This is a genomic window from Billgrantia zhangzhouensis (assembly GCF_021404465.1).
Classification (GTDB): Bacteria; Pseudomonadota; Gammaproteobacteria; order Pseudomonadales; family Halomonadaceae; genus Halomonas; species Halomonas zhangzhouensis.
In genome coordinates, this window is the sequence record NZ_JABFTT010000002.1 from 1 (window position 1) to 57282 (window position 57282).

The 57282-nt window shown below is 61.0% G+C and carries 53 protein-coding genes (1 of these 53 only partly in view); 31 read left to right on the forward strand and 22 right to left on the reverse strand.

Annotation, left to right across the window (positions count from 1 at the left end; translation table 11 throughout):
- Positions 1 to 19 precede the first annotated feature (19 nt).
- From HOP51_RS01900 to HOP51_RS01910, 3 genes are all read left to right on the forward strand, one after another.
- Complete coding sequence (locus HOP51_RS01900) at positions 20 to 4660, forward strand: BapA/Bap/LapF family large adhesin (protein ID WP_234272257.1); 4641 nt, start codon at positions 20 to 22, stop codon at positions 4658 to 4660.
- Positions 4661 to 4770: 110 nt separating this feature from the next.
- On the forward strand, positions 4771 to 5094 hold the full coding sequence (locus HOP51_RS01905; protein ID WP_234272258.1) for a tryptophan synthase subunit beta like protein: 324 nt from the start codon (positions 4771 to 4773) through the stop codon (positions 5092 to 5094).
- 113 nt (positions 5095 to 5207) lie between these two features.
- The gene (locus HOP51_RS01910) at positions 5208 to 5540 is read left to right on the forward strand and encodes a tryptophan synthase subunit beta like protein (RefSeq protein WP_234272259.1); all 333 of its coding nucleotides are present in this window, start codon (positions 5208 to 5210) and stop codon (positions 5538 to 5540) included.
- A gap of 48 nt (positions 5541 to 5588) precedes the next feature.
- Here HOP51_RS01910 and HOP51_RS01915 read toward each other — a convergent pair whose 3' ends face one another.
- The 8 genes from HOP51_RS01915 to HOP51_RS01950 all read right to left on the reverse strand — a co-directional run bounded on the left by HOP51_RS01915 (position 5589) and on the right by HOP51_RS01950 (position 13664).
- On the reverse strand, positions 5589 to 7514 hold the full coding sequence (locus tag HOP51_RS01915; RefSeq protein WP_234272260.1) for an EAL domain-containing protein: 1926 nt from the start codon (positions 7512 to 7514) through the stop codon (positions 5589 to 5591).
- Between the two features lie 91 nt (positions 7515 to 7605).
- Positions 7606 to 8319, reverse strand: coding sequence for a transglutaminase-like cysteine peptidase (locus HOP51_RS01920; protein ID WP_234272261.1), 714 nt, complete (start codon positions 8317 to 8319; stop codon positions 7606 to 7608).
- Between the two features lie 288 nt (positions 8320 to 8607).
- Positions 8608 to 9795 (reverse strand): cation diffusion facilitator family transporter, encoded by a 1188-nt coding sequence (locus HOP51_RS01925; protein WP_234272262.1) that lies wholly within the window; start codon positions 9793 to 9795, stop codon positions 8608 to 8610.
- A complete protein-coding gene (locus HOP51_RS01930) occupies positions 9792 to 10985 on the reverse strand; it encodes a 1-acyl-sn-glycerol-3-phosphate acyltransferase (protein ID WP_234272263.1) in 1194 nt (397 codons plus the stop codon). The genes HOP51_RS01925 and HOP51_RS01930 overlap by 4 nt, the downstream gene beginning before the upstream one ends.
- Positions 10986 to 11010: 25 nt before the next feature.
- Complete coding sequence (locus HOP51_RS01935) at positions 11011 to 11940, reverse strand: recombination-associated protein RdgC (RefSeq protein WP_234272264.1); 930 nt, start codon at positions 11938 to 11940, stop codon at positions 11011 to 11013.
- 156 nt (positions 11941 to 12096) lie between these two features.
- Positions 12097 to 12516, reverse strand: a complete 420-nt coding sequence (locus HOP51_RS01940) for an acyl-CoA thioesterase (RefSeq protein ID WP_234272265.1) — start codon at positions 12514 to 12516, stop codon at positions 12097 to 12099.
- A 207-nt stretch (positions 12517 to 12723) separates the two neighbouring features.
- The gene (locus HOP51_RS01945) at positions 12724 to 13275 is read right to left on the reverse strand and encodes a CBS domain-containing protein (RefSeq protein ID WP_234272266.1); all 552 of its coding nucleotides are present in this window, start codon (positions 13273 to 13275) and stop codon (positions 12724 to 12726) included.
- Between the two features lie 89 nt (positions 13276 to 13364).
- Entirely contained in the window at positions 13365 to 13664 is a 300-nt protein-coding gene (locus HOP51_RS01950; RefSeq protein ID WP_234272267.1) for a hypothetical protein, read from the reverse strand.
- Positions 13665 to 13932: 268 nt separating this feature from the next.
- Between HOP51_RS01950 and gyrA the strand changes: the two genes are divergently transcribed.
- From gyrA to HOP51_RS01990, 8 genes are all read left to right on the forward strand, one after another.
- Positions 13933 to 16689, forward strand: a complete 2757-nt coding sequence (gene gyrA / locus HOP51_RS01955) for a DNA gyrase subunit A (protein ID WP_234272268.1) — start codon at positions 13933 to 13935, stop codon at positions 16687 to 16689.
- Between the two features lie 182 nt (positions 16690 to 16871).
- Positions 16872 to 17957 carry a 3-phosphoserine/phosphohydroxythreonine transaminase gene (gene serC, locus HOP51_RS01960; RefSeq protein WP_234272269.1) on the forward strand — a complete coding sequence of 362 codons (1086 nt, stop codon included), beginning with the start codon at positions 16872 to 16874 and terminating at the stop codon, positions 17955 to 17957.
- Between the two features lie 3 nt (positions 17958 to 17960).
- Positions 17961 to 19052, forward strand: coding sequence for a prephenate dehydratase (gene pheA / locus HOP51_RS01965; protein WP_234272270.1), 1092 nt, complete (start codon positions 17961 to 17963; stop codon positions 19050 to 19052).
- A 26-nt stretch (positions 19053 to 19078) separates the two neighbouring features.
- Positions 19079 to 21376, forward strand: coding sequence for a bifunctional prephenate dehydrogenase/3-phosphoshikimate 1-carboxyvinyltransferase (locus tag HOP51_RS01970; RefSeq protein ID WP_234272271.1), 2298 nt, complete (start codon positions 19079 to 19081; stop codon positions 21374 to 21376).
- On the forward strand, positions 21373 to 22062 hold the full coding sequence (cmk, locus tag HOP51_RS01975; protein WP_234272272.1) for a (d)CMP kinase: 690 nt from the start codon (positions 21373 to 21375) through the stop codon (positions 22060 to 22062). The genes HOP51_RS01970 and cmk overlap by 4 nt, the downstream gene beginning before the upstream one ends.
- A 179-nt stretch (positions 22063 to 22241) precedes the next feature.
- Positions 22242 to 23918, forward strand: coding sequence for a 30S ribosomal protein S1 (gene rpsA, locus HOP51_RS01980; protein WP_234272273.1), 1677 nt, complete (start codon positions 22242 to 22244; stop codon positions 23916 to 23918).
- Between the two features lie 169 nt (positions 23919 to 24087).
- Positions 24088 to 24369 carry a type II toxin-antitoxin system RelE/ParE family toxin gene (locus HOP51_RS01985; RefSeq protein WP_234272274.1) on the forward strand — a complete coding sequence of 94 codons (282 nt, stop codon included), beginning with the start codon at positions 24088 to 24090 and terminating at the stop codon, positions 24367 to 24369.
- A gap of 11 nt (positions 24370 to 24380) precedes the next feature.
- Positions 24381 to 24668, forward strand: coding sequence for a HigA family addiction module antitoxin (locus tag HOP51_RS01990; RefSeq protein ID WP_234272275.1), 288 nt, complete (start codon positions 24381 to 24383; stop codon positions 24666 to 24668).
- A 373-nt stretch (positions 24669 to 25041) separates the two neighbouring features.
- On the opposite strand, the gene rimO is transcribed toward HOP51_RS01990, so the two are convergent.
- The gene (rimO, locus tag HOP51_RS01995; RefSeq protein ID WP_234272276.1) at positions 25042 to 26403 is read right to left on the reverse strand and encodes a 30S ribosomal protein S12 methylthiotransferase RimO; all 1362 of its coding nucleotides are present in this window, start codon (positions 26401 to 26403) and stop codon (positions 25042 to 25044) included.
- A 265-nt stretch (positions 26404 to 26668) separates the two neighbouring features.
- On the opposite strand from rimO, the gene HOP51_RS02000 reads away from it, so the two are divergent.
- From HOP51_RS02000 to HOP51_RS02020, 5 genes are all read left to right on the forward strand, one after another.
- Positions 26669 to 27079 carry an SRPBCC family protein gene (locus HOP51_RS02000; RefSeq protein WP_234272277.1) on the forward strand — a complete coding sequence of 137 codons (411 nt, stop codon included), beginning with the start codon at positions 26669 to 26671 and terminating at the stop codon, positions 27077 to 27079.
- A gap of 158 nt (positions 27080 to 27237) precedes the next feature.
- Complete coding sequence (locus tag HOP51_RS02005) at positions 27238 to 27417, forward strand: hypothetical protein (RefSeq protein WP_234272278.1); 180 nt, start codon at positions 27238 to 27240, stop codon at positions 27415 to 27417.
- Positions 27418 to 27484: 67 nt separating this feature from the next.
- On the forward strand, positions 27485 to 28159 hold the full coding sequence (locus HOP51_RS02010) for a TVP38/TMEM64 family protein (protein ID WP_234272279.1): 675 nt from the start codon (positions 27485 to 27487) through the stop codon (positions 28157 to 28159).
- A 186-nt stretch (positions 28160 to 28345) separates the two neighbouring features.
- Positions 28346 to 28951 (forward strand): 2-hydroxychromene-2-carboxylate isomerase, encoded by a 606-nt coding sequence (locus HOP51_RS02015; protein WP_234272280.1) that lies wholly within the window; start codon positions 28346 to 28348, stop codon positions 28949 to 28951.
- Positions 28952 to 28958: 7 nt separating this feature from the next.
- Positions 28959 to 29687: a tellurite resistance TerB family protein gene (locus HOP51_RS02020; protein WP_234272281.1), complete on the forward strand. Its 729-nt coding sequence runs from the start codon at positions 28959 to 28961 to the stop codon at positions 29685 to 29687.
- Positions 29688 to 29704: 17 nt separating this feature from the next.
- Here the strand turns inward: HOP51_RS02020 and HOP51_RS02025 are convergent, their stop codons facing one another.
- From HOP51_RS02025 to pilB, 10 genes are all read right to left on the reverse strand, one after another.
- Positions 29705 to 30568: a DNA replication terminus site-binding protein gene (locus tag HOP51_RS02025; RefSeq protein ID WP_234272605.1), complete on the reverse strand. Its 864-nt coding sequence runs from the start codon at positions 30566 to 30568 to the stop codon at positions 29705 to 29707.
- 2 nt (positions 30569 to 30570) lie between these two features.
- Positions 30571 to 30798 carry a DNA gyrase inhibitor YacG gene (gene yacG, locus HOP51_RS02030; protein WP_159552415.1) on the reverse strand — a complete coding sequence of 76 codons (228 nt, stop codon included), beginning with the start codon at positions 30796 to 30798 and terminating at the stop codon, positions 30571 to 30573.
- A gap of 75 nt (positions 30799 to 30873) precedes the next feature.
- On the reverse strand, positions 30874 to 31158 hold the full coding sequence (locus tag HOP51_RS02035; protein ID WP_234272282.1) for a type II toxin-antitoxin system RelE family toxin: 285 nt from the start codon (positions 31156 to 31158) through the stop codon (positions 30874 to 30876).
- Positions 31148 to 31396, reverse strand: coding sequence for a type II toxin-antitoxin system Phd/YefM family antitoxin (locus HOP51_RS02040; RefSeq protein WP_234272283.1), 249 nt, complete (start codon positions 31394 to 31396; stop codon positions 31148 to 31150). Before HOP51_RS02040 ends, HOP51_RS02035 begins: the two co-directional genes overlap by 11 nt.
- Before the next feature lie 56 nt (positions 31397 to 31452).
- Entirely contained in the window at positions 31453 to 32055 is a 603-nt protein-coding gene (coaE, locus tag HOP51_RS02045) for a dephospho-CoA kinase (protein ID WP_234272284.1), read from the reverse strand.
- Between the two features lie 27 nt (positions 32056 to 32082).
- Positions 32083 to 32931 carry a prepilin peptidase gene (locus HOP51_RS02050; RefSeq protein ID WP_234272285.1) on the reverse strand — a complete coding sequence of 283 codons (849 nt, stop codon included), beginning with the start codon at positions 32929 to 32931 and terminating at the stop codon, positions 32083 to 32085.
- 18 nt (positions 32932 to 32949) lie between these two features.
- Positions 32950 to 33375 (reverse strand): type VII toxin-antitoxin system HepT family RNase toxin, encoded by a 426-nt coding sequence (gene hepT, locus HOP51_RS02055; protein WP_234272286.1) that lies wholly within the window; start codon positions 33373 to 33375, stop codon positions 32950 to 32952.
- Positions 33368 to 33766: a type VII toxin-antitoxin system MntA family adenylyltransferase antitoxin gene (gene mntA, locus HOP51_RS02060; protein WP_234272287.1), complete on the reverse strand. Its 399-nt coding sequence runs from the start codon at positions 33764 to 33766 to the stop codon at positions 33368 to 33370. The genes hepT and mntA overlap by 8 nt, the downstream gene beginning before the upstream one ends.
- 68 nt (positions 33767 to 33834) lie before the next feature.
- Positions 33835 to 35067: a type II secretion system F family protein gene (locus HOP51_RS02065; protein ID WP_234272288.1), complete on the reverse strand. Its 1233-nt coding sequence runs from the start codon at positions 35065 to 35067 to the stop codon at positions 33835 to 33837.
- Between the two features lie 71 nt (positions 35068 to 35138).
- Complete coding sequence (pilB, locus tag HOP51_RS02070) at positions 35139 to 36929, reverse strand: type IV-A pilus assembly ATPase PilB (protein ID WP_234272289.1); 1791 nt, start codon at positions 36927 to 36929, stop codon at positions 35139 to 35141.
- Positions 36930 to 37170: 241 nt separating this feature from the next.
- On the opposite strand from pilB, the gene HOP51_RS20955 reads away from it, so the two are divergent.
- Complete coding sequence (locus tag HOP51_RS20955; RefSeq protein ID WP_276574341.1) at positions 37171 to 37566, forward strand: pilin; 396 nt, start codon at positions 37171 to 37173, stop codon at positions 37564 to 37566.
- Positions 37567 to 37700: 134 nt separating this feature from the next.
- Here the strand turns inward: HOP51_RS20955 and HOP51_RS02080 are convergent, their stop codons facing one another.
- Entirely contained in the window at positions 37701 to 38072 is a 372-nt protein-coding gene (locus HOP51_RS02080) for a hypothetical protein (protein ID WP_234272290.1), read from the reverse strand.
- Positions 38073 to 38244: 172 nt separating this feature from the next.
- Between HOP51_RS02080 and HOP51_RS02085 the strand changes: the two genes are divergently transcribed.
- The gene (locus HOP51_RS02085) at positions 38245 to 38799 is read left to right on the forward strand and encodes an anti-virulence regulator CigR family protein (protein WP_234272291.1); all 555 of its coding nucleotides are present in this window, start codon (positions 38245 to 38247) and stop codon (positions 38797 to 38799) included.
- Positions 38800 to 38979: 180 nt separating this feature from the next.
- Positions 38980 to 39507, forward strand: a complete 528-nt coding sequence (locus HOP51_RS02090; RefSeq protein ID WP_234272292.1) for an HPP family protein — start codon at positions 38980 to 38982, stop codon at positions 39505 to 39507.
- Positions 39508 to 39585: 78 nt separating this feature from the next.
- Here HOP51_RS02090 and HOP51_RS02095 read toward each other — a convergent pair whose 3' ends face one another.
- Positions 39586 to 40401, reverse strand: a complete 816-nt coding sequence (locus HOP51_RS02095) for a Crp/Fnr family transcriptional regulator (RefSeq protein ID WP_234272293.1) — start codon at positions 40399 to 40401, stop codon at positions 39586 to 39588.
- Between the two features lie 304 nt (positions 40402 to 40705).
- On the opposite strand from HOP51_RS02095, the gene HOP51_RS02100 reads away from it, so the two are divergent.
- Positions 40706 to 41086, forward strand: coding sequence for a histone-like nucleoid-structuring protein, MvaT/MvaU family (locus HOP51_RS02100; protein ID WP_234272294.1), 381 nt, complete (start codon positions 40706 to 40708; stop codon positions 41084 to 41086).
- Between the two features lie 88 nt (positions 41087 to 41174).
- Here HOP51_RS02100 and HOP51_RS02105 read toward each other — a convergent pair whose 3' ends face one another.
- Complete coding sequence (locus HOP51_RS02105) at positions 41175 to 41996, reverse strand: helix-turn-helix transcriptional regulator (RefSeq protein WP_234272295.1); 822 nt, start codon at positions 41994 to 41996, stop codon at positions 41175 to 41177.
- Positions 41997 to 42373: 377 nt separating this feature from the next.
- Here HOP51_RS02105 and HOP51_RS02110 point away from each other — a divergent pair, with 377 nt between their 5' ends.
- From HOP51_RS02110 to HOP51_RS02160, 11 genes are all read left to right on the forward strand, one after another.
- Positions 42374 to 42670, forward strand: coding sequence for a hypothetical protein (locus HOP51_RS02110; RefSeq protein ID WP_234272296.1), 297 nt, complete (start codon positions 42374 to 42376; stop codon positions 42668 to 42670).
- 24 nt (positions 42671 to 42694) lie between these two features.
- Positions 42695 to 43165, forward strand: a complete 471-nt coding sequence (locus tag HOP51_RS02115) for a hypothetical protein (protein WP_234272297.1) — start codon at positions 42695 to 42697, stop codon at positions 43163 to 43165.
- Positions 43166 to 43758: 593 nt separating this feature from the next.
- Positions 43759 to 45189: an MBL fold metallo-hydrolase RNA specificity domain-containing protein gene (locus HOP51_RS02120; RefSeq protein ID WP_234272298.1), complete on the forward strand. Its 1431-nt coding sequence runs from the start codon at positions 43759 to 43761 to the stop codon at positions 45187 to 45189.
- A 187-nt stretch (positions 45190 to 45376) separates the two neighbouring features.
- On the forward strand, positions 45377 to 46711 hold the full coding sequence (locus HOP51_RS02125) for a UDP-glucose dehydrogenase family protein (RefSeq protein ID WP_234272299.1): 1335 nt from the start codon (positions 45377 to 45379) through the stop codon (positions 46709 to 46711).
- Between the two features lie 58 nt (positions 46712 to 46769).
- Positions 46770 to 48536 carry an SLC13 family permease gene (locus tag HOP51_RS02130; RefSeq protein WP_234272300.1) on the forward strand — a complete coding sequence of 589 codons (1767 nt, stop codon included), beginning with the start codon at positions 46770 to 46772 and terminating at the stop codon, positions 48534 to 48536.
- A gap of 107 nt (positions 48537 to 48643) precedes the next feature.
- Positions 48644 to 49444, forward strand: a complete 801-nt coding sequence (gene cysQ / locus HOP51_RS02135; protein ID WP_234272607.1) for a 3'(2'),5'-bisphosphate nucleotidase CysQ — start codon at positions 48644 to 48646, stop codon at positions 49442 to 49444.
- 27 nt (positions 49445 to 49471) lie between these two features.
- Complete coding sequence (cysD, locus tag HOP51_RS02140) at positions 49472 to 50389, forward strand: sulfate adenylyltransferase subunit CysD (RefSeq protein ID WP_234272301.1); 918 nt, start codon at positions 49472 to 49474, stop codon at positions 50387 to 50389.
- A complete protein-coding gene (gene cysN / locus HOP51_RS02145; protein WP_234272302.1) occupies positions 50389 to 52302 on the forward strand; it encodes a sulfate adenylyltransferase subunit CysN in 1914 nt (637 codons plus the stop codon). Before cysD ends, cysN begins: the two co-directional genes overlap by 1 nt.
- Before the next feature lie 64 nt (positions 52303 to 52366).
- Complete coding sequence (wecB, locus tag HOP51_RS02150; RefSeq protein ID WP_407061774.1) at positions 52367 to 53488, forward strand: non-hydrolyzing UDP-N-acetylglucosamine 2-epimerase; 1122 nt, start codon at positions 52367 to 52369, stop codon at positions 53486 to 53488.
- Between the two features lie 51 nt (positions 53489 to 53539).
- Entirely contained in the window at positions 53540 to 54823 is a 1284-nt protein-coding gene (gene wecC, locus HOP51_RS02155; RefSeq protein WP_234272304.1) for a UDP-N-acetyl-D-mannosamine dehydrogenase, read from the forward strand.
- A 53-nt stretch (positions 54824 to 54876) separates the two neighbouring features.
- On the forward strand, positions 54877 to 57282 hold the 5' portion of the coding sequence (locus HOP51_RS02160) for a glycosyltransferase (protein WP_234272305.1). The gene runs 1680 nt beyond the window's last position; the window shows 2406 of its 4086 coding nt (coding positions 1–2406); it begins with the start codon at positions 54877 to 54879; the stop codon falls past the right edge of the window.

Below are 57282 nucleotides of genomic sequence, written 5' to 3' on the forward strand. Positions count from 1 at the left end.
CTCCCTGCCGGTTGGTCTGGTGAGCGTGGACGCCACGGTCACCGTGACCGACGGTGACGGCGATACGGTCAGCGACAGCCTGAGTGCCGATCTGGGTGACAGCATCACCATCGTTGACGACGTCCCGACGCTGGAACTGGACGCGGTCGACCTGGACGACGTGACCTTCAAGCTCTACGACAAGCAGACCGATGGTGGCACCTCGAAGGCCACCGGCAACGTAGCGGCGGCCTTCGAGGATGCCGTAACGTCGAGCTACGGCGCCGACGGTGCGGGCAGCATCGACATCGCCTACGCCCTGAGCGTGGATACCGCTCTCGAGCACGGCCTGACCAGTGGCGGCGAAGCCATCGCCTTCACTGAGGTGGACGGCGTCATCATCGGCAGCACCGAGGCGGGCGAAGTACTGCGTATCGAGATCGATGCCATCACCGGCGAGGTCACCGTGACCCAGTCCGCCCCGCTGGATCATGCCGCGCAGGGCAAGGACAGCCTCTCCCTGCCGGTTGGTCTGGTGAGCGTGGACGCCACGGTCACCGTGACCGACGGTGACGGCGATACGGTCAGCGACAGCCTGAGTGCCGATCTGGGTGACAGCATCACCATCGTTGACGACATGCCGACAGCAGAAGTCGCTGTGGTCGACTTGAGTGAACTCGATCTGACCACCTTTGACCGCAAGGCCGTCAAAGAAGGTGGTGACGTTGACAGTGCCAATGTCAAAGCGGCCTTCCTCGCTGCCGTGACGCCTAGCTATGGCGCCGACGGCGAGGGTGGCATCGAGATTGGTCACTACGCCCTGAAGATCGAGAACGAGGAGACGGGGCTGCAGAGCCAAGGCGTCGATATCAAGCTGACGATGGATGGCGGTGACGTCGTGGGTATGGCCGATGGCACCGAGGTGTTCCGTCTCAGCGTTGACGAGAACGGCGAGGTCACCCTGACCCAAAGCGCCGTGATCGATCATCCGGAGCAGGGCAAGGACTTGGTGGGTCTGCCGGAGGACAGCGTGACTCTGAATGCGGTGGCGACGGTCACCGATGGTGATGGCGACGCTGTGACGGTTGATGTCTCGGCCGACCTGGGTGGCTCGGATGGTGTCGTGAACTTCACAGATGCGGTACCGATGGTGGAAGACTCCACCGTCGAGCTGGAGGCTCTGGAAGTCCCGCCGTTCTATGCCAACGTCTCGTTGGCTCTGGATATCTCCAGCAGCATGTATGGTGTGACTGGTGGTGGTAACGTCATGCCCCAACAGAAAGCTGCGGCAATTGCATTGCTACAACGCTATGCCGACGCCCTTGAGACAGCCGGTGATGGTGAGGTCAAGGTTCAGATTATCCAGTTTGGTACCAATGCTTCTAACGGTGGCTGGATGAGCATTGAGGATGCCATGGACATGATCAATGGTATTCCGGACACTAACCCAGGAGGTACCCAGTACACGAACTACACCGATGCCTTGAATAGTATCATGGATCATTACGATGGCCGGGTCGACGAAGATGATGTGCTTAACCACTCCTACTTCCTGACCGATGGTGAACCCCTAAAAGCAGCGGGATGGTGGGGAACTGAGCCAGATCCCGTGCCCGAGTCCGTGCTGGATGCCTGGGCGGCATTCCTTGATGAGAATGACATACTCTCCTACGCCATTGGCATGGGCGACAACCCGACGGCAGAGCATCTGCTGGAGATTGCCTACAACGGTCTGACCGGAGAGGATCATGACGATCTGCTGCATCTCGATATCGACTTCGATGCCTTGGAGGACCTGCTGACCTCCCTCGCCCCTGAGCCGGTGAGCCATCACCTGGATATCGACTTCGGCGCGGACGGTGGCTATATCCTCAGCATCACTGTGGATGGTAAGACTTACACCTACGACCCTGGGGAAGGTGAGGTAACGGGTGGCGGCGAGTTCGATCCGGCGACCAATGAACTGACTGTCGTGACCGAGCAGGGCGGCACCTTTACGCTCAATATGCAGACCGGGGCTTACACCTATGAGCCGCCGGAGCAGATCGGCCCCCACGTCGGAGATGAGAAGATCGACTTCACCATCATCGACAACGATGGTGACAAGGCTGATGCGACGCTTACCATCAAGATGGAGCCCGGCGAAGCTCAGCCGCCGTCTCTGGATCTCGATGATACTCCGCTCGTGGTGAACGAGAAGTTCCTAGAGAACGGCTCGGCCGAAGGCGAGGGTGAGCTAACCCAGAATGGTGTCATTCATCTTAGCGCCGAAGGTGGCATCAAGATGCTCACCATCGAAGGGGAGGAGTTCTCCCTCGATGACCTGCAGGCGCTGGAAGGTGAGCCTGTCGTTATCGAGCTGGAGAGCGGCAATACGCTGACGCTGACCGGCTTCGATGGTTCTCTTACCGGTGGCACATTGCACTATGAGTTCACGCTCAATAGTGCCATTGACCACGAGCTGGGTGGAGGAACAAATTCCGAGATCAAGGCATTCGATATCACGTTGGAAGACCTCTTTGGTGAGAAGGCCGAGTCCAGCTTGGACATTAAAGTGATCGATGACACTCCAGTGGAGCAGGATGTCACCGATGGCGAGAATGAGATCGTCATTGACGATTTCCAAGTCACTGACATTTCAGGAACCTGGAAAAACGCCCAAGGTGGAAGTTCAAGCGTTGTCAACCACCTGATACCCAATGGAACAGGCATCGTTTGGGGCGGCACCAACTTCAATAACGGCTCGGGATACAAATTCGAGTATGCCTCTACGGTGGATATCGAGGCCAGTGCCGTCTCAGGCGAGCCGGTCAGTTTGGGTACCTTCACCCATGTAAACCAACCGATTTCGTCTGGTACTGCGATTAATGGTGTTACCCTTGAGCTGACCGTTGAGGTGATGCTGAACGGCGTGGTCTACAACATTCCGGTCGAGGTGGTGCTGGATCACGAGGAAACGCCCAACAATGCATATCCAGATGACCATCCCGATAACGACGATATCGTGACGATCGAGAGTGTGAAGATCACCGATCAGGGCGTGCTTGAGCAGCTAGAGGCCGCCGGTTACAAGTTCGATATACCAGGTTTCAAGGATAAGGACGGAAATCTGGTTACCCAGGTGCGTACGGTGGAAACCGAGTCGACTGACTATGACCTGTTCGCCTCGGTGAGCTATGTGGGTGATGACCTGGTTGATTCGGAGGGTGAATTCGACGTTAGCTGGGGGGCGGATGGCCCCGCCGATGAAGATGATGAACACGCGCCGATTACCTTCACCGGGGCCGACGGCCAGGAAGTCGAGCCGGATGCCAGCGGAAAAGCGGAGATCGTGGGCGAGTACGGAACGCTTAGCGTGACGGTCATCGACGGCAAGGTGTCCTACGAATACACCCTGTCGACAGCAGGGCGTGAAAAGCTCAAGACAGATGGCTCTCTATCGGAGGGGGGCCTCAGCTACACCCTGACCGATGCAGACGGCGACCGGATCACCAGCCAGATCGACTTGGAGTTCACGGCAGTCAGCGCCCCCATCGAGTTGGTGGATAGCAGCAATGACGCCTTTATCGACCTGGTCGATCAAGAAAGCGATCCAGAGCCCGTCATGGGCAATGTCTCCAGTACAGCTGGTGTGTTTGGAGGATCTCGCTCTACCACTAGCAGCGAGGAGTTCACCATAGGCAGTGGTGAAACCGGGCAGGTCAGTTTCACGGTCAGTGTGACTGGAAGTAGCTCGGTTTCCTGGACGCTTATCGATGAGAATGGTCAGGAAATCGGTAGCGGCAGCAGGAGCTCCGATGGTTCGGTAGACATACAGGTAGAGGAAGGCACTTATCGACTGGAAATCACTACTTCAGGCTCTGGGTTCGGACCTTGGCTTGCAAGAGGCGAAGCTTCAGCCAGCAATATCAACTTAGTGACCTACTCTCAAGTGCCCGAGTCCTGGCCTGTGGAGGGTAACCTGTTCGCCGAGGAGGGCGTTTCACTCGGTAGCAACGATACCTGGCTCGAGATTGACAAGGATGGGGCCTTCGAGGAGGTTGCGGAGGGGACGACGATCGCCGGCCAGTACGGCACTCTGACCTTGAACCCGGATGGATCATACTCCTACACGGCGAATCCATCCCTCGAGAGCCTGGGCAGTGTCGAGCAGTTCACTTACCAAGTGGTGAATGCCAACGGCGACTCCGAGACGGCAACGCTCAAGATTCGCCTGGACAGCAATACCGAGAGCGTAATTTGGGGCACTGATGCCGGTGAGACGCTCGATGGAACCATGGGCAATGACATCATCGTCGGCGGCGCGGGAAGTGACGTTCTCACCGGCGGTGAGGGTGACGATGTCTTCAAGTGGAACTTCGGTGACCAGGGAACCACGGAGGCGCCAGCCAATGACGTGGTGGCCGACTTTGCCAATGGCAACAACACGCTGGATCTGGCCGACCTGCTGCAAGGGGAGGATGAAGGCAGCATTGGCAAGTATGTCTTCGCCGAAGAAGACGGTGACGATACCGTGCTGTATATCAGTTCGGACGGTAGTCTGGCTGGCAACAAGGACAATGCTGATCAGATCATTCGTCTGGAAGGCAAGTCGTTCGGTGATTTCGGTGCTGAAGCGGGTAACAGTGGCGACTTGATTAGCAAGATGATCGACAGTGGGCAGCTGCAGATCGATCAATAACCACGTTTCGCAACACATCACGAGCCCCGCCTGTCTTCTTTGAGCGGGGCTTTTTTAACAATAAGTATGGGAAGCGCCCCCGGGCCTGGTGCGCGGAGAAGGAGGGTGGTATGTACGTCAAACGAAACGAAAGCGGTGAAATCGAGCAGCTAAGCCGTGAGACGACAGCCGACTGCAAGGAGTTCATCGAGCCGAACTCGCCCGAATTGCTGGCGTTCATCGGCAGCGACGAGGCGGCCCAGCAAGCAGCGCTGCGCCGCTCGGACCTTGAGTTCGTGCGTGTGCTGGAAGACGTGATCGAGTTGCTGATGGACAGAGGGGCGATCAGCTTCACTGATCTACCGTCAGCTGCTCAGGAAAAGCTGATGGCTCGCCAGTCGTTGCGGCAGCGGGCCAATTGCGTCGAGTTGCTCGACGACGATAGCGTGATCTGATCGCCGCCGGGATGTTCTGGCCGAGCGTGGCACGCATCGAGACACGCCTTCGCTGGCTGCGGTAACATCAGGCAGAGAGATGTCCGGTGTGATTGCACTCGAGGAGGCTGAATGTGTTGTACATCAAGCGAGACGTCAGCGGCGAGATCGAGCGGGTCAGCCGGGAAGCGCTGACGGACTGCGACGAGCCGATTGCGAGCGACTCTCCCGAACTGCTGGCGTTCCTTGGGCGTGATCCCGCGCACCTCACCGATGAGTTTCACCAGTCGGATCTGGCGTTCGTACGGGTGCTCGATGACCTGATCTATCTCTTGATGGACAAGGGCGTATTCAGCTTCACCGATCTGCCCGAGCCAGCTCAGCAGAAGCTGCTTTCCCGCCAGTCGCTGCGTAAGCGCAGGAACAGCATTGGCCTGATGTCCGACGGTGACAACGAGATAATCTGAGTCCAGTCTACGAAATCACGAGGCCGGCAGACCGCCGGCCTCGTGCTTTCAGGCGTCTCCTGCGTCGTTGCCTTCGCGATGCCGAATGCCCGGGCCCGTCACCCCGTCCAGCCCCAGCTCGAACAGCACTTGCGCCGCATCCCGGCTCTCCACGCCTTCGGCAAGGGTGAGAATTCCGAGTGAGTGCGCCAGCGTTGCCATGCCTCGCAGCAGGCTCTGCTGATCGCTGCGGCTTTCCACCTCCTGGCTCAGCGCCCCATCGATCTTCATGAAGCTCAGGCCCAGGTCCTGCAGCCCCTCGATCTTGCCGAACTGAGTGCCGACATGCTCCAGGCCGACCTTGCAGCCCAGGCCCAGCAGGGCGTGGCAGAGCGTACGCAGCGCCTGGGGCTGCTGCAACGCGACGGATTGGGGCAGCTCGAACCACAGCTTGTCGGCAATGCCCTGGTGGGCCTGAATGCGAGCCAGCAGCTCGCCGACGAAGTGCCCGTCGACCAGCGACTCCGCTGAGAGGTTGATGGCTACCGCCTTGCCGCTGGATTCGACATCGGCCAGTGCCGCCGAAACGACGGCCAGGTCGAGGGTCGGCGCCATGGCCAGGCGCGAGATCCAGGGTAAGAAGACCCCGGCCGGACGCCATTCTCCTTTCAAGCGCAGGCGCGACGGCACCTCGAAGTGGATCAACTGCCCCTTGCTGTCGAGCACGGGATAATGCGCCAGGGAGATACCTTGCTCCAGCGCTTCCGCGAGCGCCTGACGCCATTCGTCATGGCGCGTGTAGAGCACGCTGCTGGCGGGCAGATCGACGACTTCCTGCGCGTTGGCGCCGCGGGCTTCCGCCGCCGCCAGTGCGCCGTCGAGACTGGCCAGCAGCTCGGCCCGGCTCTCGCCCTGGCTGTACTGACACAGTGCGGAGGGCAGCGACACGGTAGCTCCGAACTCTTCACCCAGGTTGTGCAGCCGCTCGGCCAGGTCGTTGCCGAGTGCTTCGAGGTCGTAGTGGCGTGGCAGTATCAGGGCAAAATCGCTGCCGTTGAGGCGCCCCACCGTGCCGTATCCGTACAGGTTCGCCAACTGATCCAAGCGACGAGCGATCCTCACCAGCAGCGTATCGGTTGCCGCGTGGCCGAGCTGCTGGTTGAGTTCGGCCAGGCGGGCGACACGCACCATCGCCAGGGTACCGCTGGCATCGTCTTTCTCGCTCTTCAGGTGCGCCTGCAACTGATCGAGGAAGGGCGCGCGCGTGAGCGTGTCGGTCACTGGGTCGTGCTGCATGCGCCGGCGCAGCTGATCGAGCTTGTCGCTCTCCTCGCCGAGCATATGGCGTACCGCCTGGGAAAGCTGATTCATCGCCTGGACCACCTCACGCAGTTCGCGTGTACGCGGCTCGTTGGCCACCATGAAGCGCCGCTGGCCGATGGCCTGAGCCTGGCTCACCACGTCACGCAGCGGGCGACGAATGGTGCGTACGATCCAGGCCGCCAGCAGCAGGCTGATGGCGCCGGCGATGGCGAACCAGCCGGTCAGCTCCAGGGTGCTGCGCCACAGCGAGCGGTAGGCGAAGCTGTGCTGGCTGGCCAGCTCCAGGGTGCCGTACTGCTGCCAGCCATCCTGAACCACGGCCCGGCCGGGCGGCACTTCGAAACGCACCAGATTCACGAACCAGTCCGGCACATCGTCGATATGCTCGGAGGCAACACGCTGTTCGATGAGCTCACCCTGAGGATCGCGAAGCGCGATATGCTGGTAATGGCCGGTATCGAACTGGGCCGCTAGCAGCAGCTCGAGAATGACGGGGTCCTTCTCCATCTGGCTCATCGAGAGCGCCAAGGCATTGGCGTTGTCGTTGTTCTTGATGCGTACTTCCTGCTCGATGTAGTGACGACTGCTCGTCACCCCAATGAGCAGACTGCCCACGAAGGCCAGCAGCAGCAGAACCGCAATGGTCAACCAGAGCTGCTTGATCAGTGACATGTCTTCGTTCCCCCTGGGAATGGACGTCCTTGCTCGTCCGATTGCGCGTATGGTGTCGCTATGGTCGTTTGCCTGCCGGTCGTCGCCATCATCACAGGAATCCCTGCTGCTCCATGCGCTCGATCACGCTTCGCCAGCGCGACAGCCGGGCCACCGGGTCTGCCCGCGACTGGCTGGAACTTCCGGCCCACAGGCCTGCGCTGTTGAAGCTGAATACGGGATCGAGGTCGGTTCGCTGGGTAGCGGGCGTAATGGAAGGCACCAGGTTGTCGAGCACCAGCGGTACGGCGGAAGGTGTCTCGTAGTAGCCCAGTACCATGTGGGCCTGGGTGATCTGGCTGCGCCCGATACGGGCGCGAACGTAGATCATGCGCAGCCGGGAACCCGGCACGCCCAGTTCCTTGAGCGTCACGTACTTGGCGATCGAATAATCCTCGCAGTCGCCCTGACGCTGACCCATGGTCTCCAGAGGCGTGGCCCAGTGATCCTCGGCGCCCCAGTTGTGAATGTCATCGACCCAGCGCACGCGGCGGTTGAAGAAGTCGTTGACCTCTCGTAGTTGGGTATCGAGTTCTGCACCCTGCAGGCGGTCGAGCAGAGTGAACCACTCCTCGAGAATGGCGAGCCCAGAGCTGCCGTAAAGACGCTGCATGCTGTTGCGTAATCTGGCGCGATCGATGCGCGCTTCTAGCGGCATCGGTGAAAGCCCCAGCCCCGCGGCCAGTAACAACCCGCCCAGGCCGGCCAGAAAGCGGCGGCGACTGGAGTTGCAGCTGCAGCCATGAGGGGCAGGGCGTCGCGTCATCTAGTGCGCCGTAAGAGTGTTAAAGAATGTAAGCCATGGGGCGAGTATAGAGGAGGAGGAAGGTCATACGATAGGCAGGACATCCAACGGATGCCGCATGACCAAGCGCAGCCAGTTTTCGGGTGATGTCTAGGGAAATATTGCGCAATCGGCGAGCGAGATGAAGCACAAGGCGCACGGAGCACAAGAACCGGAGCATATGGGGTATATGTGAGGATTCTGACGGTTCGACGCTTCGGCACCGCGCAACGCAGTGATTCGCTCGCGCAGCCATTGTGCAGTGTTTTCTTAGCCTTTGCCGGGCCCCTGCCACACCCTCAACCGCCTCACCCAAGTCAGCTCGTGCGAGGCGTCGCGCAACTCCTTGGCGGCGGTATCGAGGGTCTGGCCAGCCGGCAGTTCCCTGACGTAGACGGAAATATCGATCTGCTCGGCCAAGTAGTGCAGGTCGAGGGCGACACGGTCCTGCCATACGCTACATTCCTGCCAGGCTTCGTCGAGCATGTTTTCCACGTCTTGGCGCAGCGGCAGCCCCGGGCGCAGGCTGTGTTCGATCTGGTCCGAGTCGTCCTCGGGGTCGATATGGAAGGTCACGTCGGCCAGTTCAGGATAGGCCTCACGCAGCTTGCGGCTTACCGCATTGCCGATCTCGTGTGCTTCGGAAACCGTCAAGCGCGGTGCCACCACGATATGCAGGTCGAGCACGACATGGCTGCCGACCGAACGGGTACGCAGGTCGTGCACGCTGTCGACGCCGGGTATCGATTCCGCGACGGACTTCATCTTCTGCTGATCGGCTTCAGGCAGGGCGGTATCGATCAGCTCGCGCCCCGACTCCCACAACAGTTTCCAGCCCACCTGGCCGACCATGATGCCCACCACGATGGCGGCGAGCGCATCGACCCAGCCGGCGCCGAACTGGGCGGCTATCAGGCCCACCAGCACTACCCCGGTGGAGAGCGCGTCCGAGCGTGAATGCCACGCGTTGGCCTCGAGCAGCCGCGAACGTATCCGCTTGGCCACTACCATCGTGTAACGGAAGATCCACTCCTTGGCGGCCAGGGACAGCACGGCCACGCCGATGGCCCAGATGCCGGGGGCAGGAATGGGGTTGCCGGCAAGCAGGCGGGAGAGGCTGGCCCAGGCAATGCCCCCGGCCACGAAGATCAGCACGCTGCCCAGCCACAGTGTGGCCAACGTCTCGATGCGGCCGTGACCGTAGGGGTGATCGCTGTCCGGTGCCTGTCGGCCGAAATGGGTCGCCGCCAGCACGAAAACGTCCGTCACCAGATCGGAGAAGGAGTGGATGCCATCCGCGATCAGTGCCGCGGAGCCGACCAGCCAGCCGGCCACGATCTTGAGTACACCGATCACACAATCGATGACGGCACCGATCAGCGTGACCCGATGCGCTTCGCGGGCTTGGGCCTTGCGACTGAGAGTGTCTGGGATCGGTGGCGGTGATGTTGCGTTCATCTGGCTGAAGGAATCTCGCTGTCAGTGAGCCGCTCGGCCTTGTTACGTACCGGATTGGCATATTGTGCCAGCCACCAGGTGCGCAACTCCGCGGGCACTTCGTTCAGGCGTGCCTGGAAGTGTGCCCGGTCGACATCGCTGACCTCGCTCATGTCCAGGAGTTCCGGCGCATCGCCCAGGGCTTCCAGGGCCAGGTAATGGGTCGGGAACAGATGATAGCCGTCGATCACCTGGCGGTCGATTTCGGCGGCCACGGCTTCCGGCGTGTCGAAACCGGTGCCCAGCGGTTCTCCAAAGCGTAGCTCCACGCGCCCCTTGTGGCCCGTAATACCGGCCACGATGGACTGGATGTCTTCGTATTTGCTCTTCTCGTAGCGCCCCTGGCTGTGAATGGCGTGCAGTTCGCGTGCCTTCTGCAGGTCGCAGGGATCGTACTCGTAGCTGATCGAGACCGGCACCATGCGCAGCTCGGCAATGGCGTCGCCGATCGGAGCGTTACGCTCTTCCTGACGGCGTGCCATGGTCAACATCTTGATGATGGCCGGGTCGGTGCGGTCGATCCCATCCTTGGCGCGGCCTTCGCGCTGTGCCATCCAGATCGAATGATTGTCATCGATGATTGAGTGACGAATATAGCTCGAGAGGTTCTGGTAGGCGGCCAGCATGGCACGCTTGCCGCGCAGCGCACGCGGCACGATGAAACTCTTGTTGAGCCGCATCAGGTCGGTCACATAAGGCTTCTTCAACAGATTGTCGCCGATGGCGATGCGCACCGTATCGCGCCCCGCCTGGTGCAGGGCGTAGTTGACGAATGCCGGATCCAGCGAGATGTCGCGATGGTTGCCGATGAAGAGGTACGCGGTGTCCGGGCGCAGGTTCTCCAACCCTTCAACGCGAAAGTCGTCGGTCGAGGTACGGATCATGCGGGCCATGTAATAGGCCACGCGCATCTGGAAATCGCGCACGCTGGTGACGCCGCGAGTCTCCCGGCGAATGACATGGGAAGCCAGCGCGCGCGCCAGCCATGGCAGCGTTCTGCTCAGCCGCGGCAGACGGTAGCGTGTCAAGGCATCGAGCAGTTCGCGGTTGCTGGCCAGATTGGCCAGTACCGCGGCCACCTCGTCATCCCGGTAGGGGCGGATGTCGGCCCAGGGATCCGTTGCAGTCGTGCCTGTCAGGGTATCGGTCATCGGTTCTTCTTGGTTGCCGGTTCGGTCATGTGGCCTGGTTGGTAGCCTGGTTGGCTTCGCCACCCAGCCAGTCGATCAGTCTTTCTACCTCTTCGGCCAGCGCCTGGGCCATTAGTAGGAAATCGGCCTCAAGACGCACGATGGCATCACCATCGTCCTCTGTCTGACCGGCTTCGTCGATCAGTGCGTCACTGAACCGCAGGGATTTCAGCGTCAAATCGTCGTGCAGCACATAGCCAAGGCGGCCTTCGATCTCGATCCCCATACGGCTGGCCTGCCGGCCCGCGGCAAGCAACTGCTGGATTTCGTCGCTATCCAGGTCCACCTGGCGTGCGCGCAGCACACCGTCGTCGCCCTTGGCCTTGAGCTCGACCTGGTCGCCGAGCTGCAGGTTCGCCGGGCGCGAGCTCTCGTCGGCAAGCCACTGGGTCATGGCGCGCATGGGCAGGGTCTGGGTGGCCAGTGGCGTCACCTTCAGGCTGCCCAGCGTCTCGCGCAACAGGTCGAGAGCTTCTTCGGCGCGCTTGCGTGAGCTGCTGTTCACGGCGATCAGGCTGCGCCGGGTATCCCACCAGAGGTCGACCTTCTGGCTGCGGATGAAGGCACGCGGCAGCAGTTCCTCGTAGACCTGCTCCTTGAGTTCCTGCTTCTCCTGGCGGCGCAGCTTGCGGCCCTCGCGGGCTTCGATCTCGGCGCTACGTTCTTCTACCTCCTCGCGCACCACGCCGGCTGGCAGCAGCCGCTCATGGCGCAGCATGGTCAGCAGCCGCTGCCCTTGCAGTTCGTGCAGCAACGCGGTGCCGGCGCGACCGGCGGGTGAGCACCAGCCCACGCGCTTGGCCTCCTGGCTGCCGGGAGTGCGGACCGCCTGCTCGGCCAGGGTCGCTTCCAGGTCGGCGGCCGGAATCGCCGCTGCCTCGTGCAGGCGGTAAAGGTGCAAGTGCTTGAACCACATAGCGCAATTCCCTGAGCGAAAGGACGCATATTATGGCGAAGGGCGAGCGGGGGTGCCAGTGGCGTTGTGGATCCATGACTCACACGAACGCTCGTTCGAGGCTCAGGGAGTAAGGGGAATGGGGCCAAGATTTGCTTGGGTCGGCGTTGAGTGTTCTTACTCCAGCACCAGGGAAAGGAGCTTGTCGCGCAGAGGGCCGTCGATGGGCTGGGGTTGGTTGGAGCGCATATCGAGCAACACGAAGGTGAGGGTGGCTTGGCTGATCAGGGTATCGTCGCCGAGGCGATGGATTTCCTGGATCATCTTCCCGCTGCGGGTGCCGATGGCAGATAGGCGGCTGCGGATCTCGAGATCGTCACCAGCCACGGCGGCGGCGCAGTAATCGATGTTGATGTTGACGGCGACGAGAGCGATGCCGGCTTGTTGGAGCGGGGCGCTCAGGTCGGAGTGCTCGTCAAAGTAGGCCCAACGTCCCTCTTCGAGAAACTCCAGGTAGCGGGTGTTGTTGACGTGGCCATAGCCGTCGAGGTGATAGCCACGTACGCGTAGGGTGGTGCGGGAGATGCGGGGGTCCATCCGGTACTCCTTACTCGCTTGTGTGGGTGGCGGCAGAAATAGTGTTTTTGATTCTAGTCATTCAAATTAACTTCAAGCAAACGATTGTTTAAATGCCGGGAGAAGCCAATGCCGAGAGAAGAATGATGGCGGCCAACCGGCCGCCATCGTCTTGCTAGGTTTGTACGAAAAGTCGGCGAGCGCAGACAGTTTTCGTAAGAACCTAGATCAGGCCTTCAGCGCTTCCATGATGGAAGCCTTGGGCTTGAGTGAGAGACGACGATGCAGTCGTTCGGAAAGTTCATCCACGGAGATCAGTCCGCGAATATGATGCTCGCCGTCCCTCACCAGGCAGTAGGGTTCGCCGGCCTCGCGGAGCGTGACCACCAGGTCGGCGACGGTAGCACTCGCCAGGACATCGTAGTCCAGGACGGGCATGGCGGCCCGGGGCTGCATCAGGTCGCTGGCAGTGAGACTGTCGCGGTCGACTCCGAGACGATGCAAGGCCACCAGAATGTTCTGTTCCGAGAGCCGCTCCAAGGTCAGCACGCCGACCAGTTCACGCTGACGATCGACCACCAGCTTGCCGCTCAGGCCCTCCGCCACCATCTGCCTGGCCGCCTCCAGGGCGGGAGCCGAGGCGCTGACGGCATGGGGCCAATGCTGGCGGAAGTCGGTCATCAGGCTCAGCGCGGGGGAGTGTTCATCGATATCGGAGAACGCTTGGGGAGTGACCAAGTGGTCGGCGGTGTCGAGTCGGGAGAGAGGGAGTGTTTTCATTTGGCAAACCTCTGAAGGCGCCGGCATCCAACGGATGCGCAGCGACCGAAATGACGGCTCGATACGAGCCAGGATTCGGAGCTTGGCGTTCAGAGGCAGTACGGTGGAGCGCGTGCGGGGGGTAGCGTGACCTGACGGCAGGCGAGCGCCGAGCCGCTGGGTGAAACGCTGAGGCGTGCGGGGGGCTCGGCGCCGAGAGTGATGAGCGATACCGAACCGGTATCCTCGGTATCCGCATTGGGCGACGACAACGACGGGGAGCCGTCGTGGTGGGCGAGTCCGGCCAGCGCCTTGGCGGAACCCTGCAAGCCATCCTCGACCGCCTGGGAGGCCGATATCGGCAACCCGACGAGCAGAGCGGTAAGGGCAATTAGCAGGAGTCTTTGCATTGGGCTTCTACACGGGACCATGGTCATGGCGGCTGGGGGGAAACGCGTCCATCGACACAACCTAGCCCACCAGAGTCGGGATGGCTACCGTTGCGAATGCGTTGCGAATGCCTAAAGCCCTGCGGGGTTGCTGGACGGCATTACCTCAAGCTGCCTTTGTGCCGTCCGGAGTGGTATGATGGCAGGCTGTAATGGCGCGCCACGCCTCGGCCACGGCTTGGCTTGAAGAGCGCACCAAATCGTTGTAGCGCAAAGGATTCGACGACCCATGGGTGACATCGCCAGAGAGATTCTGCCAGTCAACATCGAGGACGAGCTGAAGCAGTCCTACCTCGACTACGCGATGAGCGTGATCATCGGCCGTGCGCTGCCGGACGTGCGCGATGGTCTCAAGCCGGTGCATCGGCGTGTACTGTTCGCCATGCACGAGCTCGGCAACGACTGGAACAAGCCCTACAAGAAGTCGGCCCGTGTCGTGGGCGATGTCATCGGTAAGTACCACCCTCACGGTGACAGCGCGGTCTACGACACCATCGTGCGCATGGCGCAGGACTTCTCCATGCGCCACGTACTGGTCGACGGCCAGGGCAACTTCGGCTCCATCGACGGCGACAGCGCCGCAGCCATGCGTTACACCGAGGTGCGCATGGCCAAGCTTGCCCACGAGCTGCTGGCCGACCTCGACAAGGACACCGTCGATTGGGTCGACAACTACGACGGCACCGAGCGTATTCCCGAGGTGCTGCCGACCAAGGTGCCCAACCTGCTGATCAACGGCTCCTCGGGCATTGCCGTGGGTATGGCCACCAACATTCCGCCGCACAACATGGGCGAGGTGATCGATGGCTGCCTGGCACTGATCGACGACTACACCCTGACCGTCGACGACCTGATGGAGTACATCACCGGCCCCGATTTCCCCACTGCGGGCATCATCAACGGTCGCGCCGGCATTCTCGAGGCCTACCGTACCGGCCGTGGGCGCATCTACGTACGTGCCCGCCACACCATCGAGCATGACGACAAGACCGGCCGCGACCACATCATCGTCACCGAACTGCCGTACCAGGTGAACAAGGCGCGGCTGATCGAGAAGATCGCCGAGTTGGTCAAGGAAAAGAAGATCGAAGGCATCGCCGAACTGCGCGACGAGTCCGACAAGGACGGTCTGCGCGTGGTGATCGAGGTCAAGCGCGGCGAATCCGGCGAGGTAGTGATCAATAACCTCTTCGCCCAGACCCAGTTGCAGAACGTCTTCGGCATCAACATGGTCGCCATCGAGGACGGCCAGCCCAAGATCCTCAACCTCAAGGAAGTGCTCGAGGCCTTCATCCGTCACCGCCGCGAAGTGGTCACCCGGCGCACCCTGTACGAGCTGAAGAAGGCTCGCGAGCGCGGCCATATCCTCGAAGGCCTGGCCGTGGCCATCTCCAACATCGACGAGGTGATCGAACTGATCAAGGCCTCGCCGAGCGCCGCCGAGGCTAAAGAAAAGCTGCTCGACAAGGTGTGGCCGCCCGGCCAGGTCACCGCCATGCTGGAGCGTGCCGGCGCCACTTCGTGCAAGCCCGAGGATCTGGAGGAGGGCTTCGGCCTCAACCCCACCGGCAGCGAATATCGTCTCTCGCCGGCCCAGGCCCAGGCCATCCTCGAGCTGCGCCTGCATCGCCTGACCGGCCTCGAGACCGAGAAGCTGCTCGACGAGTACCTCGGCATCCTGGAGAAGATCGCCGAGCTGATGGCCATCCTCGCATCCAGCGAGCGCCTGCTCGAAGTGATCCGCGAAGAACTCCTCGCCGTGCGTGAGCAGTTCGGCGACCCGCGCCGCACCGAGATCCAGGCCAGCCATCTCGACCTTTCCATCGAGGATCTGATCGCCGAAGAGGACATGGTGGTCACGGTGTCGCGCACCGGTTACGCCAAGACCCAGCCGCTCTCCGACTACCAGGCCCAGCGCCGCGGTGGTCGCGGCAAGTCGGCGACCAGCATGAAGGACGAGGACGTCATCGAGCACTTGCTGGTGGCTTCCACCCACGACACCGTGCTGCTGTTCTCCAATAAGGGCAAGGTTTACTGGCTCAAGGTCTACGAGATGCCAGCGGCCAGCCGCGGCTCGCGTGGCAAGCCGCTGGTCAACCTGCTGCCGCTGGACGAGGGCGAGTCGATCAACGCCATCATGCCGGTGAAGGACTATAGCCCTGACTGCTACATCTTCTTCGCTACTGCCAAGGGCACGGTCAAGCGCACCAGCCTTGACCAGTTCTCGCGCCCGCGCAGCGTCGGCCTGATCGCCATCGACATCGAAGAAGGCGACCGCCTGGTGGGAGCTGCCATCACTTCCGGCAACGACCATGTCATGATGCTGTCGTCCAATGGCAAGGCGATCCGCTTCGAAGAGTCGAACGTACGCGCCATGGGTCGTACCGCCCGCGGCGTACGCGGCATGAAGCTACTGGGCGATGCCGAGGTGATCAGCCTCATCATTCCCCAGAGCCAGCAGATCGACGCTGACGCCGACGCCGACAGCGAGACGGAAGGCGAGAAGGGCGCCGCGCTGGAGAACGGCAACGGCGGCCAGATCTACATTCTCACTGCCTCCGAGAACGGCTACGGCAAGCGCACCCGGCTCGAGGAGTTCCCGCTGCGCGGCCGCGGCGGTCAGGGTGTCATCGCCATGCAGACCAGCGAGCGCAACGGCTCCCTGGTTGCCGCCATGCAGGTCTACTCCGCCGACGAGATGATGCTGATCACCGACCGGGGCACCCTGGTGCGTACCCGCGTCGATGAGGTCTCGATCACCTCGCGCAATACGCAGGGCGTGATGCTGATCCGCCTGGGCAACGACGAGAAGCTGGTCAAGACCGTGCGTATCGACGAGCCCGAAGCGGAGAGTGAGACCGACGCGGAGATCGAGCCTGAGAACGGTGCCGAGAACGCGTCGGAAGATGCGCCGCAAGCCGAGCGGCAGAGCGGGCCGGACGCGGACGAAAACGGCGGCGTAGACGAAAGCCAGAACGACGAATAAGGCTTGCCACCAAGCCGAGCGATGAGCGCCGGGGACAAGTCATAGCGAGGGTCTTTTGCCATGGATGGCAAAAGTAGCGCCCAGGGACGGGTTCACAGCGCCCTCGCGAGACTTGTCGACGGATCAGCTCATCGCGTGTCGGTTCAGTAACAATGCTTGAGCTGAGACGGAACACCACGCTGATGACACGCCACTATAACTTCTGCGCCGGTCCCGCGGCGCTGCCCACCCCGGTACTGGAACGCGCAAGGGAAGAGCTGCTCGATTATCAGGGCCGCGGGCTCTCGGTGATGGAGATGAGCCACCGCTCGCCGGAGTTCGTCGCCATTGCCGAGCAGGCCGAAGCCGACCTGCGCGAGCTGCTCGCCGTGCCCGAAAACTACAAGGTGTTGTTCCTGCAGGGTGGCGCCAGCCTGCAGTTCTCCATGGTGCCGATGAACCTGCTGGGGCGGGGCGGTACGGCCAACTTCCTGTATACCGGCATCTGGGGCAAGAAGGCGCTGGCGGAAGCGAAACAACTGGGGTTCTCGGTGCATACCGCGGGCAGCAGCGAGCTCAGCGGCCACACGCAAGTGCCGACCCAGGCGGATATCGCGCTCACCGCGGATGCCGCCTACCTGCACTACACCGCCAACGAAACCATCGGCGGGCTGGAGTTCGACTATATCCCCGACGTCGGCGTGCCGCTGGTGTGCGACTACTCCTCGAGCATTCTGGCCGAGCCACTGGATGTGTCGCGCTTTGGTGTGATCTATGCCGGGGCGCAGAAGAACATTGGCCCTGCCGGGCTCACCCTGGTGCTGGTGCGCGACGAGCTGCTCGACCGCCGCTGCGAGCGCATCCCCAGCCTGTTCGACTACCAGGCCGTGGCCGAGGCGGGCTCCATGGTCAATACCCCGCCCACCTACGCCTGGTATCTGGCGGGGCTGGTGTTCCAGTGGCTCAAGCACGACATCGGCGGGCTCGACGCCATGGCAAACATTAATGCGCGCAAGGCGGCCAAGCTCTACGCGGCCATCGATGCCAGCGGTTTCTATTCCAACCCCATCGCGCCGCGTAATCGCTCGCGCATGAACGTACCCTTCGTACTCGCCGATGAGCGTCTCGACAAGCCGTTCCTGGCCGAAGCCGAAGAGGCCGGGCTGCTCAACCTCAAGGGGCATCGTAGCGTCGGCGGCATGCGGGCGAGCCTCTACAACGCCGTACCCGAGGCGGCCGTCGATGCGCTCATCGACTTCATGGCCGGCTTCGAGAAACGCAGGGGATAAGCCATGACCGACACCCCTATCAATCTTGACTCGCTGCGCCAGCGCATTGATGAGCTGGACAGCGAGATCCTGCGCCTGATCAGCGACCGCGCCGAGTGCGCCAAGCAGGTCGCCGAGGTCAAGACCGCCAGCGACTCGGGCGCCGTTTTCTATCGCCCCGAGCGCGAGGCGCAGGTGCTGCGACGGATCATGGAACTCAACCCAGGCCCGCTCAACAGCGAAGAGATGGCCCGGCTGTTCCGCGAGATCATGTCCGCCTGCCTGGCGTTGGAGCAGCCCACCAAGGTGGCCTACCTGGGACCGGAGGGGACGTTCACCCAGCAGGCTGCGCTCAAGCACTTCGGTGCCAGCGCGGTGAGCATGCCCATGGCGGCCATCGACGAAGTCTTCCGTGAAGTGGAGGCAGGAGCGGTCAACTACGGCGTGGTGCCGGTGGAAAACTCCACCGAAGGCGTAGTGAGCCATACCTTGGACTCCTTCATGGACTCCTCGATCCACATCTGCGGCGAGGTGGTGCTGCGCATTCACCATCATCTACTGGTGGCCGACACCACGCTGCGCGACAAGATCTCGCGCATCTACTCCCACCCGCAGTCGCTGGCGCAGTGCCGCAAATGGCTCGATGCCCACTACCCCCGTGCCGAGCGGGTGCCGGTGTCGTCCAACGCCGAGGCAGCGCGCATGATCAAGAGCGAATGGCACAGCGCGGCGATTGCTGGCGACATGGCGGCCAAGCTCTACGGCCTCGAGAAGATCGCCGAAAAGATCGAGGATCGTCCCGACAACTCCACGCGTTTCCTGATCATCGGCAGCCAGCGCGTGCCCATGTCAGGCGAAGACAAAACCTCCATCGTGGTGGCCATGCGCAACCAGCCCGGCGCACTGCACGACCTGCTCGAGCCGTTCCATCGCCACCAGATCGACCTTACCCGCCTGGAGACGCGTCCCTCGCGAACCGGCGTGTGGAACTACGTGTTCTTCATCGACTTCAAGGGACACGTGGATGAGCCTCGCGTAGCCGCCGTGCTCGAGGAGGTGCGCCTGCGCGCCTCCGAGCTCAAGGTGCTCGGCTCCTATCCCGTAGGCGTGCTGTAAGCGTGGTGGAACGTGACAACGCAATCGTGACGCCGAACGAAGCGCGAATCCTGATCGTCGGCCTGGGGTTGATCGGCGGCTCCCTGGCCGCCGCCCTGCGTGCTGCCGGTTATAAAGGAACCCCTGCCGGCGGCTTCGGGCCGGTTGAAATCGTTGCCTGCGACCCGGATCCCGGTGAGATCGAGCGTGGCATCGAGATGGGCCTGATCGATCATGGCGATACGCGGCTCGCGCCGCTGGTGGAAGGCGCCACGCTGATCGTGTTGGCGGTACCGGTGCTGGCCATGCGCAGCGTGATGACGGAACTCGCCGCTGCGCTGCCCATCGAGGCGGTGGGAGGCGACGCCCCACGCGTCGTCATTACCGATGTCGGCAGCACCAAGGCCGCCGTGCGCGACTGCGCCCTGGCAGCCTTTGGCCGGTTGCCGGCGGGCCTGGTGCTCGGTCACCCCATCGCTGGCTCCGAGAAGAGCGGTGTGGCGGCCTCGAATCCCCAGCTCTACGTCAACCACAAGGTGATTCTCACCCCCGGTCCCGAGACCGCGCCTACCGCCGCGGCTCGGGTGAAGGCGCTGTGGCGTGCCTGCGGCGCCGAGGTGCTGGAGATGGACGTGGAGCGCCACGACCAGGTGCTGGCGCGCACCAGCCATCTGCCGCACTTGCTGGCCTTCTCCCTGGTGGACACCCTGGCGCGGCAGGACGAGCGGCTGGAGATATTCCGCTACGCTGCTGGCGGCTTTCGCGACTTCACCCGTATCGCCGGCAGTGACCCGGTGATGTGGCGCGACATCTTCACCGCCAACCGCGACGCCGTACTGGCCTCACTCGACGACTTCGAGGCCGGGCTTGGGCGCCTACGCCGGGCGGTGGAAGCGGGCGACGGCGATGCTATGCTTGCCGTTTTCGACCGTGCCAGTCACGCACGTCACTACTTCGACTCTCTCCTGAACCAGACCAGTTATCAGGCGGAATACCAGATGCAAGAACAAGGCAGACTCACCTTCCGGGCCGCGCCCGGTGGCCGCGTGGCCGGACGCATTCGCGTACCGGGCGACAAGTCGATCTCCCACCGCTCGATCATGCTCGGCGCGCTGGCCGAAGGCGTGACCGAAGTAAAGGGTTTCCTGGAGGGCGAGGACAGCCTGGCCACGCTGCAGGCGTTCCGCGAGATGGGCGTGGCCATCGAAGGTCCGCACCAGGGTCGCGTTACCGTGCACGGGGTCGGCATGCACGGCCTCAAGGCGCCTTCCGGCCCGCTCTACGTGGGCAATGCCGGTACCGCCATGCGTCTGTTCGCCGGCCTGTTGGCCGGGCAAGCCTTCGATACCGAGCTGATCGGCGACGCCTCGCTGACCAAGCGCCCCATGGGGCGCGTGGCCGATCCGCTGCGGCTGATGGGGGCGGTGATCGACACCGCCGAGGGCGGACGCCCGCCGCTGAAGATTCACGGCGGCCAGAAGCTCAAGGGCATCACCTACGACATGCCCATGGCCAGCGCCCAGGTGAAGTCCTGCCTGCTGCTCGCCGGGCTCTATGCCGAAGGCGAAACCCGCGTGCGTGAACCGGCGCCCACTCGCGACCACACCGAGCGTATGCTGGCCGGTTTCGGCTATGACGTCGGTCGCGAAGACGATACCTGCTGGCTCACCGGCGGCGGCAGGCTCACCGCCGCGCCGATCGATGTACCCTCTGACATTTCCTCGGCGACCTTCTTCCTGGTGGCCGCCGCCATTACGCCGGGTTCCAACCTGATTCTCGAGCACGTGGGCATCAACCCGACGCGCATCGGCGTGATCAACATCCTCAAGCTGATGGGGGCCGACCTGCTCCTTATCAACGAGCATGAGGTGGGCGGCGAGCCGGTGGCCGACCTACATATCCGCTATGCGCCGCTCAAGGGGATCGACATTCCCGTCGACCAGGTGCCGCTCGCCATCGACGAGTTCCCTGCGCTGTTCGTTGCCGCCGCCTGTGCCACCGGTACCACCCGGCTGCGCGGCGCCGAAGAGCTGCGGGTCAAGGAGTCCGACCGCATTCAGGCCATGGCCGATGGCCTGGCGACACTGGGCGTCGAGCACACCGTGCGGGAAGACGGCATCGACATCGTCGGTGCCGGCGATCGCGAAGTCGCCTACGGCGGCGGGCGCATCGACAGCCTGGGCGACCATCGCATCGCGATGTCCTTCGTTGTAGCTTCCCTGCGTGCCGGCGAGGAGATCGTCATCGACGACTGCGCCAACGTCGCCACCTCGTTCCCCGGCTTCACGGAACTTGCCAGGGTCGTGGGGCTCCGAGTCAGCGAAGAGCAAGAGGAGCACGCATGAGTGACACCGCCAAGGTGCTGACTCTCGACGGGCCCGGTGGTGCCGGCAAGGGCACCATCAGCCGCCTGGTCGCCGAGCGCCTGGGCTGGCACCTGCTTGACAGCGGCGCCCTCTACCGCCTCACGGCGCTGGCGGCCATGCGCCACCAGGTGGCGCTCGACGACGAAGCGGCACTCGAGCGGCTCGCCGCCGGGCTCGATGTGGTGTTCCTGGCCGAACGAGAGAGCACCCGCGTGCTGCTCGAAGGCGACGACGTCAGCCGCGAGATCCGCACCGAGCAGGTGGGCGATGCCGCCTCCCAGGTGGCGGCGCTGAATGGCGTGCGCCAGGCGCTGCTGCAGCGCCAGCGCGACTTCCGCCAGGCCCCCGGTCTGGTGGCCGATGGGCGCGACATGGGCACCGTGGTTTTCCCCGATGCCGAGCTGAAAATATTCCTCACGGCAAGCCCCGAGGAGCGCGCTCGCAGGCGCCACCTTCAGTTGCAGGAGGCGGGGGTAAATGCTAATCTATCGAGTCTTTTGAAGGAAATTCAGGCGCGCGACGCACGTGACATGCAGCGCAGCGTGGCTCCGCTCAAGCCGGCCGATGACGCCATCACGCTTGACACCACGAGCCTGAGTATACCGGAAGTGGTGGAACGGTTGACGGAGTGGCTGGCCGAACGCGGCCTCGTCCCCGGAACTTGATCTCCCTTGCGGCGCCCTCGAACGGATGTCATGGCATGGTCGGGCAACTCCATTATTGCAAGCCCGGCCAGGTCCAACCAGCGCTAACATCCCCGGGGGTTTGGTAAATAAGGCCCGCACTCGCTGGTGGTGCGGAGAAGGCGGCGACGCCTCAACACCGTTGATCACGTAGGAAAATCATGAGCGAAAGCTTTGCTGAACTGTTTGAACAGTCACTGCAGGACATCAATATGGAGCCGGGCGCCATCGTCACGGCTACCGTCGTCGACATCGAAGGTGACTGGGTCACCGTCAATGCCGGCCTGAAGTCCGAAGGACAGATTCCCGCGGCGCAGTTCCGCGACGACAACGGCGAGCTGACCATCGCCGTTGGCGACGAAGTCAGTGTTGCCCTGGAAGCCGTCGAAGACGGTTTCGGCGAGACCCGCCTGTCTCGCGAGAAGGCCAAGCGCGCCGAAGCCTGGAAGGTACTGGAAGCGGCCTTCGAGAAGGAAGAGATCGTCAAGGGTGTGATCAACGGCAAGGTCAAGGGCGGCTTCACCGTCGACATCGACTCCATCCGTGCATTCCTCCCGGGTTCCCTGGTCGACGTGCGTCCGGTGCGTGACACCACGCATCTCGAGCACAAGGAACTCGACTTCAAGGTCATCAAGCTCGACCCGAAGCGCAACAACGTGGTCGTATCCCGCCGCGCCGTGCTCGAAGCCGAGAACAGCGCCGAGCGTGAAGCTCTGCTCGCCACCCTGCAGGAAGGCCAGCAGATCATCGGTATCGTCAAGAACCTCACCGACTATGGTGCCTTCGTCGACCTGGGTGGCGTCGACGGTCTGCTGCACATCACCGACATGGCTTGGAAGCGCATCAAGCATCCGAGCGAGATCGTGGCCGTGGGCGACGAGATCAACGTCAAGGTGCTGAAGTTCGACCGCGAGCGCAACCGCGTCTCCCTGGGCCTGAAGCAGTTGGGCGAAGATCCGTGGGTCAACATCAAGGACCGCTACCCCGAGGGTACCGTGGTTCCGGCCCGCGTCACCAATCTCACCGACTACGGCTGCTTCGCCGAGCTGGAAGAGGGTGTCGAAGGCCTGGTTCACGTCTCCGAAATGGACTGGACCAACAAGAACATCCATCCGTCCAAGGTCGTCAACATCGGCGACGACGTGGATGTCATGATTCTCGACATCGACGAAGAGCGTCGTCGTATCTCCCTGGGTATCAAGCAGTGCACCCCGAACCCGTGGGAAACCTTCAATGCCCAGTACAACAAGGGCGACCGCGTGTCCGGTACCATCAAGTCGATCACCGACTTCGGTATCTTCATCGGTCTGGAAGGTGGCATCGACGGTCTGGTTCATCTCTCCGACCTCTCCTGGTCCGAGACCGGTGAAGAAGCCGTGCGCCGCTTCAAGAAGGGCGACGAAGCCGAAGCCGTCATCCTCTCCATCGATCCGGAGCGTGAGCGCATTTCGCTTGGCATCAAGCAGCTCGACTCCGACCCGGTGGCCGAGTACCTGGCCGTCAACGACAAGGGCTCCATCGTCTCCGGCCGTGTGGTCGAGGTCGATGCCAAGGAAGCTCACATCGAGCTGGCGACTGACGTCGTTGCCGTGCTCAAGGCTTCCGAGATCAGTGCCGACCGCGTCGAAGACGCGCGCAACGTGCTGAACGAAGGCGACACCGTCGAAGCCCGCATCGTCAACGTCGATCGCAAGAACCGCGCGATCAACCTGTCGATCAAGGCCAAGGAGCAGGACGATACCCGTCAGAACCTGAAGAAACTGCGCGAGCAGGAAGTCGAGACCGGTGGCCCGACCACCATCGGCGACCTGATCAAGCAGCAGATGGGTCAGGACTGATCGTCCCTCGGGCTCTGCTTGCGGAGCCCGACGAGCCAAGGCTCAAACAGAACGCCGTCCCCTTTGTCAAAGAAGGGGGCGGCGTTCTTGCGTCTGGGTTTAGATTCTGCATAACGCCTTGCGTTATATAACGCAAGACGTTATATTTCTGTACAAGAGATGACGCCTCATGATCAAGAGCTTCAAGGACAAGGCTACTGCCACCATTGCTGATGGTAAGGTGGTCCGTAAGCTGCCACAGGACATGCAGCGTAACGCCTTGAAGAAGCTCCGTCAGCTTGGGGCCGCTGGTGTACTTGATGATCTTCGTGTCCCGCCAGGCAACCGGCTTGAGGTGCTACGCGGTGACCGGGAAGGTCAATACAGTATTCGCATCAACGACCAGTGGCGCATTTGCTTTCGATTCGAAGCCGGCAATGCCTACGATGTCGAAATTGTCGATTACCACTGAGGAGGTGGGCCATGACCGAACGTCTACCCAATATCCATCCGGGGGAAATCCTGCTGGAGGATTTCATCGAGCCGATGGGACTGACCAAGAATGCCCTGGCTACCGCCATTGGCGTGCCGGCGACACGCATTGGAGAAATCACCCGAGGCGCGCGGTCTGTCACGGCTGATACCGATCTTCGCCTATCCCGCTTCTTCGGTACCAGCGAAGGCTACTGGTTGCGCCTGCAGAACGCCTACGATCTGGAAGAAGCAAAACGGGGACACGATTATGTGGGAATCAAACCACATGCAGCTTGAAGCTATTCCGAGTGTGGCGATGGCTTCCTAGGTTTTGTACGAAAAGTCGGCGAGCGATGGCCAGGGCTAGGCCCGTTCCCTACGGGCCAACGCACTTCCCACCTCCATGTGGGTCGCAAGGCAAAAATCGGCGACAAATCGTCAGGATTGACGATTTGGGCAGCTCCGCTGCTCGTAGAGCGAGTGACAAGGATGTCGCGAGTCCAAAGCGGAGTTTACGGGGTGTAAATAAGTACTTTGATCGGACTCGCGCACGAGCCGATTTTTAACGCCGTATGGGCGAGCGCAGACAGTTTTCGTACAGAGCCTAAGAGAGGTAGGCTTTGGCATGGCCTACCTCCTTGTCGCTTTACTCGTAAGTGAGTAGGGCCTACTAGGCGCTATAAAAGTCCATGAACTTGACGGGCCGTGCTTCCTCGATCACCTCGGCCCAAAGATCGTACTCATCGGCGTTGGTCACCCGGGCGCGCACCACGTCGCCGGGGCGCAGGGTGCGCTTGGACTCCAGGAACACCATGCCGTCGATCTCTGGAGCGTCGGCTTCGCTGCGGCCGATGGGGCCGTCCTCGTCGACCTCGTCCACCAGTACTTCGATCTCGCGACCGATCTTCCGCTCCAGACGAGTGGCGGAGATCAGCTGCTGATGCGCCATGAAGCGCTCCCAGCGCTCCTGCTTCACGTCGTCCGGCACCGGCTCCAGGCCCAGTTCGTTAGCCGGCGCGCCCTCCACCGGTGAGTACTGGAAGCAGCCCACGCGATCGAGCTGGGCTTCGCTCAGCCAGTCGAGCAGGTACTGGAAGTCCTCCTCGGTCTCGCCGGGGAAGCCGACGATGAAGGTGGAGCGAATGGTCAGCTCGGGGCACAGCTCACGCCAGCGCTTGATGCGGGCGAGCGTCTTGTCCTCGAAGGCGGGGCGCTTCATCGCCTTGAGTACCTTGGGGCTGGCGTGCTGGAAGGGAATGTCCAGGTAAGACAGGATCTTGCCTTCGGCCATCAACGGAATCAGCTCGTCCACGTGAGGGTAGGGATACACGTAGTGCAGCCGCACGCGAATGCCCAGCTCCGAGAGCGCCTCGCACAGCTCGGTAAGGCGCGTCTTGACCTCGCGGCCGCGCCATTCACTAGGGGCGTAGCGTAGGTCCACGCCATAGGCGCTGGTGTCCTGGGAGATCACCAGCAGCTCCTTCACGCCCGCCTTGGCCAGCCCTTCGGCTTCGCGCAGCACGTCGCCCACCGGGCGGCTGACCAGCTTGCCGCGCATGGAGGGGATGATGCAGAAGCTGCAGCTGTGGTTGCAGCCTTCTGAGATCTTCAGATAAGCGTAATGGCGCGGGGTGAGCTTCACGCCCTGGGCCGGCACCAGGTCGAGATGAGGGTCGTGCCGGTGCTGGTGCGGGGCGGCTTCGTGCACGGCGCCGACCACGCGCTCGTACTGTTGCGGGCCGGTAACGGCCAGTACGCTGGGGTGGACGTCGCGAATGGCACCCTCGTCCACACCCATGCAGCCAGTGACGATCACTTTGCCGTTCTCGGCGATGGCCTCGCCAATGGCATCCAACGACTCGGCCTTGGCGCTGTCGATGAAACCGCAGGTGTTGACCACCACCACGTCGGCATCGTCATAGCTGGGCACGATCTCGTAGCCGTCCGTGCGCAGTTGGGTCAGGATGCGCTCGGAATCCACCAGGGCCTTGGGGCAACCCAGTGAGACGAAACCGACCTTGGGTGTGGACATGCAGAACCTCATTAAGTTGAAAGCAAATGCCTGCGCGAGCGAATCGCTGTGTTACTGCGGTGCTCAGACCAGTCACATATACCCCATATGCTCCTGGTCCTGCGCTCCTCGTGCCTTGCGCTTCATCTCGCTCGGCTATTTGCTTGAGCGCATCTGAACACATGCCTGCGCGAGCGAAGATCAGCTAGTTATTAGCCATCATGTAGCAGGACGGGTACCCTGAAGGTGGAGCATTTTAGCGTTGTCGAACAGCATAGGGAACCGCATGGCCACGATCGAACACAGTGCAATCCTCAAGGCCCCGCCGGAACGGGTCTATGCCCTGCTGGAGCGGGTCGAGGACTTCGTCGACTACTCCGACCTGATCAAGGCGATCGAGCCGCTGGGTGACGAGCGCTATCGCTGGTATGTGCACGCCGTCGGCATGGATTGGACCTTCGAAGTGGCCATTACCGAGCATCAGCCGCCCGAAGTCCTGGCCTGGGAGTCGGTGGATGGTGTGCCCAACCAGGGCTGCTATCGGCTCAGCCCGGTGGAGGAGGGTACGGAGGTCTCTTTCACGCTGACCTACACCATTCGCAACCGCCTGGTCGAGAAAGCCGTGAACAAGGCCGCCAAACCCCTGGTAAACAAGGTGAGCCGGCAGATCCTTGAGCGGGTGGAAGCCAGGCTTTAGGCTCCGTAAGAAGACGATCTGCGCTTGCCCATACGGCGTTTGAAAAGTGCGTGCGACGTTCTATTAGCAGCCTATCTATCTTTTTTTCGCAACGAGGACTACACTCGACTCGACGAGGCCGCATCGGCCTCTGCCCGTACGAATCGAGGTATACGACCGTGAGTGTGATCAAGGGGTTCATGTGGTGCCTGACCGTGTTGTTCGTCCAGCTCGGGCTGCTGCGTTACATTGACTTGCGCGTAGCCGCCATGCCGCGGCTACGCGACACGCCACAGGAAACCGGCAAGGAACAGCCGTCCGCCGGGCCTGCCGACAAGGAAGGTGAATTCGGCGCCTGAGCGGAGGAAAAGTGACCTGAATGATCCGGCATGGCAACATTGCTGTAAATCTGATGGATGATTGCCAATGCCGAACGACTCGTCACTTCGCCGGCACTGGCGCTGGGTTGCCCTCGGCGCCAGTGCGACCATGGCCGCCTATGTGTGGTTCTGGCACTCGCCAGACCTTTCGGCTGTGCGCCATTGGGTCGAGGAAACCTCGCACCATCCGCTGGTCATCATCGGCGTCATGCTAACCATGGCCATCACCCTGGCCGTCGGTCTGCCGGGTAGTATCGGGTTATGGCTCATCGCTCCCTTCTATCCGCCCCACATCGCTACGCCAATGCTGATCCTCGGCAGCGTCAGCGGTGCCGTGGGTGCCTACCACCTGGCGGCTCGGGTCGGAGAACGTTGGAACCCCAAGGGGCTGACGCGCAAGATCATGAAGATGCTCACGGTACGCAGCGATCTGCTGACCCAATGTGCCTTGCGCGTGCTGCCCGGCTTCCCGCACTCGGTGATCAATTACGCCGCCGGCCTGTGCCGGCTCCCGCTCGGCACCTTCGTTGTCGCCGCCGCCCTTGGCTTGGGGATCAAATGGGCCGTTTACGCCAGCGCCATTCATAGCGGGCTGCAAGCAGTCAGCCGTGAAGACGACGCCTTTACCCTGGATATTCTGCTGCCGCTGTTCGCCCTGGCCCTACTGTTACTGATCGGGGCGTGGATGAGGAGAAGGGTGGAGCAGGGCCGCGAGTTCTAGGCTACCGCTTACCGTCAGGGAATGACGAGAATCGGCAGTGGCACCCTGGCGATCACTTCCTCGTCTTCCCTCAACAGGTTTTCAGTTTGCCCGCCGGCAAAGGGTGGCGCTCGGGTTGGCATTGCATGCGGCCCAGGGCCCCAAGGGATAGCGGCTTTCAACCATGGATTGCAAAGAGACGACATCATGACCTTTACCTTCTGGTTCGAATTCGCCAGCACCTACTCCTATCCGGCCGCCATGCGGCTCGAGCATCTGGCGGCCGAGCGAGACATCGAGGTGCGCTGGCAGCCCTTCTTGCTGGGTCCGATCTTCCAGGCCCAGGGTTGGAACGACACGCCGTTCAAGCTCTATCCGGCCAAGGGGCGCTACATGTGGCGCGACATCGAACGGATCTGCGAGCGCGACGGAATTCGCTTCCGGCGGCCCTCACAGTTCCCGCGCAACGGCCTGCTGGCGGCGCGCATCGCCAACTGGCATGCGGAAGAGCCGTGGGTACCGGCCTTCGTGCGCAGCGTACTCCGCGCCAATTTCGAGCACGACGAGGACATCGCCGATCCGCAGGTCATTGCCAACTGTCTGGCGGAGGCTAATCTCGACGCTGAAGTGCTGCTGAAACAGAGCCAGCAGCCCGAGGTCAAAGAGTCGCTGCGCGCAGCCACGGAGCAGGCTCAGGCGCTGGACATATTCGGCGCGCCGTTCTTCATGGCCGGCACCGAGCCCTTCTGGGGCTACGACCGCATGGAGCAGGCGCTCGACTGGTACGAAGCCCGAATGGGCGAAGAGGAGTGAGCATACGATGAATGCCAGCAAGATATTGCAGCAACTGATGCAGCAAGCCAGTGGACGGAATAGCGGCGGTGTGGATGTCAAGGGCATGCTCGATGGCCTGTCCCGCCAGTTGGGAGGCGGCTCGCCGGGCCAGGCATCGTCCGGCGGCAACGGCCTGAACCTGGATGTGAAGAGCATGCTGGGAGGAGGGGCCATGGGGCTGCTGGTCGGCTCCAAGCGTGGGCGCAAGCTTGGTGGCAAGGCGCTCAAGTACGGCGCCATCGCCGCGGTCGGCATGCTGGCCTGGAAAGCCTGGCAGAATTCGAGTTCACAAGGAGCGGTTGGCCAGCCGGCAGGCAGCGGTGCCGAAGGCGAGCGAGTCGAGGAGCTGGTAGGCGAATACCAGGAGCGCCGTAGCCTTGAACTGCTGCAGGCAATGATCATGGCGGCCCGCGCCGACGGTCATATCGATGCGCAGGAGCGCGAACTCATTGCCCAGCAGATCGATGCCCTAGGTGCCGACGATGAACTCCATCGCTGGGTCGAGCAACAGCTCAGTGCCCCGCTGGATGCCGAGGCGCTGGCGCGCCAGGCCGACTCGCCCCAGGCCGCGCGCGAGATGTACCTGATCAGCGTGGCGGTAATCGACGAGCAGAATCCCATGGAACGCGCCTGGCTCGACCAACTGGCCAAGGCACTGAAGCTCCAGCCTGCGCTGGTGGCAGAGTTGGAACACCAAGCCCGGCAGGCAGGCTAGGCACGCCAGGGCGCGCATCAGCGGTAGCGGTAAATCCTGAGCGACGGCAGGTAGGGAGTTTCTTCGAGCTTCTCGTCGCTACGGCGTGCCCGGGTACGGCCCTGCGGCGGCGCGGCCGGGGGCTGATTGTGGTCGGGCAGGCGCCCGCGCGGGGCGGGCAGGAACAGCGGCAGTGCCACGTTCATGGCGCGTCGGGTGCGGCCGTCTTCCAGCGGCTCGCAGTAGAACAGGTTGGCGCGCATCAGCGGCGCCTGGCGCTGCACCTGTGCCAAGGGTTCGCTCGAAGGCAGTGCGGCCAGCTTGCGTAGCTGAATGCGCACGTGGGGGGCTTCGCTGTCCAATGCCAGCAGCTTCTTCTCCACCTCGCGCACCGTGAGCCGCTTGATCGAGCGGCCGCTGGAGTACCAGGCCAGGCGTACCCGGGCGACTGGCGCTTCGGCCACGGGAACGGCCCGCCAGCACTGCTTCAGGTGCAGCCGGGCCAGGCCGCTGCCGCGTAGATGGTCGTGCAGCTGTGGGTGGCGGAAGGGCAGTACCGCCTTGGCTTCGGCCAGCAGCGGTGGATGCTCGGCCTTGATGCGCGCAAGCCGCTCGGCGAATTCGGCCTTGGTTGCATTCACCTCGGCTACCCGCGCCATGAGTATGTCATCGGCGGCAATCAAGCCCACATGGCTGCGGGTGGCGCGGCCATCCTGCCCATCGGTGTACCAGAAATCGAGCAGGGCGCGGCGCAGCCACTCGGTGCTGGCCTCGGCCTGAAAGGCCCAGGCTTCGTAGGGCGAGGCCACGTAGGCTTCGAGCAGGGCTTCGGTACTCTCGATCAGCCTGTCGAAGGCGAGTTCGAGTTCGGCCAGCAGCCGATAGGTCGGCGCCGGGGCCAGGGTCACCGCTCGTCGCCTCGCTCGGCGCGGGCCAGCCACTCGTCGATGTTGGTCTCGTCGAGCGCCGGCTCCCCGGCAATGCGGTGCGACTCATCGGCCCAGGCGCCCAGGTCGATCAGCTTGCAGCGCTCGCTACAAAAAGGGCGGTAGGGGTTCTTCTCGCTCCACACCACCTTCTTCTGGCATTGCGGGCAGGCGACGGTCAGGGGACGTTGGTCGTGTTGGCTCATGAATCCAATGCGGTTGGTGGCTTTCCGCTAGTCTAGCGGCTTGCAGTAGCCTGAGGCCAGGTTGAAGCCCGATACCTAGTGGCGACGATTGGATTTAAGGTAGACGTCATTACGCTCCCGTTTGCCCACGGCAATTACGAGCACCACAAGCTCCTGGTCCCGAACTTCGTAAACGAGGCGAAAGCCTGCGCTGCGGAGCTTGAGCTTGTAGCGGTTTTTGCTGCCATGGAGTTGGGCTGCGGGGCGAACGGGGCTCGCCAGGATGGCGGTCAACTTTTTCTTGAACTGCAAGCGCACGCTGCCATCAAGCTTACGCCACTCCTTCAATGCTTCCTCTCGGAAGCGAAGCTCATAGCTCATCCAGAGTCACCGTGATCTCCGCTTGCGAGCTGCGCGCATCGGCGATCCGGTTTAACTCGGCATCTTCCAGTTTCTCCAGCAATTCTTCATAAGCGGCCGCCGGGATGCAGTAGAAGGCGGGCTCGTTCCGGTTCAGAACAGCGACAGGGAAGCCCTCACCTGCGGCCACGGTAGCCATCGGGTTCTTCTTTAGCTCAGAAATACTGGCTGTGGTATTGGCAAGGATAGTGTGGGGCATGGAAGCCTCCAGTTTCTGATCTTCGAGACCAGATTATAGGTCTTTTAATAGGTCTTTCAAGAGGTCATCATCTTCCGATAGCGTCGGTCCAGTTCGGCTACCTGGGCGGCGAGGTCCTGCTCGCTTCCGCTGTTGTCGATCACGTCGTCGGCGCGGGCCAGACGTTCGCTGCGCGGCATCTGGGCGGCAACGATGGCGCGGGCCTGTCGTTCGTCCACGTCATCACGGGAGGCGGTACGGGCGATCTGCACGCTCTCCGGCACGTCGATCACCAGGCAGCGGTCCACCATCTCGCTCTGGCCCGATTCGAACAGCAGCGGCGAGACCAGCAGCACGTAGGGCGCGCCCTCGTTCTGGAGCCGTTCCAGATGGGCGATGATGCGCTCGCGAATGCGTGGGTGGGTCACCGACTCGAGCCATAACCGCTCGCTTGGCTCGGCAAACACGATCTCGCGCAGGGCGCGGCGGTTCAGGCTACCGTCCGCCTGCAGAATCCGCACGCCGAAGCGCTCGGCGATCTCGGCCAGCGCCGGCTCGCCGGGCTCGACCACTTCGCGAGCCACGTCATCGGCATCCACCCAAGGCACGCCCAGCGCCGCGAAGGCCCGCGCCACGGTACTCTTGCCGGAAGCGATACCACCGGTTACGCCAACGATCAAAGCAGGTTCTCCCTCACAAGCCCTCACTCAGAGTGTCATGCCGACATAAATGGCCATCAACGGCTCGCCCACGAGCAATGCAATCCAGCCGGAAATGGCCAGGAAAGGGCCGAAGGGCATCGGTGCGCCGCGCAGGCGAGGCAGGGCAAGCTGCACCAGAATACCGACGAGAGCGCCGGCGCCGGCGGAAAGAATCAGCACCAGCGGCAGGTATTGCCAGCCCAGCCAGGCGCCCAGCGCCGCCAGCAGCTTGAAATCACCGTAGCCCATGCCCTCCTTGCCGGTTACCAGCTTGAACAGCCAGTAGACGCTCCACAGGGCGAGGTAGCCTGCCATGGCGCCAATGACGGCGCTGGGCAGCATCAGCGGCTGGAACAGCAACTGGTAAAGCAGGCCGGCCCACAGCAGCGGCAAGGTCACCACGTCCGGCAGCAGTTGGGTGCGTAAGTCGATCACGGCGAGTGCCAGCAGCGCCAGGCAGGCGGCAAGAATGAACAGGCCTTGCCAAGTCACGCCATACAGCGCCACCACGGCCAGCGTCAGGCCCGCGCCGGCCAGCTCCACCAAGGGGTGCTGTAGACTGATGCGCGTCGCGCAAGCGGCGCAACGGCCGCGACGCTTGAACCAACTGATGACGGGCAGGTTGTCGTGCCAGGCAATCGGCGCCTCGCAGCGGGGGCAGATCGAGCGCGGCACCAGCAGATTGAAGCGGGGTGACTCCTCCTCCGGCAGCTCCAGTGCCTCGCGGGCCTCGGCACGCCAGCCCAGCATCAACATGACCGGCAGGCGCACGATCACCACATTGAGGAAGCTGCCCAGGCAAAGGCCCAGCAAGGCTGCCAGCGGCCAGAGAAGGGCGGGGGGGAGGTCAAGCAAGAAGAAGTCCTTGTTTCTTCAAGATTCTAGTGCCTGAATTGCCTGCCTCACAAAGGCGACTAAGGGACGGTAGTAACCGGCCTCAATGACTTCGGCCACGATTCGGTCATCGACCTCCAAATAGTCAAGCACCAAGGCATTACGCAGGCCAATGACTTTGCGCCACGGGACTTCATGCCCGATCAAGCCTTGTTCATTAAGCTTTTCAAAAGCGCCAAGAGCATTCTGGTTCATCGTACCGGTCTCTCGCTTGGCCCAATGCTTTGCAACACCAATACAGCCTTCAATCAGAATCTGTAACGTGCGTTCCGCAGCGTGTCGCTCCAAGCGCGACCAAGGGCGCTCTTTGGCGATCCGGTCAAGTGTGGCGATATCCGTTTCGCATTCTGCGATATGTTCCCGGAGCGCGATCAGATAGGCCATGCCAGGACTTGAATCAGCCATGATGCCTCGCTTGGTGATAGTAATAGTCCTGCTCCCAGCGGGACATGATGCGCGCTTCTTGCGTCATCCGTAACTGTGGGTGTTGGTCGAGCAGTAGCCGTCCCTGTTCGAGAATACTCCAGCCCAGTGGGATGGGGCAGTTGGCAAGGTCCACGACACTGAGCTTACCGTCAGGTAGCCCAAGCTCGCGCTGCCAGTCGAGCGCAAGAAGCTCAGGTCGAAGCCTGCGCTCCAAGGGCGACTTCCACCAATCCGTAAAGGCGACAGCGAGGTCGTAGTCGCTCTGCTCACCATGGTCGCCACGAGCGCGGGAGCCGTACAGCCAAAGAGCGGCCAAGTCATCCCGCTCCCTGGCAAGCGAGATCAATCGCTCAAGTACGTCGCGTGGCATGCTCTTGTCCCATGCTTTACATGTCAGGATGATCGTAACGCGCAAAGCGTCAGCAATACAGTGCCTTGCTACAGCACCGTGCCCAGCTCGAAGATCGGCAGGTACATGGAGACCACCAGGCCGCCGACCAGCACACCGAGTACCACGATGATCAGCGGTTCGAGCAGCGAGGTCAACGCGTCGACCTTGTTATCGACCTCTTCCTCGTAATAATCGGCCACGCGGTTGAGCATGGCGTCCAGCGAGCCGGATTCCTCACCGATGCCCACCATCTGCACCGCCAGCGCCGGGAAGCGCTCCGTCAGGCGCATGGCGAAGTGGAGCTGCTGACCGGTAGCCACATCCTCGCGCACCTGGCGTGTGGCGCGCTCGTAGACCAGGTTGCCGGTCGCTCCGGCGGCAATGTCCAGCGCTTCAAGCATAGGGACGCCGGCACTGTAGGTCGTGGCCAGGGTACGGGAATAGCGCGCCACGGCGGACTTGTCAAAGATATCGCCCAGGACCGGCAACCCGAGCAGAAACGCATGCACGCGGTAGGCAAAGGCCGGTGAGCGCTTGATGCCTTGGCGTATCAGGCACACGAAGGTGACCATGCCGCCCAGGCCCCACAGCCAATACTGCTGGGCGAATTCGGAAAGGTCGATGGTCATGCGAGTCATCGCCGGCAGCTCGGCGCCGAAGCCGTTGAACAGGCTCTCGAATTGGGGTACCACCTTGATCAGCAGCAGCGCCGTTACGCCGATGCCCACCAGGATCACGGCGATGGGGTACCACAGTGCTTTCTTCACCCGGCCCTTGAGCGATTCCACTTTCTCCTTGTAAGTGGCGATCCGGTCGAGCATACGATCGAGCGAGCCGGAGCTCTCACCGGCCTCCACCAGATTGCAGAACAGGCTATCGAAGTGTTCGGGATGGTGGCGCAGCGCCTGGGAAAAACTCGAGCCGGCGGCCACCTCGTTCATCATCTGCTGCACCACCGCGCTCATGGCCGGCTTGTGAATACTCTCGGCCACCACCTGAAAGGCCTGCAACACCGGTACCCCAGCGCGGATCATCGTTGCCATTTGGCGAGCGAACAGCATGACGTCCCGTGGCGTTATGGTGCCCATGCCACCGCCAAGTCTACCCTTGCGCCGCACGGTCCTGACAATGATGTTCTGGCGGGCCAGCTCGCGTTCCACCTCGTATTTCCTGGTGGCTACGATCTCGCCGCTCACCTCTCTTCCTCCGGGGCCCTTGCCCGTCCAGCGCCAGCGGTACAGTTTCAGCTTCCTTGGCGCTCTCGCTGATCTCGTTGCCATAAATTCCCTGCGAAGTGATTTATTCATTATCGCGCTGACCAAGAGGTTACGGGCGATTCGCTCGCCCAGGGCTAATTCTTTGTGACTCGGTTGATCTCGGTCAGGCTTGTAGTCCCCTGCATTACCTTCATCAGGCCGCTGCGGCGTAGATCCGGGTGGCCCTCTTCGCGTGCCAGGCGATCGAAGTCCATGGAGTTACCGTTACGCATGATCAGTTGGCTCATGGCGCTGCTGATCGGCACCACCTCGTAGATCCCCACGCGGCCCTGGTAGCCATGGGTGCAATGCTTGCAGCCTACCGCCTCGAAGACAGTGGCGCTATCCACTTCCTGTGCCGTAAAGCCCTCCTGCAACAGCACCTCGCGGGGTAGCTCCGCCTCCTGGCGGCAGTGCCTGCACAGCCGCCGCGCCAAGCGTTGGGCGATGATCAAGCTCACCGAACTGGCAAGATTGAAGGGCGGCACGCCCATGTTGGCCAGGCGCGTCAAGGTCTCTGCGGCGGAATTGGTGTGTACCGTGGAAAGCACCAAGTGGCCGGTTTGTGCCGCCTTCACCGCGATCTCGGCGGTCTCCAGGTCGCGGATCTCGCCTACCATCACCACGTCTGGGTCCTGGCGCAGGAAGGCGCGCAGCGCGCTGGCGAAATCCAGACCGATCTTGGGCAGTACATTGACCTGATTGACGCCCGGCACCTTGATTTCCACGGGGTCCTCGGCGGTACAGATATTGCGCTGTACTTCGTTGAGGAGGTTCAGGCCGGTATAGAGAGTGACCGTCTTGCCGCTGCCAGTGGGGCCGGTCACCAGAATCATGCCCTGGGGGTGGTCCAGTACGCTCTCGTAGAGCGCGCGCTGTTGCGGCGTGAAGCCCAGTGCATCGATGCCGATCTGCGCCGAGCTGGGATCGAGAATACGCAGCACGATCTTCTCGCCGTACACAGTGGGCAGCGAGTTCACACGGAGGTCGATCGTTCGCGACTTGGAAACCTTGAGCTTGATTGCGCCATCCTGCGGCAGGCGGCGCTCGGAAATATCCAGCCGCGCCATTACCTTCAAGCGCGCGGCAATGCGCGAGTGCATGACAAACGGCGGGTGTGCGGCCTCCATCAACATGCCGTCCACGCGCATGCGCACCCGGTAGCTGGTTTCATAAGGTTCGAAGTGAATGTCCGAAGCGCCACGGCGAATGGCATCGAGCAGGATCTTGTTCACGAATTTGACGACGGGAGCGTCGTCGGCATCGCTGGTAATGGCGTCTGCCGCTTCCTTGCCGATATCTTCCCCGCCCTCGAACTCCAGCTCGCTGATGGCATCGTCCACATCCGCCAGCTCATCCATCAAGCCGGCTTCATGCTGTGCCAGGTAAGCCTCCAGCACCGGCATCAGCTGGTCCACTGGACTCAATACGGCATCGATGCCCAGGCCGGTGGCGAACCGCAGCTCGTCGAGTCGCACCAGGCTGGAAGGGTAGGGCACCGCCACTGTGAGCCGGTGTCCGCGGCGGGCAAGCGGCACCGCACACAGCTTGCGTAGCAGCTTGTCGGGATACTCGCTGGCGGAGGGTAGGCTCGCCAAACGCAGTGCGTCCAGATCGACCAGCGGCAGGCCATACTCCCACGCCGCACACAGCGTACCCTGACGGGCCGTGACGAGGCCTGTCGCGATCACATGCTCCAGCAGGCTGATCTCGGCTTCGCGCGCTTCTTGCTCCGCCCGCTGTACCGCCGCGCGGGAGAGTAATCCATGCTCCACCAGCCGCCGAGGGAAACCACGCAGCCCCTCGAGGCTGGCGGCATGTCGTTGAGCGGTATCTGCGCTGGCTGGCGCATGGGCACCCAGCGGTACCGTTCGATAGTCGTTCATGGCGCCTCAGGTATCAGGCCTGCAAGAGTATTGGGCGAAAAATCCATCAGGCATTCTAGCCCCCTGGTCAAGGTACGGCACGACACGCTGGCCAACGCCATCCCAACTGGTATTAACGTCCTGGTCGTTTATGATGAGACGGGGTTCATGCCTACGTAGGGGCAGCTTGCGAAGCGTGGGCTGAGTCATCTAATGTACGCGGCAAGGCTCATGGGGCCGCAAGGAAGGGTGTTGACAAGGGATGATGGAGAAAATGTCGCAGCAGGGAATGGCCGCCAAGCGAAGGCAGGGCGGTTTCACGCTCATCGAGCTGTTGATCGTGGTGGCGATCATTGGAATATTGATGACGGTCGCGATTCCGCAGTACCAGAACTATACGCAACGAGCTGCAGAGGGTGCCTGCTTGGCAGATACTAGAGCTTATGCTACTGCTTATGTTGCGGCTAGTTACGATCCAGCTATAGGTGTGCCAACTGTTGCCGAGTTTTTCCCGGCTCAAACATTCGGAGATGACGGGAAAAGTTCCTGCACAGCCATTGCACCCGCTGATAACGATACCATCATGCGTGGCATTCCAAGGTCGCCTGGTGTAGAAAACCAAGACGTAAGGTTGGCAGCCACAGAAGCGGAAGTTTGATTGGGGTCGCGCTTGTCTGAAGTGTTTTAAATCACTTCATGCTGCTATTGCCGAAGAATGACACCAGGTCTGGAGGTTGAGGCCGCTCAATGCGAAGCGGCACCATACAGCCACTGCTGTGGCAATGCCGATTTTCAGGTCGCGACATGCTGGTTGCGTAGTGTCTTGGCGTAAAGCAGCAGATAAGAGATATCCCGGGCCTTGTCGGCGCTCTCCTGCATTCGGGTGCCGTTCTGCTCCAGCAGGAACCACACGCCGGCTTGCCTCAGCCTTTGTTTGAATTCCGCTATCTCCGCGTCGATACCATGCTCGGCATAAGCGAGAAAGACCTGGCATTCTACGGTCCATTGCTCGTTGTGCCGTGAACTCTCATAGCACGCCCAGCCCATGTCGTGCCCTTTGGCAATGGCCTCGTGATAGGCGGCGTTGCCGTGGGCTGGTGAGGAGACGAGCGCTGCCAGTGAGAGAACCAACAGGGAGAGCGCTCGCTTGCCGCTGAGCTGCATGACGGTCTCCTGTGAGTCAATCATTTTGATTGACATCGGCGAGCGCGGGAGAAACTTAAAGAAATTTGTCATTAATATGACAAAACGCGCTGAAACATGCTGTTTCGCTGCACACTCATTGCGTATTTACCTCCTAGGCTAAAACGACAGCCAACCTGCAAGGAGTGCCACCATGCGCCATGCCAAGCGAATTCTGCTGCCGAGCCTGGCAGTGCTGATGCTGACCGCAGCCCATGCCCAGGCGCAGCCAGGCGAGAACCGCGGCCAGGGGCAAGGGCCAGAACAGCGGCAGGGGCAAAGTCAGGGCCAGGGCCAGGCGAGAGGACAAGCCCAGCACGCAGTGCCGGGCCAGCCCGGACGAGGTGCCGATCACGAGCCGGGACGCGGGGCGAGGGGAAGCGACGAGTGGCGTGACGACAGGCGAGACGAGCGCCGCATCATCGTCGATGGCCCGCGTATCGACGAGCGCGAGATCCGCCGCCTGCTGATCGAGCGGCGCGACTGGGTCGAGATAGACCGCAGCCGAGAGAGCCTGCCGCCAGGCGTACGCATGAATCTGGAGCGCGGCAAGCCGCTACCTCCCGGTATCGCCAAGCAGCTTGACGAGCGCATTCTGCGTGACTTGCCGCGCTACGACGGTTATGAGTGGCGTCGGGTTGGGCCGGATGTCGTGCTGGTGGATGTCGTCAACGCCATCATCTACGAGATTCTGCGCGACATTTTCTGAGCCGGATGCTGAACCAGGGTCCGTCCCATGGAAGTGGGGCGGGCTCGGGTGGTTACCTCCGCGCGTCGGAAAAACTGACCCCGATCAACAAATTTGCATGTTCTTATAAAAAAACTTGCCTTCACATTTCTGGTGCGCTCTGCGAGACTCCTGCACCTATTTTGTGCAAGCCGAAGGCAAATGAAGACTTACCTCAGTAAAATGCGCGCCGAGCGAACCCGAGCCGCCAGCCCTGACTGGCAGGATGCCCTGTGGTCCTGGTTCGGTGCATTCCTCGGCATGGGCGCCATCTGTTGGCTGAGCGCACATTGGCTTTCCCATCACCTGCTAATCGTGGCCTCCTTCGGCGCCACCTCGGTGTTGCTCTATGCTGCCCCCGATAGCCCATTCGCGCAGCCTCGCAACGTGCTGATAGGCAGCATGCTCTCCGCTTTGGTGGGCATGGCCTGCTTCAAGCTGCTCGGCAGCACGGCACTTGCGGTTACGCTCGCCGTATCGCTCTCGGTACTCGCCATGCAACTGACCCACACAGTGCACCCACCAGGCGCTGCCGCGGCACTGGGCGCCGTGATCGGCGGGGAGCCGGTGATTGCTTTGGGGTGGTGGTACCCCCTGATGCCGATCGGCATCGGCTGCGGGGTGATGCTGATCGTGGCGATACTGGTCAACAACTTGGCCCGGCATCGGCGCTACCCACGTTATTGGTAGCGTAACTGGCAATATCAGGAGAAGCGTGGCTCAAAGGGCATCGCACCGGCCCAGCCTGTATTTACCCGTGGTGCGACATCAGGACGGAAACGCCATGTTTTCCTGCTTGAAACCGCCCAGTGCGGCCAAGCCGCTCCAGTTCATGATGCGGATTTGCCTGTTGTCGCAATTCTCGATCAGTCCCTTGCGCTTGATCTTGCTGATCGAGCGGCTGACATGCACGCTGGAAAGCCCCAGTACGTCGGAAATTTGCAATTGCGTAAGCGGGAAGAAATAGCGGCCTTTATAGGTCAGCCCGGCCGCATGGGAGCGGGCATAGCATTCGCACAACAGGTTGGCGATGCGCCCCTCGGCACTGCGCGCCGAAACGTTGATGATCCAGTTCAAGGCAACGTTATGGCTCATGTGGCCCGAGGCCTTGAACAAACGCAGTATTCTTGGGCGTTTGAACAGCCGCTCGGCGCTTTCCGGTTTGATAGTAGTGAAGCGGAGCAGTGTCAGGGCCTTGATCGAAAAGTCCATCCTGGTATGCAGGCCCATGCCGCTATCGCTGACATCGCCAGGCAGCAGCAGCGAAGTAATGGGCTCGCTGCCGTCGGGCAGCATCTTGTAGTGACAGGCCCAGCCTTTCTCGATCAGGTGCAAGCACTCGAGCGGTTCGCCTTCGCGAGCCAAGTGGCTACCTTTCCGTACCTCCCGCACGGGGCCGGTGCAGGTGGCGAACAGGCGCTTGTCCTCGTCGCATAAGTCATTGCGTTCCTTGAAGTTATGGAACAAATACATTGACGTCCCTTTCGTCGTATCGCTCATCGCTTCCTGTACAGTGTAACAAAGCCCCAGGTGCTTACAAATTTCTGTATTAGAAGATTCTGATTGATTGGGCGGCCTCGGCACTTGCTAGTCGTACTTCGGCATGGTGCAGCCCAGACGCACAAAGAGTAAAAATATGACTCACGCAATTGACAAATTGTGATGGTTCAGTTTATGAGGGGGTATGCCGTGCTTAAAAGATGCGAGCAACTGGCTCCCGCGTATACTCAGGTTTTTTTGACGCCAAGTGCCTCTTAACTGCACGCGTATTTGACTCACTCCGTTTGAGTCGGCTAAAACTAAACTGAAGTGTTGTCATTTTGGTCGAGTTGTTGTATTTATAAGCGGCATCCCATAAACCTCCCATTTAGAAGCAAGGACCGTACACATGTCTCTTCTCAGCGAATTCATGCAGAAAGAACAGCAGCTCAAGCAGCTTCAGGCTGAAATGGAGCGGCTGCAGAACGACGAGCGCCTGAAGGCCGAACTGGAATTCAAGGATAAGCTCGAAGCCCTCATGCGCGAGTTCAACAAGAGCTCAGCCGACGTTATCGGCCTGTTGGAGCCGCAGGGCGGCAAGTCCGCGCAGGTCAAGTCCGCGGCTTCTTCCAGCACCGGGCGCCGCAAGCGCAAGCTGAAGATCTACAAGAATCCGAAGACCGGCGAAGTAGTGGAAACCCGCGGCGGTAACCACAAGACGCTCAAGGCATGGAAGGACGAGCACGGCTCCGACACCGTAGAAGGCTGGCTGGTTCGCGTCGAATCCTGAGGCAAGAGGAATTCTCTGATTAGGGGTCGGAATCCTAATTAGGGCTGTGGGCTCGCGCCATACGCGTGAGCCCACTTGTCTGGCCCCATCAGGTCTGGTGAAGGGGTAGTCTGATCATGATGCCGGTTTCGTCCCACTCCACCTGAACGGCATCCCCGCTGGCATGAAGCTTCTTTTCCGGCAATCCCTCGCAAACGAGGAATTGAATGACATCCGGAATCTCCTCCAGTGCTTGCAGTTTGACGCAAGCGTGCTGCTGGGCGGGGAGTTTCAGCAAGCGAAAGGAGGCGGGAATGGCAATTTCGGGTGCTTCGTGCTGCTCGATCAGCGGACCGACATCGATCCGTTCCACATCGCTAGGTAGAGGCGTGTTATGCATCAAGGCAATGGTGCGCCTCTGCCGTAGGCGTTCCGGCAGGCTCTCCACGCTTTTGGCATGTTGGGTCCATGCGCGTAATACGTCGAAAGAGCGATGGTTATCCTTGCGGTATAAGCGTGTCGCCAGAGCGTGGTGCATGGGCGCCTTGCAGATTTCGAACTCGGGCGCCGTGCCGCCATGTCCTTGGCAATAAGGGCTGCGATGTAGTTGCAAACGCAGCGCTTGGCGGTATTGGCGCGGCGTTTGGTTGTGGTATCGTTGGAAGGCGCGGCTGAAAGCAGAATGATTTTGATAGCCACACCGGGTCGCGATGGTCTGTATCGGGAAGGGGGTGAACGCCAGCAGGCGTGCCGCCTTTTCCAGTCGCAGGGTGTCGCGATAGGCGCTAGGGGACAGACCGAAGCACTGCTTGAACCTGCGCCGGACCTGTGAGGTCGAATAACCGAGTCGGCTGGCGAGGTCTTCTACTCCCTGCTGGCTCTCCAAATGTTCCTGCAGCCAGATCTCCGCCCGCATCATCTCGTTAAACATAACTGTCCCTTGCTTGATCCCGCAGCATATGAGGTGCTGCATTCATAACAACGCTGGTGCCTTCAATGGCGCCGGGGCAGTGCCGGAAGCGGCATGTGCCCGTGAACTTTATGGTTTTTATGCGCCTCTTTATGCGCTTTGGCAGGAGGCAAAGGCAAGGTTGGTTAGCGATTTTGACCGTTTGTGCATAATTGTAGCCGGGTGCGGTGTGACGCCCCTTATGCGCCAGCCCGCGCATCTCTAAGAGTAGCGCACTGGCTGGCCTTCGCTACTCGAGGTGTTGGCGGTATACTCGAGGCCTGTCGCCATCGGGTGCCGTCAAGGAAGCGAAGCCATTCATGCCGCGCTTCCAGGTACTTGAGCAATTACGGATACACATGAGAAACCAAAAACCCAACCGATCGATGGACGAGCGCGAGAAACTGCGCAAGTTTCGTGAGCTAGATGACGCCTTCGCCCAGGCGCTGCGCGAACTGGAAAAGCCCAATTCACGTCTCGCCATTCCCACGGGACCTCCGGTGCGCAGCCTGGCTGAGCTGGAAGCGGAAGAGCAGCAGCAACGCCAGCAGGCGTTCGAAGCGCAGCTCAAGGCATTGATGAAGGAATACGCCCAGCCCAGGGAGAGCGTGGCCGACCTGCTGCGCACCCTGAAAACGCTCGGTCACATCGCCTGATTCACCCATGACCCATACTCGCCAATGACCTACTTGCTGGTGATGGGCAGCCTGGTACTGTCTGTCGTGTTCACGCTGGGCTGGGCGCTTTCGCGTCTGTTGCGCTGGGTAGCCGCCGGCCTGCCGGGGGGCGGCAAGCCCAAAGCCAAGCGCAAGCCCGCCAGGCGCAGCGGCGCCACGCGCCAATCCGGCTCGAGCCGAACATCGCGCGGCGCCGGTACCAAAACTGCCGCCAAAGCTAGCGCCAAGCCGCCGCCCCGCGAGCCTTGGCGCATCACCCGACGCCTGGCTGAATGGCGCTCCAGCACTGCGTTCGCCCTGGTAACGGCGCTCACCTACCTGGTGGCACGTCTTGCCGAGCACGGTATGAGCTTTCGTCCACCCCATAACGTACCCACCGGCTTCACCGCCTTGGTGGCCGGCTTCGGCTGGCTTGCCGCCGGCCTGATCCTGCTCGCTCTCCTTCATCGGCTGGCCGTTTGGCGCTGCCGTTGAGTCAGTGTTGCCTTGGCGCTTTCTCAGTCGTTTTCGCGATTTTGCTGTCTTATTTTCGTAAAACGCGAACAACTGACTGACCGCTCGGCATTATTCGGCTTCACTCAGCGGTAGAGCAACGCGCCCGAGTCCCGTAGAATCATGCCATTCCAATAACGATATTCAGCAGGGGGTCTGAAAGCGCAGCCACCCATGCTGTGCTCCAGGAGATGTCGAGCGCCAGCTCGGCGACGGACCGTGATAAATGGCGCCGAGGGCTTGCCCTGTGCTTTACCGTGCGCGTTTTCGCAACGGCCCGTTCCCGCTCTGGTATCGCTCCGTAACAGGGCCAGGGAATCGCCCGGAACAATCCCCGGGCGGTAGCGTGCCTGAACGGTGGCGGTTCGCTTGAAGCGATCCCTGGCAGGTTAAGAAAAAATGAACCGCATGCTTGAAAGTGAAGATTTTGTTGCTCAACTGACAAAAAAGTGGCTCGCCCAAGCTGCGTGACGACACCTGAGTACGTACAGGGAACGAACCGCGTGAAGCTGCCGGTTACCGGCGCGGCGCTGTTTCGCGAACTGGATTCGACAAACCGCGAACAAGAACGAAAAATGAAGATTCTCCACCACGGCGCCGCCAGTGGCGTAACCGGCAGCTGCCACCGGCTGCAGATTGCACCGGACCGGGCCCTGCTGATCGACTGCGGCATTTTCCAGGGGCAGGATGCCGAGCGCCTCGATAGCCTCGAGCAGCACAAGGTGCGCTTCCCGGTGGAGGATGTGCTGGCGCTGGTGGTCACCCACGTGCATATCGACCATATCGGCCGCTTGCCCTACCTGCTGGCGGCGGGATACACGGGGCCGATTCTCTGCTCGGTGCCCTCGGCCCGGCTACTGCCATTGGTCATAGAAGATGCCCTCAAAGTCGGCTTTACCCGCGACCGTATGCTGATCGAGCGTTTCCTGGCCGAAGTGCAGGGCCGCCTGGTAGCGCTGGACTACAAGACCTGGCACACCGTACTCGACGACGAACGCCACCGGGTGCGGGTCAAGCTGCAGCGTGCGGGCCACATACTCGGCTCTGCCTATGTGGAAGTGGATACGCTCGATAAACCCAGCGGCGAGCGACAGCGCACCGTATTCTCTGGCGATTTGGGCGCGCCCCACGCACCGCTGCTGCCGGCACCCCAGCCGCCGTACCGTGCCGACGTGCTGGTGCTGGAAAGCACCTATGGCGACCGCCTGCATGAAGACAGGCGCCATCGCCGTGAACGACTCAAGGCTGCCATCGACAGGGCGCTGGCAAACGGCGGCACCGTAATCGTTCCCGCCTTCAGCGTGGGGCGCACCCAAGAGTTGCTCTACGAACTGGAAGGGCTGATACACAACGCACAAAGCGAGCGCTGGCGCGAACTTGAGATCATCGTCGATTCCCCCCTGGCCGCCCGCTTCACCGAGGTGTACCGCGAACTCAAGCCGTGGTGGGACGCCGAAGCCCACCAGCGGCTGCGCAGTGGCCGCCACCCGCTCAGCTTCGAGAACCTCTACACCGTGGAAGGCCACGAAGCCCACGAGCGCACCGTCGAATATCTGGCCGACAGCGGCCGGCCGGCAGTGGTGATCGCCGCCAGCGGCATGGCCAGCGGGGGCAGGGTGGTCAACTACCTCAAGCGCATGCTGGGTGACGAACGCCACTGCGTGCTGTTTACCGGCTACCAGGCACAAGGCACCCCAGGGCGCGACATTCAGCGCTACGGCCCCAAGGGCGGCTGGGTGGAGTTGGACGGCCAGCGCATCGACATTCGCGCCCGCATCGAAACCGTGAACGGTTACTCGGCCCACGCCGACCAGTGTGATCTGCTCAACTTCGTGCGCCGCATGCGCCACCCGCCCAAGGAAGTGCGCCTGGTGCACGGCGACGCCCACGCCCAGGCAGCGCTCAAGGCCAAGCTACTGGAATGGGCCGCAGGGGCAGGGCATGAGATAAGTGTGACGCTGGGGGCGGAGCACCTATACGAAGAAAAACTGCCCGAGACAGCTTGAACGGGTGCAAGGTAGAGATAGCAATATGCGCCTGATGGATACCCAGCGCCAAACTTGCTTGTGAGTGCACCGAACCTCAGCGAGCAGGGCATACACAGGCGGGCGCGAGAGCAAGGCCTGCTGCTCTAGCACGAAATATTGTCTCTTTAGCATCATTGCCTTGAAAGAGAATTCATAAAGGAACGCAATGAACGTTACCGTATTCGGAACCGGCTATGTGGGCCTGGTGACTGGTGCCTGTCTCGCCGATGTCGGGCACGACGTGATGTGCATGGACATCGATGCCGACAAGATCGCGGGCCTGGGGCGCGGAGAGATTCCCATCTACGAGCCGGGGCTCGAAGCCATGGTCAAGCAGAACGTGGCCGCCGGGCGGTTGCACTTCACGACTGATGCCGCCAAGGCAGTGGCCTTCGGCAGGCTTCAGTTCATCGCCGTGGGCACTCCGCCGGATGAAGACGGCAGCGCCGATCTGCAATACGTCCTCGCCGTGGCCAAGAGCATTGGCGAACACATGGACGACTACAAGGTCATCATCAACAAGTCGACCGTGCCGGTGGGAACGGCGGACAAGGTGCGCGTGGATGTGAGGAACGCCCTGGAGGCTCGCGGCCAACAGGTCGATTTCGACGTCTGCTCCAATCCCGAGTTTCTCAAGGAAGGCGCCGCCATCGAGGACTTCACTCAAGGTGCCCGTATTGTGGTCGGTACCGACTCCGAGCGGGTCAAGGCGTTGATGCGCGAGTGCTACGCCCCCTACAACCGGCTGCGCGACAAACTAATGTTCATGGACATCCGCGCCGCCGAGCTGACCAAGTATGCCGCCAACGCCATGCTGGCGACCAAGATCAGCTTCATGAACGAAATTGCCAACCTGGCCGAGAGGCTGGGCGCCGACGTGGAACAGGTGCGCCACGGCATCGGCTCGGACCCGCGAATTGGCTACCAGTTCATCTACCCCGGCTGCGGTTATGGCGGCTCCTGTTTCCCCAAGGACGTACAGGCGCTAATGCGTACCGCCAGCCAAGCAGGGTATGAGCCTGCACTGCTCAACGCGGTTGAAACGGTCAATCGCCGCCAGAAGCAAACCCTGTTCACTAAGCTTATGCAGGCCTTCGATGGCGACCTGAGCGGCAAGACCATCGGCTTATGGGGGCTGGCGTTCAAGCCCGATACCGATGACATGCGCGATGCTCCCAGCCGCGTACTGATGGAAGCCCTGTGGGACGCTGGTGCCAAGGTACAGGCCTACGACCCGCAAGCGATGCGCGAATGCCGGCGCATCTATGGCGACCGTGACGACCTGATACTGGTGGCCGATCGCATTCAGGCCGTGAAAGGCGCCGATGCCCTGGCGATCTGTACGGAGTGGAAAGACTTTCGCGCCGTGGATTTCGACTGGCTGAAGCAGCAATTGGCATCGCCCGTCATAGTGGATGGGCGCAATGTGTTCGATCCTGTGCGAGTGAAGGAAGCAGGGCTGCTTTACTATGCTGTGGGGAGAGGGGATTCGCTGCAGTGACGGTTTACTCTACATGAACGGAAACGGCACCAAGGCAGCCAAGTGGCTCAAAAGTTAAATGTCGATTGATGCGTTAGTCACGTTGGGCGTCATTGGGGTGGTGCTGGCATTGCTGGCTCTTACTAGAATTGCTGCCGATGTCATTCTCATGGCATCGCTAGCCATTCTGGTCGTTTCAGGCATCCTGACCCCCGGTGAGGCCCTGGCCGGGTTCGGCAATCCTGGCGTCATGACCATCGCGGTGCTTTATGTCGTTGCCGCTGGGCTGAAGGAAACCGGCGCCGTTCAGTGGCTGGCGCATCGCTTGCTGGGCCAGCCGCAGCGCCTGCGGCAAGCGCAACTGCGCGTTTTGCTACCGGCATCGGGTTTGAGCGCCTTCATGAACAACACCACCGTGGTGGCCATGTTCATCCCAGCCATTCAGGAGTGGGCGGGACGCCTGCGGCTGCCGCCCTCCAAATTGCTGCTGCCACTCAGCTATGCCGCCATCATCGGCGGTACCTGTACCTTGATCGGCACCAGTACCAATCTGGTCGTGGATGGCCTGCTGCAAAGCGAGAAGGGCATCGGGCTTGCCATGTTTTCACTCGCCTGGGTCGGTATCCCTGTCGTACTGATAGGCGGCACTTTTCTTTACCTTTTCGCCGATCGCTTGCTACCGAACCGGCAGGGCGTGTTGGAGCAACTCGAGCAGGCGCGCGAATACTCGGTGGAGGTGGTGGTAGACGAGAAAGGCCCGCTGGTTGGCAAAAGCATTGCCGATGCGGGGCTGCGTCACCTCAGCTTTGGCTACCTGGCAGACATCGAACGGCATGGTCGTCTGCTTACTGCCGTGCCGCCGAGTACCGAATTGCAGGCAGGCGATATTCTCGTTTTCATCGGGGCGCCCGAGTGCGCCCGTGAGTTGCGCCGCATCCACGGCTTGAAACCGGCCAGTGGCGACGTTCACAAACTGGACATTGCCCACCATCAGCGCTGCCTGGTGGAAGCCGTGATCGGGCCGGACTTCGGCGGGCTCAATCAAACGGTACGTGAATCGCGCTTCCGCTCGCGCTATCAGGCCGTGATCCTGTCGATTTCCCGCCATGGCAAGCGATTGCCAGGCAAGCTAGGCGATTTACGCCTGCAAGTTGGCGACACGCTGCTGATCGAAACCGCTCATGACTTCGTCGACCAGTACCGCTATCGCAAGGATTTCCTGTTGGTCAGCGCCCTGAACGACTCCACGCCGCCGGATTTTCGCAAGGCTCCCGTGGCAATGGGCATTCTCGCGGCCATGGTGGCTGCCAGTGCCTTGGGCCTGCTGAGCATTCTCGAAGCGGCGCTGCTGGCTGGCGGCGGCATGCTGGTCACACGCTGCGTGCCGGCAAGCAAGGCCAGGCGTTATGTGGACCTCTCCGTGCTGGTGGTAATAGCGGCCTCGTTCGCGCTGGGTGCGGCCATGACCAAAACCGGCGCCGCCGCCCAGGTCGCCCAGTGGCTACTGTTGATAGACGGCCTGGCGCCATGGGCCGCACTGGTGCTCGTTTACCTCATGACGGTGCTGTTCACCGAACTGATCACCAACAATGCGGCTGCAGTGCTGATGTTTCCCATCGCCGTGGCCGTGGCCGAGCAGTTGGGCGTGAGTTTCATGCCCTTCGTCATTGCCATCATGTTTGCCGCCTCGGCCAGCTTCATGACCCCACTGGGTTACCAGACCAATCTCATGGTGCTAGGCCCCGGTGGCTACCGTTTCATTGACTATTTACGGCTCGGTGCGCCATTGAGCTTGATCGTTGGTGTTACCGCCGTGGCGCTGATACCGTTGGTTTGGTCGTTCTGACTGCGAGCCACGAGCTACGAGCTCGAGAGTGTCGTAGAGGCATCCTGCCGAAGCCCGAAGCCCGAAGCCCGAAGGAGATACTGTTGACCGATTTCGTTACCAACGAAATGCGCACCCGGTTGGTCGAGGGTGTTCATGCTGCAGGCCGCGAAGTGATCTCGATCTACGAACGGGATTTCAGCGTCGAGACCAAGGATGACAAGAGCCCGCTGACCGAGGCGGACATGGCTTCTCACCACATTCTAGTGGATCTGCTGGAAGGCCTTGCCCCAGAGGTACCGATTCTCTCTGAGGAGTCTGCGGAAATACCTTTCGCCACACGCAAGGCCTGGCAGCGCTACTGGCTGATCGATCCGCTCGACGGTACCAAGGAATTCATCAAGAAGAACGGCGAGTTCACCCTGAACGTGGCATTGATCGAAGCGGGGGAGCCAGTTTTCGGCATCGTGCACGCACCGGTACTCGATGCTACCTGGGTAGGCCAGCAAGGGCAGGGAGCCTGGAAACAGGAAAGCGGCGGGGCTTTGTATCCTATCAAGGTGCGGCCGCTTCCCGAGCCGGAGCAGGCGCCCTGGCAAGTGGTCGGCAGCCGTTCCCACGGCTCGACGGAATTCGAGGCTTTCTGTGCGGGCTTACCTAAACACGAGCGCGTCTCCATGGGCAGCTCGCTCAAGCTCTGCCTGGTCGCCGAAGGCAAGGCCGACCTCTACCCGCGCCTGGCACCCACTAGTGAGTGGGACACGGCTGCGGCCCAGGCAGTAGTCACCGCAGCGGGTGGCTTGGTACTGAATGCCCATACCCTGGAGCCGCTGCGCTGCAACCAGCAGGAGAGCGTGCTCAACCCGTTTTTTATCGTATGTGGACAGCGGGATGAGCGCTGGGAGTCGGCTCTGAAGGCCAGTCTCTAATCTTCTATTGCTTACCTAGGTTTTTCGATGCCTGAAATTTCCGTTGAACGTCAGACCCACCTCAAACAGCTCGAAGCCGAGTCGATCCATATCATCCGCGAGGTGGCCGCCGAGTTCCGTAACCCGGTGATGCTCTATTCCATCGGCAAGGACTCCTCGGTGATGCTGCACCTGGCGCGCAAGGCCTTCTTTCCCGGGCCGCCGCCGTTCCCGCTGTTGCACGTGGATACCACCTGGAAATTCCGCGAGATGATTGCCTTCCGCGACCGCATGGCTGCCGAGGTCGGCATGGAACTGCTGGTGCATACCAACGAGGAAGGGCGGGCTGCGGGCATCAACCCCTTCGATCACGGCTCCAGCGGCTATACCGACGTGATGAAGACCCAGGCGCTCAAGCAGGCATTGGACAAATACGGCTTCGACGCCGCCTTCGGCGGTGCCCGCCGCGACGAGGAGGCCAGCCGTGCCAAGGAGCGGGTGTTCTCGTTCCGTGACAAGTTCCACCGCTGGGACCCCAAGAACCAGCGTCCCGAGCTATGGAACCTCTACAACGCCCGGGTCAACAAGGGTGAGTCGATCCGCGCCTTCCCGCTCTCCAACTGGACCGAGCTGGACATCTGGCAGTACATCTACCTGGAGCAGATCCCCATCGTGCCGCTCTACTACGCCGCCCCGCGCCCGGTGGTGGAGCGCGACGGCATGCTGGTGATGGTCGACGACGAGCGGTTGCCGCTCGTCCCCGGCGAGGTACCCGAGGAGAAGTGGGTGCGCTTCCGCACGCTGGGCTGCTACCCGCTGACCGGTGCGGTGGAGTCCAGGGCCGACACGCTGCCCGAGATCATTCAGGAGATGCTGCTGACACGTACCAGCGAGCGCAGCGGCCGGGCCATCGACCACGACCAGGCCGGCTCGATGGAGAAGAAGAAGCGCGAGGGATACTTCTAATGTCACATCAATCTGCAATGATCGCCGAGGATATCGAAACCTACCTCCGCGAGCACGAGAACAAGGACCTGCTGCGCTTCATCACCTGCGGCAGTGTCGACGACGGTAAGTCGACCCTGATCGGCCGGCTGCTGCACGACTCCAAGATGATTTACGAGGACCAACTGGCCGCGATCGCCAGGGACTCGAAAAAAGTCGGCACTACCGGGGAAGAGGCGGACCTGGCGCTGCTGGTCGATGGCCTGCAGTCGGAGCGCGAGCAGGGCATCACCATCGACGTGGCCTACCGCTTCTTCTCTACCGACAAGCGCAAGTTCATCATCGCCGACACCCCGGGGCACGAGCAGTACACCCGCAACATGGCCACCGGGGCCTCCACCGCCAACCTGGCGATCATCCTGATCGATGCCCGCTACGGTGTGCAGACCCAGACCCGGCGCCACAGCTTCATTGCCGATCTGCTGGGCATCCAGCACCTGATCGTGGCGGTGAACAAGATGGATCTGGTCGATTACTCCCAGGCACGCTTCGACGAGATCGTCGAGGAGTATCAGGCCGTTGCCGAGAAGCTCCACGCCCGCGACATTCGCTTCGTGCCCATGTCGGCCCTCAAGGGCGATAACGTCGTCAACAAGAGCGAGACCATGGGCTGGTACGATAAGCCGGTCCTGCTGGAGCTGCTGGAAAGCGTAGAGATCAGCCACGATCACAACCTGCGCGACCTGCGTTTCCCGGTACAGTACGTCAATCGCCCCAACCTCGATTTTCGCGGTTACTCCGGGACCCTGGCTGCCGGCATCGTTCACCGCGGCCAGACCGTGAGGGCGTTGCCTTCCGGCAAGGTGTCCAAGGTGGAAAGAATCGTCACCTTCGATGGTGACCTCGAAGCCGCCTACCCGGGGCAGGCGATTACCCTCACCCTTGAGGATGAGATCGATATCTCCCGTGGCGACTGGATCGTCGCCGAAGAAGCCAAAGTGCCGCTGGCCAATGGCTTCGAGGCGGATATCGTGTGGATGCATGAAACGCCGCTGGAACCCGGCAGGCTATATGACCTCAAGCTTGCCACTCGGGCCGTGGCCGGCAAGGTCACTGCCATCGACTACCAGGTCGACGTCAACACGCTCGAGCATCGCCACGCCGAAAACCTCGATCTCAACGCCATCGCGCGCTGCCATATTGAACTGACAGCGCCTGTGCCCGTCGATGACTATCGCACTAGCCCCGGTACCGCCTGCTTCATCGTCATTGACCGCCTCAGCAACGTAACGGTTGGGGCGGGGATGATCCATCAGCCGCTGGATATCGAGCTGCCCTACGAATACCGCGAGCACGACAGCAAGGCCAACGTGGTGTGGAACCGCACCAGCGTTACTCAGGCCATGCGCGAGCAGCTCAACGGCCATCAGGGCAAATGTGTGTGGTTTACCGGGCTTTCTGGCTCGGGGAAATCGACCCTGGCCAATGCTCTGGAAGTGGAACTTAACCGTCGCGGCTATCACACCATGCTGTTGGATGGCGACAACATCCGCCACGGGCTGTGTAAGGATCTCGGCATGAGCGAGGAAGACCGCGCCGAGAACATCCGCCGCGTGGGCGAAGTGGCAAGGCTGTTCGCCGAGGCCGGCATCATTGTCATTACCGCTTTCATCTCACCGTTCCGCAGCGACCGCGACGCCGCGCGGGCTCTGTTCCAGAACGGCGACTTCATCGAGGTATATGTCGATACTCCGCTGGATATCTGCGAGCAGCGCGACCCCAAAGGGCTTTACCAGAAGGCACGGGAAGGCAAGATCAAGGATTTCACGGGCATTAACAGCCCCTACGAGGTGCCCAAATCAGCGGAGCTGACGGTCAATACCGTAGAACTGAGCCAGCAGGAAATCATTGGGTTGTTGCTGAAGCAGCTATAATTCAGCTCTTGGCTCGCTAATTTCTCTCACTCTCTCAACAAGCAGTCTTTTGCCCCCTATGTCCATCAAGACTCTCTGCGTGTTCGGCACGCGTCCTGAAGCCATCAAGATGGCACCTCTCGCCCTTTCTCTCGCCGTCGACGAGCGCTTCGATGCCAAGGTGTGCGTAACCGGGCAGCACCGGGAAATGCTCGACCAAGTGCTGGAACTGTTCGAGCTGGAGCCGGACCACGACCTGAACATCATGAAGCCGGGGCAAGACCTCACCGACGTAACCACGTCGATTCTGCAGGGCATGAAGGGGGTTCTCGCCGAAGAGAAGCCGGATATCGTGTTGGTGCATGGGGATACCTCCACCACGCTTTCCGCCACATTGGCTGCCTACTACCAGCAAGTGCCGGTAGGGCATGTGGAAGCTGGCCTGCGCACCGGCAATCTCTACTCGCCCTGGCCGGAAGAAGCCAACCGCAAGCTGACCGGGGCGCTGGCTGAATTGCACTTCGCGCCTACGGAACGTTCACGGCAGAACCTGCTAGAGGAGGGGGTGGCGCCGAGCAAAGTATTCGTAACTGGGAATACCGTCATCGATGCGTTGCTCGACGTAGTCAAGAAGCTCGAGAACAGTGCCTCTTTTCAAGAGCGCTTTACCGAGCAGTTCGGCTTTCTGGATGCCAGCCGCAAGCTGATCCTGGTAACTGGGCATCGCCGTGAAAGCTTCGGCGGCGGATTCGAGCGTATCTGCCAGGCGCTGCATGACGTGGCGGCGCGCCACCCAGAGACCCAGATCGTCTATCCCGTGCACCTCAATCCCAACGTGCGGGAGCCAGTCAACCGGCTGCTCTCCGATATAGACAACGTGCACCTGATCGAGCCGCTGGACTACCTGCCGTTCGTCTATCTGATGAACCGCGCCGACCTGATCCTCACCGACTCCGGTGGCGTACAGGAAGAAGCCCCTTCCCTCGGCAAGCCGGTTCTCGTCATGCGAGACACCACCGAGCGGCCGGAGGCAGTGGATGCCGGCACCGTCAAGCTGGTAGGCACTGATGTGGAACGTATCGTCACGGAAATGCATACCTTGCTCACGGACAAGGTTGCCTACGAAGAGATGAGCTACGCCCATAATCCCTACGGCGATGGGAAGGCGTGTCGGCGCATCCTCGATGCCTTGGCTGGCCTGAAGTAAGCCTCGCTTCACGAGCACCTTTCCTCGATTTTTGCTGCTATTGGATAAACTATGAATTTCAACACGATTTCCGTTATTGGCCTGGGCTATATTGGCCTGCCGACCGCTGCCGTCATCGCTTCCCGCCGCAAGAAAGTGATTGGGGTAGATGTCAACCAGCCCGCTGTCGATACCATCAATCGTGGCGATATCCACATCGTTGAGCCAGAACTGGATATCGTAGTGCATGCGGCAGTAAAGGAAGGGTATCTGCGCGCTACCACCGAGCCGGAGCCGGCGGATGCCTTTCTCATTGCCGTGCCCACTCCGTTCAAGGCCGAGAATGGCAACGATCACGTACCCGATCTCAGCTATATCGAAGCAGCAAGCAAGAACATCGCCCCGGTGCTGAAGAAAGGTGACCTGGTCATCCTCGAATCTACCTCTCCGGTTGGGGCAACCGAGCAAATGGCGGCATGGCTGGCGGAAGCCAGGCCGGATCTCTCCTTCCCACAAACCCATGGGGAGGATTCGGATATTCGTGTAGCCCACTGCCCGGAGCGTGTACTGCCCGGCCATGTGGTGCGTGAACTGGTGGAAAACGACCGAGTGATTGGTGGCATGACGGCCAAGTGCTCGGAAGCGGCTACGAAACTCTACAAGATCTTCGTGGAAGGGGAGTGCATTACCACTACGGCACGTACTGCCGAAATGGCCAAGCTCACCGAGAACAGCTTTCGGGATGTAAACATTGCTTTCGCCAACGAGCTTTCTATCATTTGCGATAAGCTCGACATCAATGTGTGGGAATTGGTCCGTCTGGCCAACCGGCATCCGCGAGTCAATATTCTGCAGCCAGGGCCTGGTGTGGGCGGCCACTGTATTGCCGTTGATCCTTGGTTCATCGTGAGCGAAACGCCGGAAGAAGCGCGTCTGATTCGTACCGCGCGTGAAGTAAACGACGGCAAGCCTCAGTGGGTGATCGACAAGGTCAACGAGGCCGTAGGTAAGTTCCTGAGCCACCATCCTGACAAAACCGCCAAGGACGTTACCATCGCTTGCTTTGGCTTGGCATTCAAGCCGGATATCGATGATCTGCGTGAAAGCCCTGCGCTGAAGATTGCCGAGAATATCGTGTCACGGCATCCTGGGCGAGTATTGCTAGTTGAGCCAAATATCGCTGAGCTTCCGAAAGGAAAGGCGGTGGGAGGCAATTTGGTCGATCAGCAGCTGGCACTCGAGATAGCCGATGTCGTAGTACTGTTGGTGGATCACAAGTCTTTCAAATCCATATCATCCGCTCATGTAAAGCTTGATTACCTTGTTGATAGTCGTGGAGTGTGGGAAGTCAGATAGATATTTTGTGGGTTTCATGAATATTCAATATATTAAGATTTGAGAGTATAAGGATGATTTCTCAACAAAATGCCTTCGGCTTAGGAAGAAGAAAAATAAAAAATATCTCTCAGAGGCTTGGGCTTTACCCGTTTCTGTTAAAGGTCAAGAGGGTTTTGGCTAATGGGAAAAGAGTGGCAAGGTCGCCTTCGCTCATATTTAATAAATTAAATGAAATAAAGTATCGTTCGTCTTTCAGAAGGGCTGTTAATCTATTCTACAAGAAGGGAAAGTTTAGCGCCGCGTACACTGTGTTAGAAGATCTACAAAAAAGTGGAGCTATCTTTGATAAAAAGAATCTTGAGCTTTTGGGATTGGTCCAAGGATATATTCGCCTTGCAAACGGGATGGCTATACCTCCTCGACAGCCCAACCCAGGCTTGATGACACGCCGTCAGCATATTCTCTACTGTCTACACCAATCAGTGCCTCACGCCACCAATGGCTACTCGACCCGTTCGCATGGTGTGGCAGTAGGCTTGCAGCAAGCAGGTTGGAAAGTATGTGCAACTACTCGCCCTGGCTTTCCTTGGGATACCGGCATGGAGGGGTTGAACAAAGGCTACCATAAGGAAGAAGTGGAGGGAGTCAGCTATACGGCGGTGTCTGGATGGAACCTAGCCAGGACGCCATTGGATTACTATCTAGCTGAAGCGGCTGACCACTATTTTCGCGAGGCGCAGGTTAGTGGTGCCGAGCTTGTTGTTGCCGCCTCCAACCACATTACTGCACTGCCCGCCTTGGTGGCAGCCCGACGTTTGGGGTTGCCCTTCGTGTATGAAGTACGTGGCCTTTGGGAAGTAACGCAGGCTTCCACCCAGCCCGAGTGGGCCGGCTCTGAGCGCTACCAGTTGATGCGTAAGTTAGAGAAACAAGCAGCATTGGAAGCGGATCTGGTGATTACTCTCACCGAGGAGCTGGCGGATGAACTTGCTAGCTGGGGGGTGGCTCGAGAGCGTATCGAGGTGGTGCCTAATGCGGTCAATGCTGAGCGATTCCTGCCCATGGCGCCGGACGCCACCATTGCCAAGGAGCTTAACCTAAAACCCGGCGTGCCGGTAATCGGTTATGCGGGCAGCGCTGTGGCTTATGAAGGTTTGGAGTTGCTGATGGAGGCGATGGCCCAGCTCAAGCAGAAAGGCCAAGGTTTTACTTTCGTTCTGGTAGGTGATGGCAAGATCATCAACACCGTCAAGGCCAAGGCCAAGGAACTAGACATCGAAGCGCAGTGCCGCTTTACCGGTCGGGTTCCCTTTGAGGAGGTGCCACGCTATCTCTCCTGTATGGACATTTTGCCAATTCCTCGGCTGTCGTCGGCTGTAACCGAAATGGTCTCTGCTCTCAAGCCGCTGGAGGCTATGGCCATGGAGAAGGCCTTGGTACTTTCGGATGTATCGCCTCACAAGACAATGGCTGGGCCCAACGATGAGCGTGCCCGATTATTCACCAAAAACAGCGTCGAGGCCCTCTGCGAAGCGCTACAGCAACTGATCGATAGCCCCGAAGAGCGTAAACGTCTAGGCAAGGCTGCACGTGCCTGGATCGAGCAGGAGCGTACCTGGAATCACGTAACGCGACGATATGCCGAGGCTCTGCAGCGATTGCGTCGTAACGCCGCAGTTACTGCCGAGACTCAGTTTGCCGAAGCAAAAAAATTGGAGCAGATAACGCTGGGCCTGATCGCCGATCAGTTCACTACCGATACCTTGGCCAGTGCCGTTAAGGTAGTGCCGCTGTCGCCTCAGAATTGGCGGGAAGAGCTGGAAAAACAGCCCATCGACGTGATATTTATCGAATCTGCCTGGAGGGGCAATAACGGGCAATGGCACCGTAAGGTGGGCTACTACTGTGACGAAGAATTAAATACGCTCAGCGAACTACTTAATCACTGCCGTGAACAGGGTATTCCTTCTCTTTTTTGGAACAAGGAAGATCCAGTTCATTTCGAGCGTTTCCGTAAGGCGGCCAGCCTGTGTGACCATGTATTCACTACAGACAGTCGCAAGATCATTCCCTATCTCTCGACTCCAAGTGCGGTAACGCAAACGGCAAGTAGCTGTCCTTTCTTTGCTTCGCCAAAGATTCACAACTTATTGCCTTCTACCCGCGACTGGCAGCCCACTGCGGCCTATGGCGGCACTTACTATGGTGAACGCTACCCGGAGCGCACCGAATACATGGACAAGATCATGAGTGCGGCGGCGCCCTTGGGCCTCACGATCTACGACCGCCAGCACAATGATCCAGAATCACCCTATAAATATCCTGGTGGCCTGAGCGACTATGTGGCTGGCAGTCTCAGCTACGAGGAGATGATTCAAGCCTACAAGGCTCATCCAGTTCAAATCAACGTCAATTCTGTGCTGGACTCCCCCACGATGTTCTCGCGTCGGGTAATGGAAGCGGCCGCCTGCGGTTCA

What these genes read in the sequence shown, in the direction of transcription:
- HOP51_RS01905 (WP_234272258.1), top strand. Translation starts at nt 4,771, where the DNA reads ATGTACGTCAAACGAAACGAAAGCGGTGAAATCGAGCAGCTAAGCCGT.
- HOP51_RS01915 (WP_234272260.1), bottom strand. Translation starts at nt 7,514, where the DNA reads ATGTCACTGATCAAGCAGCTCTGGTTGACCATTGCGGTTCTGCTGCTG.
- HOP51_RS01920 (WP_234272261.1), bottom strand. Translation starts at nt 8,319, where the DNA reads ATGACGCGACGCCCTGCCCCTCATGGCTGCAGCTGCAACTCCAGTCGC.
- HOP51_RS01925 (WP_234272262.1), bottom strand. Translation starts at nt 9,795, where the DNA reads ATGAACGCAACATCACCGCCACCGATCCCAGACACTCTCAGTCGCAAG.
- HOP51_RS01930 (WP_234272263.1), bottom strand. Translation starts at nt 10,985, where the DNA reads ATGACCGATACCCTGACAGGCACGACTGCAACGGATCCCTGGGCCGAC.
- HOP51_RS01935 (WP_234272264.1), bottom strand. Translation starts at nt 11,940, where the DNA reads ATGTGGTTCAAGCACTTGCACCTTTACCGCCTGCACGAGGCAGCGGCG.
- HOP51_RS01940 (WP_234272265.1), bottom strand. Translation starts at nt 12,516, where the DNA reads ATGGACCCCCGCATCTCCCGCACCACCCTACGCGTACGTGGCTATCAC.
- HOP51_RS01945 (WP_234272266.1), bottom strand. Translation starts at nt 13,275, where the DNA reads ATGAAAACACTCCCTCTCTCCCGACTCGACACCGCCGACCACTTGGTC.
- HOP51_RS01950 (WP_234272267.1), bottom strand. Translation starts at nt 13,664, where the DNA reads ATGCAAAGACTCCTGCTAATTGCCCTTACCGCTCTGCTCGTCGGGTTG.
- gyrA (WP_234272268.1), top strand. Translation starts at nt 13,933, where the DNA reads ATGGGTGACATCGCCAGAGAGATTCTGCCAGTCAACATCGAGGACGAG.
- serC (WP_234272269.1), top strand. Translation starts at nt 16,872, where the DNA reads ATGACACGCCACTATAACTTCTGCGCCGGTCCCGCGGCGCTGCCCACC.
- pheA (WP_234272270.1), top strand. Translation starts at nt 17,961, where the DNA reads ATGACCGACACCCCTATCAATCTTGACTCGCTGCGCCAGCGCATTGAT.
- cmk (WP_234272272.1), top strand. Translation starts at nt 21,373, where the DNA reads ATGAGTGACACCGCCAAGGTGCTGACTCTCGACGGGCCCGGTGGTGCC.
- rpsA (WP_234272273.1), top strand. Translation starts at nt 22,242, where the DNA reads ATGAGCGAAAGCTTTGCTGAACTGTTTGAACAGTCACTGCAGGACATC.
- HOP51_RS01985 (WP_234272274.1), top strand. Translation starts at nt 24,088, where the DNA reads ATGATCAAGAGCTTCAAGGACAAGGCTACTGCCACCATTGCTGATGGT.
- HOP51_RS01990 (WP_234272275.1), top strand. Translation starts at nt 24,381, where the DNA reads ATGACCGAACGTCTACCCAATATCCATCCGGGGGAAATCCTGCTGGAG.
- rimO (WP_234272276.1), bottom strand. Translation starts at nt 26,403, where the DNA reads ATGTCCACACCCAAGGTCGGTTTCGTCTCACTGGGTTGCCCCAAGGCC.
- HOP51_RS02000 (WP_234272277.1), top strand. Translation starts at nt 26,669, where the DNA reads ATGGCCACGATCGAACACAGTGCAATCCTCAAGGCCCCGCCGGAACGG.
- HOP51_RS02010 (WP_234272279.1), top strand. Translation starts at nt 27,485, where the DNA reads ATGCCGAACGACTCGTCACTTCGCCGGCACTGGCGCTGGGTTGCCCTC.
- HOP51_RS02015 (WP_234272280.1), top strand. Translation starts at nt 28,346, where the DNA reads ATGACCTTTACCTTCTGGTTCGAATTCGCCAGCACCTACTCCTATCCG.
- HOP51_RS02020 (WP_234272281.1), top strand. Translation starts at nt 28,959, where the DNA reads ATGAATGCCAGCAAGATATTGCAGCAACTGATGCAGCAAGCCAGTGGA.
- yacG (WP_159552415.1), bottom strand. Translation starts at nt 30,798, where the DNA reads ATGAGCCAACACGACCAACGTCCCCTGACCGTCGCCTGCCCGCAATGC.
- HOP51_RS02035 (WP_234272282.1), bottom strand. Translation starts at nt 31,158, where the DNA reads ATGAGCTATGAGCTTCGCTTCCGAGAGGAAGCATTGAAGGAGTGGCGT.
- HOP51_RS02040 (WP_234272283.1), bottom strand. Translation starts at nt 31,396, where the DNA reads ATGCCCCACACTATCCTTGCCAATACCACAGCCAGTATTTCTGAGCTA.
- hepT (WP_234272286.1), bottom strand. Translation starts at nt 33,375, where the DNA reads ATGGCTGATTCAAGTCCTGGCATGGCCTATCTGATCGCGCTCCGGGAA.
- mntA (WP_234272287.1), bottom strand. Translation starts at nt 33,766, where the DNA reads ATGCCACGCGACGTACTTGAGCGATTGATCTCGCTTGCCAGGGAGCGG.
- HOP51_RS02065 (WP_234272288.1), bottom strand. Translation starts at nt 35,067, where the DNA reads ATGGCAACGAGATCAGCGAGAGCGCCAAGGAAGCTGAAACTGTACCGC.
- pilB (WP_234272289.1), bottom strand. Translation starts at nt 36,929, where the DNA reads ATGAACGACTATCGAACGGTACCGCTGGGTGCCCATGCGCCAGCCAGC.
- HOP51_RS20955 (WP_276574341.1), top strand. Translation starts at nt 37,171, where the DNA reads ATGATGGAGAAAATGTCGCAGCAGGGAATGGCCGCCAAGCGAAGGCAG.
- HOP51_RS02080 (WP_234272290.1), bottom strand. Translation starts at nt 38,072, where the DNA reads ATGCAGCTCAGCGGCAAGCGAGCGCTCTCCCTGTTGGTTCTCTCACTG.
- HOP51_RS02085 (WP_234272291.1), top strand. Translation starts at nt 38,245, where the DNA reads ATGCGCCATGCCAAGCGAATTCTGCTGCCGAGCCTGGCAGTGCTGATG.
- HOP51_RS02090 (WP_234272292.1), top strand. Translation starts at nt 38,980, where the DNA reads ATGAAGACTTACCTCAGTAAAATGCGCGCCGAGCGAACCCGAGCCGCC.
- HOP51_RS02100 (WP_234272294.1), top strand. Translation starts at nt 40,706, where the DNA reads ATGTCTCTTCTCAGCGAATTCATGCAGAAAGAACAGCAGCTCAAGCAG.
- HOP51_RS02105 (WP_234272295.1), bottom strand. Translation starts at nt 41,996, where the DNA reads ATGTTTAACGAGATGATGCGGGCGGAGATCTGGCTGCAGGAACATTTG.
- HOP51_RS02110 (WP_234272296.1), top strand. Translation starts at nt 42,374, where the DNA reads ATGAGAAACCAAAAACCCAACCGATCGATGGACGAGCGCGAGAAACTG.
- HOP51_RS02115 (WP_234272297.1), top strand. Translation starts at nt 42,695, where the DNA reads ATGACCTACTTGCTGGTGATGGGCAGCCTGGTACTGTCTGTCGTGTTC.
- HOP51_RS02120 (WP_234272298.1), top strand. Translation starts at nt 43,759, where the DNA reads ATGAAGATTCTCCACCACGGCGCCGCCAGTGGCGTAACCGGCAGCTGC.
- HOP51_RS02125 (WP_234272299.1), top strand. Translation starts at nt 45,377, where the DNA reads ATGAACGTTACCGTATTCGGAACCGGCTATGTGGGCCTGGTGACTGGT.
- HOP51_RS02130 (WP_234272300.1), top strand. Translation starts at nt 46,770, where the DNA reads ATGTCGATTGATGCGTTAGTCACGTTGGGCGTCATTGGGGTGGTGCTG.
- cysQ (WP_234272607.1), top strand. Translation starts at nt 48,644, where the DNA reads ATGCGCACCCGGTTGGTCGAGGGTGTTCATGCTGCAGGCCGCGAAGTG.
- cysD (WP_234272301.1), top strand. Translation starts at nt 49,472, where the DNA reads ATGCCTGAAATTTCCGTTGAACGTCAGACCCACCTCAAACAGCTCGAA.
- cysN (WP_234272302.1), top strand. Translation starts at nt 50,389, where the DNA reads ATGTCACATCAATCTGCAATGATCGCCGAGGATATCGAAACCTACCTC.
- wecC (WP_234272304.1), top strand. Translation starts at nt 53,540, where the DNA reads ATGAATTTCAACACGATTTCCGTTATTGGCCTGGGCTATATTGGCCTG.